Consider the following 56,450-nt stretch of genomic DNA (forward strand, 5'->3'; position numbering starts at 1 on the left):
TATGGTGAGGCACATTATATTAAAGGGCGTAAAACAAAACAGTCCCTTCAGGGTATTTTAGGTGTACGCTATAGTTTCTAACGATATGGTTATTTTTTGATTGATTTCAATGATAATTTTGATAGGAAGCATTTAAGATTATGAAAGAGGATTCAATATTTATTGAGATTCGGTAGCGCATCTTTATGATGGGATAAGCAATTGCAGGTATTTTTATTAAAGTTTTCTTTATAATTTATTCTATGTTTATGAGAATTTGTGTAGATTTTTGCAGAGTCACTTGGCAAAGGGCTCCTTGCTCGCTATAGAAATGGCTAGAGAATATTATAAATGAAATAAAGGTGGTTAAATGGCTTTAGAGCGTACTTTTTCGATGATTAAACCAGACGCAACCCGTCGTAATTTGACTGGCGCAATTACTAAAATGCTTGAGGATGCGGAGCTACGTGTTATTGCGTCTAAACGTGTCTGGATGAGCAGACGTGAGGCTGAAAAATTTTATGCTGTTCATAAAAAACGTCCTTTTTTTAGTGAATTGGTTGAATTCATGTCTTCTGGTCCAACCGTTGTACAAGTTTTGGAAGGTGAAAATGCAATAGCTAAAAACCGTGAAGTAATGGGGGCTACGAATCCTAGTGATGCAGAAGAAGGGACAATTCGTAAGGTTCATGCTTTATCGATTGGCGAAAATTCTGTCCATGGATCCGATAGTGCTGAAACGGCAAAAACAGAAATCGCCTTTTGGTTTCCTGAGGTAGAAATTGTTGGTTAATAAAGCGTTTATAATAATAAAGCGTATATAAGAAGCAAAAATCCGAAACACTATATTTCGGTTTTTTGCTTATGAGATTATAGATTTTTTTGAAAGCATATGGAGCATTAATCGTTTTTTTAGCTTTTAATATTGCAGCTGCTTTTACGAAAATATAAAGCCTATTTACTGTTTTCTGAAGAGTTTTTATCTACACGCTACCCTTACTTGTAATGTGCAAAAAAGTGTTTTATTGATTTATCATTAATAGATTTAAAACAAATCAATCTTATGCTATTCCCATCTTTTATTTAAGTACAAAAAGATAAATCATCATTATAAAATTCCATACTATTCATAGGATAACGTGTTTTAAACCTGCACGAAAATAATCCCACCCTGTCCACAATGTAAGGAGGGCAGAAATCCACAGCATAGTAATGCCAAACTCTACTGTGTAAGGGAAAATTTTATTACCGGCTGGTCCAGCTAAAAGAAATACAATAGCGATCATCTGTACAAAAGTTTTCCATTTTGCAAGACGAGAGACAGGAACACTAACTTTTAACTCAGCCAAATATTCACGTAATCCTGATACAAGAATTTCTCTGCAAAGAATGATAATAGCTGCCCATAGTGTCCACCCAGCGATGGTACTGTCTGCGGCAAGCAAGAGCAGACAAGCAGAGACGAGAAGTTTATCGGCGATTGGATCTAACATGCGACCAATATTGGATGTTTGTTCCCAAATACGAGCAAGGTAACCGTCAAGAAAGTCAGTAATGGATGCAACGATAAAAATGGAAACAGCAATCCAGCGAGTGATATCACTTGATTGTAGTCGCCCTTCTAAAAAAAAGCATGCAACAACCATTGGGACTGCAACAATTCGTGCATAAGTTAAAATATTTGGAAAAGAAAAAGTATGATTTTTCATGGAGCCATTTTTAATTCTTGTGAAAGAGAATATATTTCCTAAACGTAACAAGGCGAAGGTTATGAAACAAGCCTATTTTTCATGAAAATGGTTATGAATTTTTTGTGCAATTGTCATAGAGATTCCCGTAACTTTTTTTAAATCTTCAAATGAGGCACTAGCAACAGCTTTGGCACTTCCAAAATGATGAAGCAACGCACGCTTTCTTGTCGGACCGATATTTTCGATTTCATCAAGTGGGTTTTTGAATGTTGCTTTTTTTCGTTTTATCCTATGAGTTCCAATCGCAAAACGGTGTGCTTCATCACGCAGACGTTGCAAAAAATAGAGGATAGGATCACGTGGAGGAAGTGTAAAGGGGGAAATACCTTTTATAAAAAATCTTTCACGTCCTGCATGACGGTCAACACCTTTGGCGATTCCAACAACTGTGAAGAGATCATTTAATTGTAACTCAGCAAGTATTTCATGTACGCTGTTGATTTGTCCTTCACCACCATCGATTAAGATAAGGTCAGGCCAAATGGGAAAAAGATCATCATCTTTTATGTCATGACTTCTATTTGGCAGATCATACTCTTTGATAAGGCGTGAAAATCTTCGTTTAATCACTTCTTTCATCATGCCAAAATCATCGCCAGGCGTGATATCTGTTGAGCGAATGTTGAATTTTCGATATTGATTTTTAATAAATCCCATTTGACCAGCAACAATCATAGCCCCTACAGCATTTGTTCCCATGATATGAGAATTGTCATAGACTTCTATCCGGCGTGGAGGAAAAGGTAGTTGGAATGTTTTAGCAAGACCTTGAAGCAATTTTGTATGGGTGGCTGTTTCAGAAAGCTTATGTTCAAGTGCTTCATGAGCATTGAGATAGGCACGATTAACAAGAGTTTTCCGTTCACCTTGTTTGGGTAAAGAGAGGGATACTTTGTGGTTTGCTTTGAGACTAAATGCTTCTGTAAGAAGTGCTTTTTCTTCAATTTCTTCAGATAAAAGGATACTTTTGGGAAGTGGTTTATTATCGTAAAATTGGGCAAGAAAACTCGCTAAAATTTCAGTGCGGGAAAAAGAGGGATCTGCTTTAGGAAAATAGGCACGGTTTCCCCAATTTTGCCCCATGCGAAAAAAGAACACTTGAATACAAGTCATTCCTTCTTTTTGCGCAATTGCAAATACATCCGCTTCTTTTATCGTTTGAGGATTAATACCTTGATGGCTTTGTATGTGAGAAAGGGCTGATAAGCGGTCACGATAGGAAGCTGCTTGTTCAAAATCAAGATTTTCTGCGGCTTTATGCATAGCTTGAACCATATCGCTTTTAATAGATTGATCTTTTCCCGAAAGGAACGCTTTTGCTCCTTTCACCAGTTCTTTATAATCACTGTCACTAATTTCATGAGTACAAGGTGCAGAACATCGCTTAATTTGATAAAGCAAACAGGGGCGTGTACGGTTTTCAAAAACTGAATCAGTACAGGTTCGTAATAAAAAGGCGCGTTGTAAAACATGAACTGTTTGTGTCACTGCACCAGCAGAAGCAAAAGGACCAAAATAGTGAGCTTTTCGTGTTCGAGCACCACGATGTTTGTAAAGTGCAGGCACTCGATGATCATCTGTAATCATAATATAAGGGAAACTTTTATCATCACGCAGGAGTACATTAAAATGTGGATGCAATCTTTTGATGAGATTGGCTTCTAAAAGGAGTGCTTCTGTTTCTGTATGGGTGACGATAAATTCCATATGATATGTTGCACGAATCATGCGGGTAATACGATTATTGTGTCCTTGTTCACGTGTATAGTTTGAAACACGTTTTTTGAGATTACGGGCTTTGCCAACATAAAGAATATCACCATTTTCACCAATCATCCGGTAAACCCCAGGCTTATGCGGAAGGTGTCTAACAAACTCTTGTATGAACTTGATACCCTGGAATTGATTTTGCTCATTGCTTTGATTGGCATTATGCCATGTAATATTAGAGAGAAAAGAAAGATTTTCCCGTTCATTTTGCGGATAATTTGTATTATTTTTCAGGACCATTCCGTTTATTACGAATATGTTGTTTGTTTAATATATGAAATATTCTTTTTTATTAAATAATGATTATTCATGTCTTTATAATTTTTTTCTATAAATAATATCTTATAACATAAGAGTATGATTTTAGAGAGCCGATCTTTCATAAAAAATATGAGAGTTGTTATTCTAAAACAGCTTTATGAATTTGCCTAATTTATCCATTAAAATGATTGAAATAAGAAATCCATAATGATTAAGAGGATAGGCTTTCTAAAAAAATAATTCACGCTGATCGTTATTAGCTTACTACTATAATATGTTGGTATTATTCAAAGAACTTTATCATTCAAAGTCTTTATATCTTACAACATGATATTTGATTTAGGAAAAATATCAGAGAAAGATCTAAAATAATAGATGTTCTTTTTGAAGCCACTTATGAGTTATTTTGGCATTTTCATCTTGTCCAAGACGGTTGATAAGAAAGGGGCTGAGTTTTTTCATTTCTTCTTCCAAAAGGTAGGGAGGGTTAATAATAATCATACCACTTCCATTCATTGTCGGTGGACTTGAACTTTTTCGGATACGCATTTCAAGCTGTAGAATCTTAGGAATTCCGGTTTGATAAAGCGCGTGAAGAAAACTTTCAATTTCTTTGTCATATTTAACAGGATACCATAAAGCGTAGATCCCTCCAGAAAAGCGACGATAGGCTTTCGTTAATCCCTCAATAAGGCGGGAAAACTCACCAGCTTTTTCAAAGGGAGGGTCAACAAGGATAAACCCACGTTTTTCTTTTGGTGGTACATGAGCATTTAAGGAAAGCCAACCATCTAAATGCAGAACTTTTGTCTGATAATCTCCTGCAAAGTTTTTTGCTAAAATATGATAATCTTCATTGTGCAATTCTATTGCGGTGAGGCGATCTTGTTTCCGTAATAATTGACGAATAAGAACAGGAGATCCAGGATAAAATACAATTTCTTTTTCCCCTTTATTGAGGGCATCAATGATGTCACACCATGGACAAAGGAGTGTTTTTAAATCTTCTGGGATAGGAGTTGAAAAAAGTCGTTGGACACCTTCGCGCCACTCTCCTGTTTTATGTGCTTCTAAAGAAGAAAGGTCATAAATACCGATTCCAGCATGCGTATCTATAACGCGAAAAGCTTTTTCTTTGCGTTTGAGATATTCTACAATGCGAGTGACAATAATGTGTTTAAAAACATCAGCAAAATTGCCAGCATGATAAATATGCCGATAATTCATGGAGTAAACTCTATCATTATGTATAACTGTACCGGATTATTAGCATAGAATAATAGAATTGATATCCATAAAAATACTCTTGTAGAAATCAAACAATGCCCTCACCCCCCAATTATACACTACAGAAAAAATATTAATGTTATGGGAGCATTTATTCACAGAGCTATTTTATATAATGAGATTAATCGTTAAAATTTTAATTTTTTTATATGAAAGATAGACAAGAAGAGATCAAACATTTCAATAGAGATATTTATGTTGTAAGAGAATTTTTTATGATCGCGGACTCTTTTAGGAAAACTATAAAAAACACTCAATTAACGAGAATATTAGTGAAGTTTGTTGAAAAATTGAAGGGTATCTTTCAAATTCATTCATAAATTTGCTTGTTTAAAGATTAAAGAATTTCAAATGCTTGATAAAAACATTGTTACATTGATCAGTTTTTTAGCGAGCGTAAAATTATGGAGAGAGCAATAAAGTGCTGGTGTTATAGTGATAGATTTTTGTAAAAGTATGAATGAATCTCATTGCTTTAAGCGGAGCCAAAGCTTTACATTATACACGCTAAATGGCTAGGTTATTGTGTATGACGCTAAAATAAAACTTTTGAAAATTGATATGCACTCTGCAAGCTATTTCAATAAAATGAGAATTTTAAACTAAAGTAAATAGGTTTATTTATCTCTAACACTGTATTATCGAGCGGCTTTATAAGGAAATCTTATAAAAAAGGCGAGGATAAGAAATTCTTTTTACATGAATTATGCTTCGATGCCATGCTTTTGATTGAATATAATTTTCTATTAATGCCCATTCTGGTTTCAATACTGAGATAGGTTAAACACATGATATTATGAGAACGCATGCCCAGAATCCGGAGACTTGTAATAGTTAGAGCATGCCGTGGCTTAGAGAGCTGGTTATATGGAGGTATTTTACTGAATAAAGGCACAAGCTGGTACCTTTTTTATTTTTTAGCAGTATTGCCATACCTCTTGGCACTTGAGTTGGTTCATAAAGTACATTTTTACTCTTTCCGCTAATAGTTTTTATTTACACGACAGATAGTTAATTGAATACGATGATGGCTCATATTTCGTATTGTATATGGAATAATGGATGATAAAATTCCTACCCCAACGCAAAGAATAAATGTTGTGCGTAAGATGATCGTTTTTGAAGAGACCGATGATGTGTTAAGAAAGTTTTTTAGAGATTTTTCTTTCTGATTTTTTTAATTGAATACGTAAAATGTTTTACAGCATGTTATGATTTTTATCAGTAAAGGATAATTTGGCGGAAATGTTTGTAATGATACGTACAACATTGTTTAAAAGGAAAGACATTGGCTATAGTATTTACAGGAAGATGAGTAACCTAAGAGATCAGATGAAGTTATTTTAGAAAAGTTTTTAAGTGTTTTGAACTTTGTATGAAGTGGTTTATCATTTTTGAATGGTTTGTGTTATAATACGCTAAAAAAGGATGAGAGGATAAAAAGTTCTTTTTGCAATAAAAGCGTGTAATTGCTTTTAAGTTAAGAAGAAAATATATAAGTAAGATATTATATTTGATACATTCTTCAGAGGAAGCATGAATAAATGAAATCAAATTTAAAAGCATAAAGTTAGAGAGAATAATGGGTAATATTTTTTCACCAACGCATTTAATTATAATTTTATTGATTATCTTTGTGCTTTTCGGTCGCGGTAAAATTTCTGAATTAATGGGCGATGTTGCTAAAGGAATTAAAGCCTTCAAAAAAAATATGAAGGAAGAAGATGATAGCATTGAGGATAAAGTTGAAATGGCTCCTACTTCCCAAATGATTGATGTAGAATCTCAACAATCTCAGCCGTTATCGGTAAAACATGCAACAGCGCGCAGAAAGGTTTCTTCTGCTTCTAAAAAAAGCAAAACATCTGTTGCTAAAAAACAGTAACAAAAACGCAATCATCATTGTGCAATATTTTTTGATGAGAAAGTCGAATTAAGAGATGTTTGGGATTGACGGACCAGAGTTTATCGTAATCTTACTTGTTTTCATCATTGTCGTTGGACCAAAAGATTTACCTAAAATATTAAAGACAGTAGCAAAGATAAGAGCGTATGTGTATTCAACAGCAAATGAACTTCGTCATCAGTTTGATGATATAATAAAACAAATCGAGCGCGATGATTTGCAAAAAGTATGTTTGGATATTAGCGATTCAAGCAAGAAATTGGCAGAAACTTTTGATCCCACTCAAAATATATTAGAGGATATCCACGATAATTGGGATGTTAAGGAAACACATCATAAATCAAAAAAAGATAAAGAAATTTTGGAATGTGATCAAAAGGTAATCAAGAAAGATATGACAGTTTCTATAGCTTCTCATCATTCTGAAAACATTTTTGTTTCTCCTAAAGATAAAGAAAAAGAAGATGTGTCATGAATGTAAAAAAAGATGAAGTTGATGCTAATATGGCTCCACTTTTAGAACATTTAATTGAACTTCGTCAGCGAATTATTTCTGCTTTGGTTGCATTTATGATCGCTTTTATGATGTGTTTTCTTGTTAAAGATTATATCTTAAATTTTTTACTATGGCCATATCAGTGGGCAATGAAAATAGCAGGGGGTAACCCTGAGGGTATTCGTTTGCAATCAACGCAAGTATGGGAAACTTTTTTAACGAAGATGAAGCTTTCTGCTTTTGGGGGAATTATTTTATCTTTTCCCTATACGGCTTTTCAGTTTTATAGTTTTATTGCACCAGGGCTTTATAAAAATGAGCGGATGGCTTTTTTACCATTTGTCATTGGGGGGCCTATTTTATTTTGTATTGGGGGAGCGTTTGTTTATGGTCTATTAGCGCCAATAATACTATGGTTTAGCCTTTCTCAACAATTTCTTCCAGATGTTCATTTAAAAATAGAGTTTATAGTGCGTATTTCTGATTATTTGGGCTTTATGACATCATTTATCCTAATTTTTGGTTTGATTTTTCAATTACCTCTTGTCATCAGTCTTTTAACAAAAATTGGATTTTTAACGTCTCATGATTTGGTGTCTAAACGAAAATGGGCTATTTTACTCTCTTTTATCATTGCGGCAATCATAACGCCGTCGGATTTTTTTACGATGTTTGCAGTGGCTTTACCAACGATAGCACTTTACGAGATTTCAATTTTAATTGCTTACAGTATAGAAAAGAGAAGAAAATCCGCTTAAGAAAAGTGTATAATCTTATGCGATAAGGAATGAATAAAAACAATATAAATGAGGAATTTTTATGCTTGATATTAAGTGGATTCGTGACAATCCTGAGAAATTAGATAAAGCACTCGTAAGTAGAGGTCTTGAGCCACAAGCTGAAAGGTTAATACAACTTGATCTTGCACGTCGGTCGCATATTGCTAAGGTGCAATTGGCGCAGGAACGTCGCAATGCTGTTTCAAAGGAAATAGGACAGGCTTTAGCGGTATCGGATCAGCAAATGGCTGAACGTCTTAGAGCTGAAGTTGAAGAGATTAAAGCTTTTCTTTCCTCTGCAATAGTGGAAGAAAAACAGCTGACGGAGAGTCTTGAGAAAATTCTTTCAGCACTTCCAAATATTCCATTAGATGATGTTCCAGAAGGTAAAGATGAAAGTGATAATGTCGTCATTCGACATTTTGGTATACCTCCAACATTTAATTTTACACCAAAGGAACATTTTGATCTTGGTCAAGATCTCAAACAGATGAATTTTGAACGAGCTAGTCGTTTGTCTGGAACACGTTTTACAGTACTTTCAGGGGCGTTAGCACGGCTAGAACGAGCATTAGGCCAATTTATGCTTGATGTGCATGTCAATGAGAATGGTTACACAGAAGTCTCAACACCTCTTCTTGTTCGTGATGAGATTGTTTACGGAGCAGCACAATTACCGAAATTTGCTGAAGACCTTTTTCGTACAACAGATGGTCGATGGCTTATTTCCACAGCAGAAGTGCCATTAACCAATTTGGTCAACGATGAAATTCTTGAAATATCAGATTTACCACTGCGATTTTCTTCTTTATCTCCCTGTTTTCGTTCAGAGGCGGGAGCAGCCGGTCGTGATACGCGCGGTATGTTGCGTCAGCATCAATTTTGGAAAGTTGAAATGGTCTCGATTACCAGTGAAGAGCAGTCTTTAATTGAATTGGAACGTATGACGGAATGTGCAGAAGATATATTAAAACGGCTTGGTTTGCCTTTTCGCACAGTGGTTCTTTCTACGGGTGATATGGGGTTTGCAGCGCGTAAAACCTATGACATTGAGGTTTGGCTTCCTGGTCAAGAATGTTATCGTGAAATTTCTAGCTGTTCAGTTTGTGGAGATTTTCAAGGTCGTCGTATGAATGCGCGCTATCGTAAAGACGGCGATAAAAAATTGCATTTTGTTCATAGCCTTAATGGTTCTGGTACGGCTGTTGGACGTTGTCTTATTGCCGTACTTGAAAATTATCAACAGGCTGATGGATCAATTATTATTCCAGATGTTTTACAACCTTATATGGGAGGCATGCGCTGTATTACTGCTTAATTTTACGAAAGGAGAGACAATATGCGTTTATTGCCAAGAGGTGATGATACACAGACGCAAGTTTTTGCCATTTTAAAAGAAGCAGTTTGTCAGTGTGATAAAAGTGTACCTCCATTGGAGATTGAATGATACTATGGGGCAAAAGGGTATTTTACAATTTCGTGAGGAGTTAGCCGCTCTTGTACTGAAAATGCGTAGCAAAGGCATTGATGACGTGCGATTTTTTTCGGCATTAGAGAAAATTCCGCGTCAACAGTTTGTTGCTGCTCCTTGGTTCAATAGTGCTTATGATAATAAAGTTATTCCCCTTGAGTGTGGTGAATATATGGAACGTTTGGAAGAACAACTCTTAATTCTTTCGGCATTATCGTTGAAAAAAAGGCATCGTGTCTTAGAAATTGGTACAGGATCTGGTTTTTGTACTGCTCTTATGGCATGTCTGAGTGACCGTGTGACAACGATTGATCGTTATAAAACGCTTGTTGATTTAGCACGCCAAAAATTTCAAACTTTAGGAATTGAAAATATTGTTATACGGCAGATTGATGGAAGTCATAGCGTGACAGGCTTAGGATCATTTGATCGCATTCTTATTTGGCCATCACGGTTTGATGAACCAAAGGAATTTTTAGAACTTTTAGCTGAAAATGGAATTCTCATTCAGGCGATAGGACCTGACGAAGGGGTACAAACAGTGACGCGCTATACAAAAATTGGTAGTCGATTTGAGTGTTTAGAACTGTTCCAAGTGCGTTACCAACCTTTTATTAAAGGCATTGCGGAGATACTTTAATTTTTAAAAGCTAAGAAGTTTCTGCAAATTGTCTACGTTAAATTCATTTTAATCTTATATAAAGATATTTATGAATAAAACATCTCATTTTAACTCTTCGGTAATTTAAAAAAGCTTTAATGGATTGAGTTGATTATTGATGAGTGAGCAAAACGATGTATCTAAAAGCTTTGGATAATATTTTCCAGCATAATTTTCAGAGAATAACTTTTTTAGCGGTGGTAACTATTGTTGCTGGTTGTAGTTCTGGTACACAGCGTTTTTCCAATACGTTCTCTCATCGTACGGTATCATCTCAATCAAATATATCAAGCACTATGTATACAGACCCGCGAATGCTATCATACGGTAGTGGTATGATACAAAGCACTGAATTGCCACCTGTGGAATCAGGTGATGATTCGTGGGGAGATGACAATTCTCCCTATAATTTTCCACATCAAGATAGGATAACTTCTTCTGATGGTCGCGTTATGGGCTCCCCTCCACGTAATCTTGGAACACTTTCTCGTTCACAAATGGATAAATCTCCTATTTTTCGGCGGAATTCTTATATTGTCCAGAGTGGAGATACACTGCTCAGTATTGCACGACAAGTAGGGATTAGTGTTGAGGCATTAAAATTAGCAAATGGTATAAACAGCAATTCCATTTATATCGGTCAGGTCCTTGTTGTTCCAAGCAGGCGTACATTAGCAGCTTCAAATGCACACAATAATAACGATTGGGCAGTGTCAACAACAGAATCTGCATCCCAATCTCAAGTGATGTCCTCTATAAAAAACAAGAAGTCCTCTCCTATATATAAAGCTCCTGTAATAACGCCACCCTCTGCAAAGATGAACAAATCAAGCTCTGAGAAAAATTTTTCTAAACAGATGACGCAATTGAAATATGAGACTGGTTTGTCAAGTACTGTTACGAATACAGATAATATGATGACTCCGCAAGCCACAGGAATTTCTAAGATGCGTTGGCCAGTACGAGGGCGTTTATTAAGCCAGTTCGGTCAAAAAAAGGGAACAGTAATGAATCGAGGAATAGATATTGCAGTGCCTGAAGGGTCTTCGGTAAAGGCGGCAGAAAATGGTGTGGTTATTTACGCGGGAGATGGACTAAAAGAGCTTGGTAATGTTGTGATGATTCGACATGAAAATGATATTATCACTATTTATGGATGTAATAGTAAGCTTGTTGTTAACAAAGGACAAAGGATAAGGCGCGGTGATGAGATTGCTAAATCTGGTGTTTCAGGAAATGTTAAAACGCCACGTGTCTATTTTGAGATGCGTAAGAATTCATTACCTGTTGATCCCCTTAAATATTTAGAAAACTAATTTATTGATGACTTTTACATTTGAATAGTCTTACAGTTTATAGAAAATTAATGAAAAATAATTGATTTTCTTAAATCAATAACATTGCAGCAAAAAATCATTGGTTTTAGGAAAGTAGTTCGTTGGGGTCGGTAGATATTACCATTTTTGTATTTATGAAAGTGTAAGACAGTAGTATCATACTATTTGTCAGCTTTGAGTGTTTCAATTGCTCTTGCATTTGAGAGGAGCATGAAAAAAGATATTTCACGCCTTTCTTAAAAAGTTTTTATCTACAGGCTCATTTCATATGTGTGACGTGCAAGAAAATCGTTTTGATTAATTCAGAAGGTTTGAAATGAGAGCGTTTTATTGTATTTAGATCTGTCATTTGATATCAAAAACGATAAATTATCTATATAAATTAAAGTTTGTTCATTAGAAAAATTATCTTGTATAATTTATTGAGTTAGTGAAAAGATTTGTATTGTAGGATATACAATAGGGGAAAGTGAATCTATTTTTTAAGATTTTTCTCATTGTATTTTGGTATTCTGCCTCTTAAGGATTTATTGTATTTTTGTAAAGCTGTGATTAGATTATGTAGTTATTGCTTTTTATGATAAATTCTTTAGGAATTTTTTCTGTATCGGAATTTCATTTTAATAGAGTGGGAAATACCTGAGGTTTAACTATAGGAGATAAAAATGTTTATTACGAACGCTTATGCTCAAGTTGCAGGCGATGTTTCCGGTGGAATTTCATTTGCTAGCGCTGTCCCATTCATTTTAATTTTTGCAATTATGTATTTTTTTATCATTCGTCCACAGCGTGCCCAAATGAAAAAACGCCAAGAAATGCTTAATGCAGTACGTCGTGGTGATACAGTTATAACGGGTGGTGGTATTATCGGCAAGGTTACGAAGGTTCACGACGAGAGTGGTGAATTAGAGGTTGAAATTGGTGAGAGTATGAATATTCGTGTTATTCGCTCAACATTAGCTGATGTGCGCGTTAAAGGTGAGCCGATTGCAGAAAAAAAATCAAAACTTAATGCTAAAGCAAAAAGACCACAAAAGTCTAAATCTAAAACGACAACGAAAGAAGATATGAGTATCTCTAAAGAGAAAAAAGCTATATCAAAGGAAAATGCATCTTAAGGTGTAATGGCAGTTTATTACATTTTTTAAGCATTTTTATAAAAAGCTTGGCAAGATCAAGACAATTTCATTGAAAAAGGGGCTTTTATAGTGGCTACAGAAAATGGAGTTTTTGTTTTCTTTAGATGATTAAAATAGTTGTTTTATTTATGGAATATTACGCAATTTTTTCTGTTTTTAAAACAAGATCATTGTTTCTATAAAAAGAAATTTGCGAGTAAATAAGCTGAGAAAACTTTTTAAAAGATAGATTTATTTAAGCAGGTATAGCTTTTGATTGCGGTTTATTATCGAATTTTCATATACTTGTTGTATGAGAAGATTAGGGTTTTATATAAAATTTCCACTTCAATACTAGGCTATGGTTAAGATATCAATGTTTGTATCAGCCTTCCTTAATTTTATGGTGAGAAGTAGCAAAGACAATTGGATTATTCAAAAATAAAGGGTGCTTGTTCATGTTCGATGCAATTCAAATTCGTGAAGCACATTTTCCAAGTCGCGCACCTATTGATGCTTATGGAAATGGTGGATTTCGTTTTGCTGATATGTCTCATAGAGGTTCTATTGTTTGTGTACCATCAGGTATTTATGGCATTGACATGGCAGGACCTATTCCCACTCAAGAGGATATATCTCGTATTTTAGAAGAAGCTTCTGAAATCGAAGTTTTATTAATAGGTACTGGAATTGAATTATTACGATTACCTGAAGAGTTACGGGTGCTTTTATGGGAAAAACGTATTTCATCAGATACAATGAGTACGGGAGCGGCGGTGCGTACATTTAATGTTTTATTGGCTGAAGATCGCGCTGTTGCGGCGTTATTATTTGCGGTAGAATAGAGTATTGTTTAATAAAACAAAGGCTCTGGTCTAGCATGAAAGACTTGTGTGATTATTTTCTGCGCTGTAAAATACTGTCGTTTAAGGCGGTGATATAAGGGTATAGAATATACATAACTTAACACATTAAGTGTTTTTAAATACAGCAGCAAGTATTCAGGACAAAGTTTGCTCATAGTTCCTAATGAATCACATGAGTGATCAGCTCTTGGCACTTAAGACAGTTCATAAGAGGCATTTTAATTCTTTCTTATACAGTTTTTACCTACAAGCCAGTTCCGCTTGTGACGTGCAAGGGAATAGTTTTTATTGATGTAACATGGAATTGGTTTGAAATGAAAGCATATCTACGATATTTGGGATTCTAATTTAACATACAAAACACAAAATTATCATTATAAATCAATGCGTTTATAGTAACAGAAATGCACCGAGAGCAATTGGATTTTTTACAAATTGGTGTTGGTAAGAACCTTTGTCTTTTAGGATGGGGAGGAGGTCAATGATTGATAAAGTTTTTGTGATCAGTGCATTTTTTATAAAATAACATTGTCATCTATCCACTGAAAAAGTGTTTTGCGTTGTTTGTTGTTCAAGTTTTACTATGCATGTTACGATTGGTTTTTAGCTTTTTTATTGCAAATGAAAACTTGAAGTCCGATAAGATAAGTTTTATCAGAAAAATTATTTATTTAATTTTTTTCTTTCTAAAACGAAAAGGGACTAGAAAAGAAATTTTAATTCATAATACAGTTAAGAGACACATTTAAAAATCTTATTTTCTGAACTGTATTTGCTTATCCTTCATTTTTTAATATGAATAAAAAGAGGGTATTAATTTAATTGCTAAAAAAGGGACGTTAATAGGTTCATAGAATGATAGGCTCTCTTCCTTATTGTCTTGATATTTTACGTACCATAGATCGTGATCGCTATATATCGGTTTTATTTGCACCTAAAAAAAAGCGCCAAGCATTGGCTGCTCTTTATGTATTTAATGCTGAAGTTTCTCGTATCCGCGAAAGTGTACATGATCCACTCATAGGAGAAATACGGTTACGTTGGTGGTATGATGCTATTGCTCATGGTGAAATGCAAACGAGTGGAAACAATCCGATTTTGAATGATTTATTAAAAGCAATGACTCTTTTTAATTTACCTAAGACAGCTTTTTTACGTTATTGTGATGCGCAAATTTTAGATCTTTATCACAATCCAATAGAAACACTTCATGATCTAGAGCATTATTGTGGTGAGACAGCAGGCATAATTTTACAGCTTTCTTGTCAGATATTAGATCCTGAAACTGCACAAGAGTTTACAGATATCTATGAACATGGAGGGATTTCTCAAGGATTAAGCGGTGTATTGCGTCTTTTATCATTCATGCAATCACGATATCAATATTATTTACCCACTGATATATTAAAGGCTGTAGGAGTGAATAGGGAAGCTTTGGAATCTCATCGTCTCAGTGATCAACAAAAGGGTTGTATTGTTGAAGCTATGGTAGCATTATCGCGCGATCATTATACCCAATTTTACGAGTATTCTTGTATTTTACCGAGAGTTCTTAAGCCAGCTTTTCTTCCATTGGTCATTGTACCGGCTTCTCTTCAAAAAGCTATACAGCTGGGGGCAGCAATTTTTCAAGAGAGCGCAACTTTGCCATTGATGTATCGCTATTGGTTGATAACAAGGGCAGCAATAAGCGGCAATTTTCCAAAGATATTGTAAAAGAATATTACTATGTTGGAATGCGTAACATGTAGACTGATTTTCTCATATGAAGATAAAGGAGCTATTGTGATTCCAAACCATTTTTTTGTTATAAAAATGTTGATGTTTTGGTTGTTATGAACGCAAAAGAATAAGAAATTTTATGATCTTGAAAATACGCTGTATTTCTTCATCAGTAATATGTTTTATTCAGTGTATTGGATGGGTGAGATGCAGAGAAAGAAAAACATGAGATAAATCTTAATACATTGGTTTGTTTGAAGAAGAACTTTTAAGTACTCTGAATGTATTGATTGTATCTCATTTGCAAATGAAATAAAATTTCTATTTTATGAGAGAAGTTATCTTAGCAGTCTATAAGTCTATAAAAAACTCTTATTTTTGAGAAATTATAACATCATAATTGATGACTGTTATGATTGATGAATATATTGATTTATAATGATAATTCGTTTTTTCTCATATTGAATGAGAGTCTTGAATAGAAAAAGATTTCTCCATTTTTATAATGAATTTTAAAAATAGTTTTTTTATCTATTATAAGTTGGGTGTGTAAATGAAATCATTTAAGGAAGAAGCAATACGCTCCTATGAATGAATATTAAGAGTAGCAATATGATAAGCTATGAATGAATGACGATAGGGATGATATTTATAGCTTAATGGGCGGCAACCTTTACAACCTTTGGATGGATAATGTTTTTTAATGCATTGCAAAAACGATTCTACATTCCATTGACTATTTTCTCGCAAATCCATACATGCACTGTTTTGCGAGAAAATGAATCATTATACAAACGCTGATCCTAAGATATGCAGACAAGAAACCCGTCTTACCTCTTCAACTATAGACGAAGAGCTGATGAAAACTTTATCAATAAGTTCTTAAAATTATGCACAATCTTTTTATTGGAGAGTGTTAAAGATCTGATTATAATTTGTGCTATTAATTTCCAAAGGATGTTCTTTATTGGCAACTTGTAGCATTTCTAGCTTGAGATCTTCTCTTATCATCATATCTATATTGGCGCGGACCTCAGTTGAAAGAGTATGAGACGTGATATCTTTAGGCATGGTTACAGTCTTTATTTGATAAATGATACGGTTTGTTGCAACCGGACCTTTTATGATGCCATAATGACCTTTGGGAGCAGCAAATAATGCTTTAATCCCTTCAACGCCAAGGATTTCAGATGAGTCTTGACGCCGGAGGGCGGGTGTTGTTTGTTTTGTAACACCAAGGGTATGAGAAAGAGCAACAAGACTTTTTCCTTCCGTGAGCTGTTTGAGAGCATTTTGGGCTTTTTCATCAAGAAGACGTTGGATTTCTTCATTTTTCCATTGAGAAAGAACATCTAGCTTAGCCTCTTCAAGTGTCTTATCGCGGGCAGGAATAATTTTATCGACCTTGTACCAGAGATATCCACCATTTTGAAAAGAGAGAGGATCAAGATCGACTCCTTCGTTTGATTGATAGATGGCATTCAGTAAAATATCTTTTTGAGGTAAATCCGTGAGTATTGCACCTTCAAGCGTTTTTCCCGTTTTATCAATAGTAATTGTGCGCAAAGATAACTTGTATTGGTCAGCTAACTCTTTGAGAGAAGCACCCTCAAAACGAGCATTTTCAATGGCTACATAATTGTTACGGATATCATCAGTAGCACGATTTTTGGCAAGTATTTGGCGAATATTTTCTTCTACACTTTCAAAAGGAAGAGAGCTTGAAGGTTCAATATGCGTAACGCGAATGAGAACAGGTCCCTGTAAGTCATTTATCACAGGACTGACTTGTCCTTGTTGAAGTTCAAAAATTTCAGATGTCAGATGATTAGGAAGTTCATTTTCTGCAAGAGGACCTTTTTTTATGTCATTAAGAGTTTTTTTTTCAGCTTTTACCAGTTCATCAAAACTCAATCCGTCAGCTATTTTTTTTGCTGCATTATCGGCTTCTTCGCGTGAGGGGAATCGCAGTTCTTCGAATGTACGCTTTTCAGGCGTTACAAAACGTGAAGCATTTTGTGTATAATAGGCTTTCGCCTCATCTGTTGAGATATCTTTAGGTTTTACAAAATCATTAAGTTCCATAGATAGCAAAGAGACAGTACGGTATTCTGGAGCACGAAATTGACTTTGATGTGTTTCAAACCATTTTTGTAATGTTTCGTAATCAGGATCAGCAATTGTTTTCTTTTCTTTTAGATCAATAACGAGATAATCAGCAATACGCATTTCTCCTTGATAAAGAGCAAGTGCTTTATAAAAGAGATTTGGTGCCTTCATATCAGAAAGTAAAGCAGCAATCAGCTGATTACGCTTTTCTTGTTTGGTGTAATAATTAAGAAAAGCACTTTCACTAATACGTAAATGCTGAAGATAGTTATAAAACAAGTTTTTATCAAAAGTGCCATTTACCTGGAACATCTTATCAGAACCAATCGTATGAGCTATTGTATCTTTTGAAAGACTTATTTTCATTTTACGTGCTTGTTCATCAAGCAGTACATTTTGTTGTAATTGATTAAATACAAAAGCAGGAATTTGGTATTGCTGCATTTCATTTGTTGTAAACATTCGTCCAAGATGAGCAGCATATGCTAAACGTGCGCTTTGATCGGCGAGTGCAAGACGATAATCATCGACAGTTACTGTGGACTTTCCAGAAGTAATAAGATCTCTTTCACTTTTTTTGTGTAACTGCGGTACCCCCCATAAAAGAATGAAGCATAAGAGTAAAATAGCAAGGAAAATTCTAAAAATCCAAGAATTTGTAGCATTTCTTATGATGTCAAGCATTGTTCAAGTTCCATTTTTAATGTGAGTTATTATCAAAGCTGTAATGGAATTTGCAATAAAGAGATGAAAGATGCAAGCTTTAAAGACTTGCTTTCATTTTATAATTTGGTAACTACAGATAAACAATGTATTGTAAAAGCTCTTGAGGTGAAAATATGTCTCCAAATATTCGGCCTTTTCTTGCTGGAAATTGGAAAATGAATGGAACGAGTGAATCGCTTGGAGAGTTGCGTGCTATTGCTACAGGCGTTAGCTCTGATCTAGGTCATCTATTTGAAGCCCTAATTTGTGTTCCAGCAACGCTTTTATCGCGTGCTTCTAATACGCTGAATGGTGAAAATCTCCTTTTGGGAGGACAAAATTGTCACTTTGATGATCATGGTCCTTATACTGGAGATATTTCAGCTTTTATGCTTAAAGAAGCGGGAGCAAGTCATGTTATTATTGGGCATTCAGAACGTCGTACAGTGTACCAGGAAAATGATGCGATTGTCTGTGCCAAAGTGCAAGCTGCGTGGCGAGCAGGTCTTGTGGCTCTTGTATGTATTGGTGAAACATTGGAGGAGCGTAATAATAATAAAGTACTGGATATTCTCACGCAGCAGCTTGAAGAATCTCTCCCAGATGATGCAACAGCAGAGAATACCATTATCGCTTATGAACCAGTTTGGGCGATAGGCACCGGCAACACAGCGACTCCAGAAGATATTGCAAAAGTACATCATTTCATTCGTGATAGGGTGCGCTCTCGTTTTGGTGATGAAGGCAATAAGATACGTTTGCTTTATGGTGGATCAGTAAAACCATCCAATGCATTTGAGCTTTTAAGCATTGCTCATGTTAATGGTGCTTTGATAGGTGGAGCAAGCTTAAAAGCGATTGATTTTTTAACTATTTGCGATGTTTGTCGTAAACTATAGCAGAGAAATTTGAGTTTCCCCTTGGATTGTGCGTTATTTATGTGTAAATAGCTATTAAAGAGTTATTTGAAGAGCAGGGTTTATGCAAACAGTACTTATAGTTATTCATTTTTTGATTGTGATTACTTTGGTTGGTATTATATTAATTCAACCTTCAGAAGGTGGTGGGTTAGGTGCGAGTAATAGCTCAGGGTTGATGAAAACTCGTGGATCTCGAAACCCTTTAACACGTTTGACTGCTATTTTAGCCTGTTGTTTTTTTGTTGTGTCTATTGGACTTACCGTGGTGAGTAATATATCAAATTCTAGTTCTGATATTTTAAAGCGTATACCGGTTAATTCAGAGCAGAATTCTACCAATAAAGACTCAGGATCAGTCCCATCATCAGATGGTGAGTCTTCCCCTTCTATTCTTGAACAGCTAGGAGGCACTTCGAATTCTTCGCAGGAACAGAAACAGTCCACAAATCCTGAAGCAGAAAGTCCAGTTCCTCAGGTTCTTGAAAATACAGTTCCCGATAACAGTACAAAATAGTTTTTTAAGAAAACATAGACTTTTTAAAAAAGGTGATTTTTTTCGCCTTTTTTATTTTAGAAGAAAAATTGTTTCTTTTTGCATTTTTTGCTGGAAAAATCATTATAAATTGCTTATCACCATAAGCCCATGGCACGTTATGTTTTTATTACTGGTGGTGTGGTTTCTTCCCTTGGAAAAGGCATCGCAGCGGCGGCGTTAGCAGCGTTATTACAGGCTCGTGGCTATCGCGTACGTCTTCGCAAACTTGATCCTTATTTAAATGTTGATCCAGGTACGATGTCACCTTATCAACATGGCGAAGTATTTGTGACCGATGATGGTGCAGAAACGGATCTTGATCTTGGTCATTATGAGCGTTTTACTGGGCGTTCTGCAAATAGCCAAGATAATATTACAACAGGGCGTATTTATCGCAATATCATTGAACGAGAGCGGCGTGGTGATTATTTGGGGGCAACAGTCCAAGTTATTCCTCATGTTACAGATGAAATTAAGAGATTCATTACGATGGGAAATGAAGAATTTGATTTTGTTTTGTGTGAGATAGGTGGAACGGTTGGTGATATTGAAGCAATGCCTTTTCTAGAAGCGATTCGTCAGCTTCGCAATGAGCTACCGAGACAAAATGTCGTTTATGTCCATCTCACATTAATGCCTTATATTCCTTCAGCAGGTGAATTAAAAACGAAACCAACACAACATTCTGTCAAAGAATTGCAAGCAGTTGGTATTTCTCCTGATATTTTGCTTGTACGTGCAGATCGATCTATTCCAGAAACAGAACGGTGCAAATTATCACTTTTTTGCAATGTTCGCTCCAATGCAGTCATTCAGGCATTAGATATGCCAACAATTTATGATGTTCCTATGGCATACCATAAGGAGGGTTTGGACTCTGAAGTTCTTTGCGCTTTTGGAATCGATTCGGCACCTTCCCCCAAGATGGATCGTTGGGAAGATATTACGCATCGTATTCACCATCCTGAAGGAGAAGTTACGATTGCTGTTGTAGGAAAATATACGGGCTTAAAGGATGCTTATAAATCTCTTATTGAAGCGATTGCACATGGTGGTTTAGCGAATAGAGTGAAGGTTAATATTGAGTGGATTGATTCGGAGCTTTTTGAAAAAGAAGATTCTGTTTCAGCTTTACAAAAAGCCCATGGAATTTTGGTTCCAGGTGCTTTTGGGGCACGAGGGGCAGAAGGGAAGATTCGAGCAATTCAATTTGCGCGAGAGCGTAAAGTTCCATTTTTAGGGATTTGTTTTGGGATGCAATTAGCTTGTATAGAAGCTGCGCGCAATATTGCACAGATTGAGAATGCTTCATCAAGTGAGTTTTGCGAAACAGACAATCCAATTGTAGGTTTAATGACAGAATGGCTTAAAGGAGACGTTCTTGAAAAACGTACAAGAAATGGTGCTCTCGGTGGTTCAATGCGCCTTGGTGCTTTTGCTGCTGAATTAAAAGAAGAGAGTCATATTGCTCAAATTTATGGGATGACCAAGATTGTCGAGCGACATCGTCATCGTTATGAGGTCAATATTGATTATAAGGATAAGTTAGAACAGTGTGGTTTGATTTTTTCTGGGATGTCTCCTGATGGTATTTTACCAGAAACGATAGAATATGTAGATCATCCATGGTTTATTGGTGTTCAATATCATCCAGAATTAAAATCTCGTCCTTTTGATCCACATCCGCTTTTTTCTTCTTTTATTGAAGCCGCTGTAGAACAAAGTCGATTAGTTTAATGCGTAAATTGGATTACTTTGCTTTTGAGGGATAAAATGACTAAACCAAATGCACGTGTGAAAGTTGGAAATATGATTTTTTCAAATGAAATGCCTCTTTCATTAATTGCAGGGCCGTGTCAGATGGAAAGTCGTGATCATGCTTTTGAAATGGCTGGTCGTATTAAAACAATTACCGATCAGCTTGGTATCAGGTTTGTTTATAAATCAAGTTACGATAAAGCCAACAGAACCTCTTTGAGTGCGGCACGTGGCATTGGTCTTGAAAAAGCAATGGCTATTTTTTCTGATTTAAAAAAAGAGTTTGATTGTCCCATATTAACTGATGTGCATACAGAAGAGCAATGTACAATTGTTTCTTCTACAGTTGATATTTTACAAATACCGGCTTTTTTATGTCGTCAAACAGATCTTTTGGTAGCAGCTGCCAAAACGGAATGTGTTATTAACATTAAAAAAGGTCAGTTTTTAGCGCCGTGGGATATGGAGAATGTTTTAAAAAAGGTTGTTTACAGTGGTAATCCGAATGTTATGCTTTGTGAGCGAGGCACGTCATTTGGTTACAACCGACTTATTTCTGATATGCGTTCGTTGCCTATTTTACGTTCATTTGGAGCTCCTGTTATTTTTGATGCAACGCATTCTGTTCAAGAACCTGGGGGGCAGGGGGCTTCATCTGGTGGACAGCGTCAATTTGTTGAAATTTTAGCGCGTGCAGCTGTTTCTGTTGGGGTAGCTGGTATTTTTTTAGAAACACATCAAGATCCAGATAATGCACCTTCTGATGGACCCAATATGGTTAAAGTTGATGATTTACAAAGATTGCTTGAGACTTTAATGGAATTTGATTATCTGTCAAAAAAGTTGAGTTGAGAAGAGAAAAAATATTTCATTAATAGGGCATTATAAATGAATCGAGACTTTTATTGGATAAGGAAACACATATGACTATAATTGTCGATATCATTGGGCGTGAAGTTCTTGATAGCCGTGGTAATCCAACGGTAGAAGTTGATGTTCATTTGGAGAATGGAGCTTTTGGTCGCGCTCTGGTTCCTTCGGGAGCTTCAACAGGAGCACACGAGGCTATAGAGCTTCGTGATGGTGGTTTGCGCTATCAAGGGAAAGGTGTTGAAAAAGCGGTTGCTGCAGTTAATGGCGAAATTCTTGAAGAACTTGGTGGGCGGGATGCAACAAATCAAATTGCTATTGATCAAGCAATGATTGCTTTGGATGGAACGCCAAACAAAGCCCGTCTTGGTGCCAATGCACTTCTTGGTGTTTCATTAGCTGTTGCAAAAGCAGCTGCGGATTCATTAAATTTACCTTTGTATCGTTATATTGGTGGTACACAAGCGCATATTCTTCCAACCCCCATGATGAATATTATTAATGGTGGCGTTCATGCTGATAATTTGATTGATTTTCAAGAGTTTATGATTATTCCTATAGGAGCTCCTACTATAAGAGAAGCGATCCGTTATGGCGCTGAGATTTTCCATGCATTGAAAAAGCGTTTAAAAGATGCGGGTTATAATACCAATGTTGGTGATGAAGGTGGTTTTGCTCCTCAATTTAAAAGTGCTGATCAAGCAATTGATTTTATTATGGAATCTATCATGATATGTGGCTATAAACCAGGTGAACAAATTGCCATTGGTTTAGACTGTGCTTCAACCGAATTTTATAAAAATGGTTCGTATTTTTATAAAGGTGAGGGGAAATACCGTGACACCCAAGAGCAGGTAGATTATTTAGCGCAGCTTGTGAAAAATTATCCTATTATTACAATTGAAGATGGAATGGCAGAGGATGATTGGGAAGGTTGGAAGCTACTTACTGACACAATGGGAGAAAAATGTCAGCTTGTTGGCGATGATTTGTTTGTAACGAATTCAGCACGTTTGCGTGATGGTATCAAAATGGGGGTAGGCAATTCTATTCTCATAAAAGTTAATCAAATTGGTACATTGAGTGAAACACTTGATGCTGTAGAGGTAGCACATAAAGCAGGTTATCGTGCCATTATATCTCATCGTTCAGGCGAGACAGAGGATTCTTTCATTGCAGATCTTGCTGTTGCAACGAATTGTGGACAAATTAAAACAGGTTCTCTTGCACGTTCGGATAGATTAGCAAAATACAATCAACTTATCCGTATTGAGGAAATGCTAGGAGCCCAAGCGCATTATGCTGGTGATTTATATCGTGTATAGTTGTGAGCAAAAAATATAAAAGTATACAATCATTTAGATTATGAAATTGAGATTTCTTATCAAAGGCATATACGCAATAATTTTTAAGTATTTAAATTTATAGGGATTAAGATGAGAGGTATAATTATTAGTCAAGATCAAGGAACTTATCTCGTTTCGGGTGATGATGGTAAACGTTATCAGTTTGCGACTTGGGATTGGTTGGGAAAGAATCCACCAAGGATTGGTAATGCTGTTGATTTTGTCTGTGAAGGGGGGGTTGTCAGTTCTGTTTTTCCATTGTTGAGACCAGGTACAGAGAACTCAAAGATAATGTTCGCACTCCTTTGTTGGTGTGCAGGTATCTTTGGTGTCCATCGTTTTATGGTTGGTAAAGTTAGGACTGGTGCTTTAATGCTGGTTCTATCTTTATCATTGTTTGGATTGATAATTACCGGAATTTGGGCAGTTGTTGATTTTATAGTCATTCTTGGAGGAAAATTTACGGATAAAGATGGGAATCAGATTACAGATTTTTAAAAATTTTATAATTAAAGAGAAAGTAATTCAGTTCGCTTTTTATTTTTATAAATAATTAAGTTGCATCATGCAAAATTATTGTACTATATTTATTTAATATGAGATATTAAAAAACATGTACAGCTAAGTAAAAGTATTGAAAAAGACAATGCTATTTTATACGGGTAAAGCAAAGACGCAAATTAATTAAGGCGTGCATTGTTTTTCTGCTTATAGCAGTGGATAGCATTAGATTATTGGAGGCTCCAAACTATCCTAATTTCACGTTTATTACGGCTGCTATAAATTGTATTTACACCGTGAGGTTAATCCGCATATTATCAAATTAGAAATAATCTCTTTATGAATAACACATAAGGAGCGTGGGTAAGGATGAAGGGTGAAATTATTGTTCAAAATCAAGGGGTTTATCTCGTTTTGGGAGGTGATGATAAGCGTTATCAATTTGAGGATTGGAATTGGTTAGGAAAAAACCACCAAGCATAGGGGATACCGTTGATTTTATTTTTATTTTAATAGGAAATTTTAGGAAAAAGCTACAAATTAGAGGATATCCAATATTTATAATATAAAAAGTGGGTCATTCAGCTTACTTTGATTGTATTAAGGGGGGATAAATTGAAAATAACAAATTATTTAGTGTAGATTTGGTAATGAGGTATTAATCAAAATCATGCATAGTTGGGCAAAATATTAAGAAATTTGTGCTGTAAAGACTGTGCTATTTTATGTGGACAAAGCAGAAACGTCGATCAATCAAAGTACGCTTTGTACTACCTCTTATGACGGTGGGAGTCTTAAGCTATTTCAGTTATCACATTTATCATGGTGAGTATGGATTGTATTCACGCAGTGAAGTTAATCAGCATATTAGCGAATTAGAAAAGGAGCTTCATAAAATAGAAGCTGAGCGGATATTCATGGAAAAGCGTATTTCTCTTTTACGCAACGGGCATATAGAAAAAGATATGTTGGATGAGTATGTCCGAAAGAACTTGAACTTCTCTAAGTCAAATGAACTAACAATCTTAATACCTTGAAATGATACTAAAGGTAAATGAAAAATCGCTTAATTTAAACAATAATCAGCAATGATATTGTTTAAGCCGATTGATAAGGCTTGTAACTTTTGTTCGTAAAGGTTATTCCTAAATAATCATAAAAGGGAGTTTAATATGGCAGAACGACTTAAAAAAAATTCTGCGTCGGCGGCGCGCACTGCATTATCAAGCACCACAAAGAAAGCACCAATAGCAGATTTTACAAAAGAAGAAGAAATTGATGCTTATCGTGAAATGCTTTTAATTCGCCGTTTTGAAGAAAAAGCAGGACAACTTTATGGTATGGGGCTTATAGGGGGATTTTGTCACCTTTATATTGGTCAGGAAGCCGTTGTTATAGGAACATTGAAAGCGGCAAAAGAAGGTGATCAGGTTATTACGTCTTACCGTGATCATGGTCATATGTTAGCGGTTGGGATGAGTCCGCGTGGTGTTATGGCAGAATTAACGGGACGTCAAGGTGGCTTTTCCAAAGGGAAAGGTGGCTCGATGCATATGTTCTCTAAAGAAAAGAACTTTTATGGGGGACATGGTATTGTTGGTGCGCAGGTTCCCATTGGTTCAGGTTTGGCATTTTCGAATCAGTACCTTGGTAAAGATAATGTGACATTGGTTTATTTTGGTGATGGTGCTGCAAATCAGGGGCAGGTTTACGAGAGTTTTAATATGGCTTCACTTTGGAAGCTTCCCGTTGTTTATATTATTGAAAACAATCAGTATGCTATGGGAACGTCAGTTTCACGTGCATCTGCAGAAACTGATTTTTCACGACGTGGTCTTTCTTTTGAAATTCCAGGTATTGTTGTTGACGGTATGGATGTTCGATCAGTAAAAGGAGCTGCTGATGAAGCAATTTCTTGGGCACGCTCAGGTAAAGGACCGATCATTCTTGATATGCAGACCTATCGCTATCGTGGTCATTCCATGTCTGATCCAGCAAAATATCGTTCAAAGGAAGAAGTCCAAAAAATAAAAGAGGAGCACGATCCGATTGATCAAGTAAAAAGTCGGATTCTTAAAAAAAATTGGGCGAGCGAAGACGATTTAAAATCTATTGAGAAAGAGGTCCGTGCAATTGTTGCTGATGCGGTAGATTTTGCACAAAGTGATCAAGAGCCAGATGCTTCTGAGCTCTATACTGATATTTTAGTTTGATGCGAGGGAAGCAAGTATGTCTATTGATATTTTGATGCCGACGCTTTCACCAACTATGGAAGAAGGTAAACTGTCTAAATGGCTCAAGAAAGAAGGTGATAAGGTTAGCTCTGGCGATGTTATTGCTGAAATTGAAACGGATAAGGCTACAATGGAAGTAGAGGCCGTTGATGAAGGTACTCTTGGTAAAATTTTTGTGCCTGAAGGTTCAGAAGGCGTAAGGGTTAACACTGTTATTGCAATTTTGTTAGAAGAAGGTGAGCGTGCTGAGGATATTTCGCAACCTACTGATACAGCACAAAAAACTAAGGAATCTGCTCTTTCTCTGCCTTTGTCAGTTCCGCAGGCTGCTCCTACTTTTGATACATCTCTTAATTTTGATATTCCAGCGGGAACACAAATGGTTACAATGACAGTTCGTGAAGCGCTTAATCAGGCTTTGGCTGAAGAAATGCGGCGTGATGAAACAGTTTTTCTTATGGGGGAAGAAGTCGCGCAATATCAAGGTGCCTATAAGGTTAGTCAAGGTTTGTTGGAAGAATTCGGAGAACGCCGAGTTATTGATACCCCAATTACAGAACACGGCTTTGCTGGGCTGGCTGTCGGGGCTGCTTTTGGTGGGTTACGTCCTATTGTCGAGTTTATGACCTTTAATTTTGCGATGCAGGCGATGGACCAAATTATTAACTCAGCAGCCAAAACACGTTATATGTCTGGTGGACAAATGACCGCTCCTATGGTTTTTCGAGGTCCCAATGGCGCGGCTGCCCGTGTTGGTGCTCAACATTCTCAATGTTATGCTGCATGGTATAGTCATGTACCAGGTCTGAAAGTTGTCATGCCTTATAGTGCTGCAGATGCAAAAGGTTTGCTGAAATCTGCTATTCGTGATGATAATCCTGTTATTTTCCTTGAAAATGAGATTTTGTATGGGCATCAATTTGATGTTCCTCAACTGGATGATTTTCTTTTGCCTATTGGTAAGGCACGTATTCATAAGTCTGGACAAGATGTGACGATTGTTGCATGTGGAATTGGGATGCATTATGCTGTTCAAGCGTTACCAGAAATTGAAAAACTTGGTATTGATGTTGAATTGATTGATTTACGAACCATTCGCCCGATGGATCTTCCAACAATTCTTTCGTCAGTTAAAAAAACAGGTCGTTTGGTAACAATTGAAGAGGGATTTCCTCAGTCATCTGTGGGAACTGAAATAGCAACGCGTGTTATGCAGCAGGCTTTTGACTATCTTGATGCGCCAATTGCTACGATTTCTGGTAAAGATGTTCCGATGCCTTATGCCGCTAATCTTGAGAAGTTGGCTTTGCCTAATACTGCTGAAATTATTGAGGCCGTTAAGGCTGTGACATACAGAGCATAACGGAGGAAAGCATAATGCCCATTAAAATTACAATGCCAGCGCTTTCCCCTACGATGGAAGAGGGAAATTTAACAAAATGGAATATTAAGGAGGGAGATAAGGTTTCCTCTGGTGATGTTATTGCTGAAATTGAGACGGATAAAGCGACAATGGAAGTCGAAGCCGTTGATGAAGGTAGGGTTGCTAAAATTGTTGTTCCTGCTGGAACACAAGGCGTTAAAGTAAATGCTTTAATTGTTGTTTTAGCAGAAGAAGGTGAAGATTTAGCTGAAGCTGCAAAAGTTGCAGAAGAAATCTCTTCTTCTACAAGACAAAAACCAGAGGGCATCAAACAGACAGATTCTCTGAAACAGACGGACTCAAAGGGAATAAAAATGTCTCATGAATCATCAACTGGGCAATTAATACAGCAAGATAAAAAGGAAGCTCGTCTTTTTGCCTCTCCCTTAGCGCGGCGATTAGCATCTCAGGCAGGTCTTGATTTATCCCTTATTTCTGGAAGTGGTCCGCATGGGCGTATTATTAAGCGCGATGTAGAAAAAGCTGTGAGCAGCGATATGTCTAAAGTGTCTTATTCATCATCGATAGGGGAGCTAATAGCTACAGGTGCTTCGGACAAACAGATATTGAAACTCTTCAAAGAGGATGAATATAGCTTCGCTCCCCATAATAATATGCGTAAAACAATCGCGACACGTTTGGTGGAATCAAAACAGAGAGTCCCACATTTCTATGTAACGGTAGATTGTGAACTTGATGCGCTATTAGCACTGCGTACACAACTAAATGCTGCTGCTCCAATGGTTAAGGGGCAGGAAGAAACTCAGCCTACTTATAAGCTTTCTGTTAATGATATGGTGATCAAAGCTGTCGCACTTTCTTTGAAAGCGGTTCCTGATGCGAATGTTTCTTGGCTTGAAGGCGGGATGCTTCATCATAAACATTGTGATGTTGGGGTTGCTGTTTCTATTCCCAATGGATTAATTACACCGATTATTCGCCATGCAGAGAAAAAGCCGTTATCACTTATTTCCAAAGAGATGAAGGATTTTGCAAAGCGTGCGCGCGAGGGCAAGTTAAAAATGGAAGAATATCAGGGTGGAACAACAGCTGTATCAAATATGGGGATGTATGGTATAAAAAGTTTTTCGGCTATTCTTAATCCACCGCATGCGACGATTTTTGCGATTGGTGCAGGGGAGCAACGCGCCGTTGTTAAAAATGGTGCATTAGTTGTTGCGACAGTTATGTCAGTTACGCTTTCTGCGGATCATCGTGCTGTCGATGGTGCTTTAGCAGCAGAGCTCGCGCGGACTTTTAAGAAGATGATTGAAAATCCATTAGCAATGTTGGTTTGAACTGTTTAACAGTTCTTCACGTAAATTGTGAGAAAGCGTGTTAAGAGAATAGAAACAAATTTAAAGAGTTTAAAGAGCAATGTTATTGCTATTTCTGGTTTGGGTAAAGCATTTACGTGAAGCTTAAAGCAAAGACATAAGATAATTCTCTCATGTTGTTTTACAGTCTTAAGTTCAAAAAATGCATATCCGTTTTTTATATATCCATGGAGGAATTACTGTGGCAAATCTTTATGATGTAATTGTGATTGGATCAGGTCCAGGCGGATATGTAACCGCAATTCGTGCAGCACAATGTGGCTTTAAGACTGCGATTGTTGAACGTGAACATTTGGGAGGGATCTGTTTAAATTGGGGATGTATTCCAACAAAGGCCCTTCTACGTTCAGCGGAAATGAAACATTTTGCTGAACATGCGACAAATTATGGATTAAAAATTAATGGTTCAATTGAGGCAAACATCAAAGATGTTGTGGCACGTTCACGGGGTGTTTCAGCACGTTTAAATGCTGGTGTTGGTTTTTTAATGAAAAAAAACAAAATTGATATTATCTGGGGTGAAGCAAAGCTTACTAAAGAAGCAAAGGGAAGCCTTCCTGCGGAAATTATGGTTTTTTCATCCTCCAAACCGATTATGCAACCGCAAAATCCAGTCCCTAAAGGGACGTTAGGGGAGGGAACTTATCAAGCAAAGCATATCATTATTGCAACGGGCGCACGTCCTCGTGTCCTTCCTGGTATTGAGCCAGATGGAAAACTCATTTGGACTTATTTTGAAGCTATGATACCGCCAGCAATGCCAAAATCGCTTTTGGTTATAGGGTCTGGGGCTATTGGCATTGAATTTGCTTCTTTTTATCATGATATGGGGGCGACAGTAACTGTTGTTGAAATGATGCCCCATATCATGCCTGCTGAAGATATTGAAATTTCAACGTTTGCTCGTAAACAGTTAGAGAAAAAAGGTTTACGTATTCTTCGTCAAGCAAAAGTAACAAAGGTTGAAAAATCTTCCGATTCTGTAAGTGTACATATTGATGTTCAAGGTAAAATAGAGTCAATGACTGTTGACCGGTTGATTTCCGCTGTTGGGGTGCAAGGTAATATTGAGAATCTTGGTTTAGAAGCTTTGGGAATAAAAACCGATCGCGGCTGCATTGTAACTGATGAATGGAGTTGGACGGGGGTGGAAGGTATTTATGCTATTGGTGATGTAGCAGGCCCTCCTATGTTGGCCCATAAAGCAGAAGAAGAAGGTGTGATATGTATTGAGCATCTTGCAGGTTTGAAAAGCGCTCATCCACTTGATAAAAGAAAAATTCCAGGGTGTACATATTGTACACCACAGGTTGCCTCTGTAGGGCTTTCAGAAGCGGCAGCAAAAGAAGCAGGTTATGATATACGTATTGGTCGTTATTCTTTTGCTGCGAATGGTAAGGCGATTGCTTTGGGTGAAGATCAGGGGTTAGTAAAAACGATTTTTGATAAAAAAACAGGACAGCTTCTCGGGGCCCATATGGTAGGGGCTGAGGTAACAGAATTGATACAGGGTTTTGTTATTGCTATGAATCTTGAAACAACAGAAGAAGAATTAATGCATACTGTCTTTCCACATCCGACCTTATCGGAAATGATGAAAGAAAGTGTATTAGATGCTTATGGTCAAGTTTTAAACGCTTGATGACTGGATTGTATGAAAAATTTTATATTTTTGATTGTTACTTCGTATTTATAAGGCAAAGGCTTAAATGGTTACGGTTGTTGATAGAGTTGCAAATAGACGATTGCGTCATCCTGAAAAGGCACATCGTCCTGATACAAGCGTTCAAAAAAAGCCAGATTGGATTCGTGTAAAAGCGCCAACATCACCAATTTATAAGGAAACACATGGTATTGTACGTACGCATAAGCTAGTGACTGTATGTGAAGAAGCTGGTTGTCCTAATATTGGCGAATGTTGGAGCCAGAGGCATGCTAGCTTTATGATTTTAGGTGAAATATGTACGCGTGCTTGTGCTTTTTGTAACGTTGCAACAGGTATTCCACTTGCCGTTGATGATAATGAGCCAGAACGTGTCGCTGATGCTGTTGCAAGGATGGAATTAAAACATGTTGTCATTACATCTGTTGATCGTGATGATCTTGCTGATGGTGGTGCTGAGCATTTTGCAAAAGTTATTTATGCGATTCGTCAAAAAACTCCTAAAACAACAATTGAAGTTCTTACACCTGATTTTCGTCATAAGGATGGCGCTTTAGAAGTTGTTGTTGCTGCTAAGCCTGATGTTTTTAATCATAACTTAGAAACAGTTCCTTCTAAATATTTGAAGGTGCGTCCAGGGGCACGTTATTTTCATTCAATTCGTTTGTTACAACGTGTTAAAGAACTTGATCCAACAATTTTTACAAAATCGGGAATTATGGTTGGCCTCGGGGAGGAGCGAAATGAAGTTTTGCAATTGATGGATGATTTGCGCGCTGCTGATGTTGACTTTATGACAATTGGACAATATTTGCAGCCTACACGAAAACATCATCCAGTTGTTCGTTTTGTGCCTCCTGAAGAATTTGAGTCTTTTGCCAAGATTGGTAAAGTAAAAGGATTTTTACATATGGCCTCCAATCCTCTAACGCGTTCATCTCATCATGCTGGAGATGATTTTGCCATTTTGCAAAAAGCGCGTGATGAAAAATTTTCCTTACAGAGATAATTATGCCGATTTTTACAATACATCGGCAGATCACCCATAGTGCCAGTGAAATGTTTGATCTGATTTCAGATATTGAGCGTTATCCTGAATTTTTACCAATGTGTGAGTCTTTAATAATACGTTCTCGAAAAGAATATGGAAAAAAAATATTGCTTCTTGCGGATATGACCGTTGGCTATAAGATTATTCGTGAAACTTTTACGACTCAAGTATTTCTTCAGCCGGAAAAAAGTCTTATAGAAGTTAAATATATTGATGGTCCATTCAAATATCTTGAAAATCGTTGGGCCTTTCATGATATTGAAAATACCAATGCATGTAATGTAGAGTTTTTTATTGATTATGAATTTAAAAGTAAAACGCTTGGATTAGTGATGGGCTCAATGTTTGATATTGCGTTTCGTAAATTTACCGAGGCTTTTGAGAAGCGTGCGCATCAGATTTATGGCTCTACGGTAACATAGTCTATTCTGTTATTTTTTAACAATACGTATTGCTTAAACAGCGTGAAGGTGAAAACCGGTTTCCATCTTTACTATTTGTTTTTAATTCAGCTTTCAAAAGCATATTGAGGGAATATCATTTTAAATGATGAAGATGATGCACAGCTTCATGCTTTTGTTTCTCTCTTTTTTAATAGATGCACACTCGTTAAACAAAACGCCCAAATAGAACATGCTTGCGTCATACCCATTTCATAATAGTGCTCATAATAAATAGTATAGATTCTCGTAAAAGTATATAAAATCTACATCTGTACACTTATGAAGAAGTTCTCCTGTATCATTTATTTGCCATCTCTCAAGATGTTGTACCAGCTCTTAGCACTTGAGAGAGAGGTACAAGTTTTCCTTTCATTAATCATTTTATTTATACAGTTTTTTCTCTTGTGGCGTGTAAGTGAATAAATTTGATTAATTCAACCTACACAGGACTAAAGTGAGATAATTTTACGCTAGTCAGATCGTTCATTTTCAAGTTGTGATACAATAAAATTTTTTCAAGATGTTGACGATTATAGACTCGATGGGGAATAAAGAATTTTGAAATTAGTATGGGGAATTCAGTGAAGCAATTCCAGAATCATTTTAAAAGCATTTTCAACAGTTGCATGGCGGATAGCATTGCGATTAAGATGAGCAAAGTGCATTTCTTTGTGCAGGGGGGAGTGGTTTTTATAAGCTACTGCGCAATGCACAAGTCCTACAGGTTTATCAAGACTTGCACCTCCTGGACCAGCAATTCCTGTTACAGAAACTGCAATGTCAGCTTGTGAATGTTTTAATCCACCCTCAGCCATTGCAAGAGCAACTTCTTTTGAAACGGCACCATAGGTTTTTATAAGTTCAGCACAAACGCCAACAAGGCGTGTTTTAGATTCATTTGAATAAACAACAAATCCACAATCGAGAACATCTGATGATCCTGCTATATTTGTGAGGCATGCAGCAATGAGTCCCCCTGTACAAGACTCTACAGTTGTTAACAGCAAACCTTTTTGGCGAAAGGTATTAAGGACTTCATGTGCTTGTTTTTCACAAAGATATGTCATTGGGGAAGTTCTCCTGAATAAAGAACGCTCGCTGTTGCAAGAGCAGCAATTCCTTCACCACGACCAATAAATCCAAGCCTTTCATTTGTTGTTGCTTTGATAGAGATTCGATCAGGTGTCATTGAAAGTATTGTCATAAGATTTTCTGTCATGGCATGACGATAGGGACCAATTTTAGGATTTTCAGCGATAATTGTGATATCAACATTGGCAATACGTCCACCTGCTTGTTTAATAATATCAAGAGCATGACGGAGAAAAATTTCTGATGATACATTTTTCCATTGAGGATCAGAGGGAGGGAAATGTGTGCCAATATCTCCAGCACCTCGCGTAGCGAGCAGGGCATCTGTTAGCGCATGAAGAGCAACATCCGCATCGGAGTGTCCATTTAATTTTTTATGAAAAGGGATTTTTATACCACATAAAATAAGAAAATCACCATCCTCGAAAGAGTGAACATCATAACCATTGCCGGTGCGGATATCAGGAAACATTTGCATTTTCTTTTGGAGATATAAATGTGCAGTATTAAAATCTTCATGCCATGTAATTTTTATGTTGTTAGGATCCCCAGGAATGGCACGCATAGGAATTCCAAACCATTCGGCAATTGCAGAATCGTCAGTGAATTCTTGTTTGCAAGCTTGTTTTGCTTGTTTATGGGCCGCTAAGATATGTTCAAAGGGAAAACACTGTGGAGTTTGTGCACTATAAAGATGGGTACGGGGAATTGTTTCTAAAATATGCTGATTATTTATACGTTTAAGGGTATCAGAGATGGGCAGAACAGGAAGAACACCTTCTTGAGGCGTGATAGTGTTGTGAATGTTATTAAGAAGCTTGTTTTCGATAAAAGGGCGTGCACCATCATGAATATGCACATATTGGGGGGCAAATTTTTTGAGTGCCTGAAGTCCATATAAGGTAGAGATTTGACGTGTATTGCCTCCTTCAACGATAATAAGGCGCTCTTTAAAATCGTCAATAGCTTGTTCACAGATTTGACGATCTTCTGGATGAATAACAAGAATAATTGTTGTGATAGCTGGATGCTGCAAAAAACAATGCACGGTATGATAAATAATTGGCTTTTGTCCTAGAAGCCGATATTGTTTTGGAATTTTATGGGGAGATCCTGCTCTTTCACCCCGTCCAGCGGCTAATATTATTGCTGCAATAGAAATACTTAATCTCCTTGTATTATAATCTTAGTTTGCTTTTTTGTCATTAATTTTAAAATGATTTTGAAAGGATGGTTGTTGTAGATCAGCAAGGGATATCACGGATAATACCTCAAAAAAAGCATTTAATGCTTTTTGAAGTGCGGTATTTAAACCACAAAAATCAAACAAGGGGCAAGTTGGTTCTGCAGTATCGAAGCATTCTGCGAGGGAAAAGTTGTCTTCTGTTACTTTCACAACATCCGCGACTGAAATCTCTGCTGCGGGTTTAGCCAATCTAACTCCACCATTGCGTCCACGCACTGTTTGTATAAAACCTGCTTGAACAAGCAGCTGAAGGATTTTAAATAAAAAAAGCTCTGAAACGGCATATGCTTTAGCGATTTCTGGAACACGACTGAGAGTTCCCTGATTATCTGCACAATACATGAGCATTCGAAGAGCATAATTTGTTTGTTTTGTTAATCGCATCTCATTTCCTTCGTAAAGTATCGTCGAACACAGTCTATTTTAAAGATATTTTGCAAAATGTAGAAGTTTTTTCTCGTTGACTATATTTGCTCTATTTTAAATGTAGTATTAGTATTGTCAATTTTTGCTACAAAAGGTTATATGAGAATAATGGGATAAGGGTATGTAAGCTCATGACGAATATAACATCTGTGACGAATCTTCAAGACATAGATAAAAATACTTATAACGATGAGTTGTATCGTTTAAGTAAGGTATATATTTTTTTAGGGATTACAATTATTGTATTGGCTTTACTTACGGCCTCTGTTTCATTTATTATTCTTATTGGATTAACTCCTGTTGTTCCCAGTAGAACAGTAACCCTTATTCTTATAGGAATTAATAGTTTTTGGGTTTTAGGGCTTATTGTCATCGTTTTTTATGAGATGATACCGATCATTCGTGCTTGGCGTTCAAGGCGTGCAGGATCGCGTCTTCATGTGCGCCTTATTTCATTGTTTGCACTTGTTGCGACAATGCCAGCTGTTGCTGTAGCTCTTGTATCGGGTCCAGCACTAAATTTGGGACTTGATCGATGGTTTGATACAACAACGCGGCAAATTGTGGGCTCTTCTATTGATTTAGCAAATGCTTATGCAGATGAAATGCTTCAAAATTTAAAAAATTTATCCTACGCGATGGCATTTGCACTTGATAACAAAAAACTCTTAGAACGTAATCCAGCTGAATATAGGATGCAATTGACGCGTCATGCTCTAGGACGCAATTTGCGTGGTGCATTTTTGTTAAGTTCTAGCGGAGCTATTTTTGTATCGAGTGCTCTTGGTGATGAAGATAAACTGCCAATTCCTCCTTCTCATCTTATTGAACGTGCAACTAGTGCGAGACCTTTTTCTTTTCAACCAGGCGTTCATGATTATTTTGGTATTATTTTAAAATTTACCAATATTCCAAACACATTTTTATATTTGGTGCGTGACGTTGATAAAGGTGTTTTATCTGCTTTGCGTTTGACAGAAGTTAATACAGATCGTTATCGTGATTTAAATGAAAATCGCCTGCTGACACAGATTGCATTTGGTATGCTTTATTTGTGTCTTTTTTTTAGTTTATTCTTATCAGCCATTTGGGCTGCTATTGCTGTTGCTGATCGCTTAGTACGTCCTATTCGTCTTCTCATTAGTGCTGCCGATGATGTTGCTTCTGGAAATATGGAAATTTTCGTGCCAGTACGAGCAAAAGATGGAGATATTGGGCAATTATCCAAAACTTTTAATTACATGGTCAGTGAATTGAAAAGTCGGCGTAATGAATTGATTGCAGTGCGTGATCAAATTGATGAAAGACGGCGTTTTTCTGAAGCTGTGTTATCGGGTGTAACAGCGGGAGTAGCCGGTATAGATGATAATGGTGATATCACCATTATCAATCGGTCTATTGAAGCGATGTTTGATATTCGCTCAGAGCACGTTGTTGGAAAAAGTCTTTTATCTTTAAGCGCTGAAATTTGGCAGGTTTTTCAGTTTGTGCGTTCATTGGATCGTAAAAACCATCGTGAGCAGGTCACTTTAAACGTTGCAGGAAAAGAGCGTGTCTGTAATGTCCAAGTTACGATGGAGGAGGATGATGGACAAGGGCAATCTTGGGTTCTAACAATTGATGATATTACAGACCTTGTTGCAGCGCAACGTACAGCGGCGTGGGCGGATATTGCGCGGCGTATTGCACACGAAATTAAAAATCCTCTTACACCTATTCAGTTATCCGCTGAACGCATTCGTAAACGTTATAACAAAGCTATTACACAAGATAGAGAGGTCTTTGACCGGTGTATTGACACAATTATTCGGCAGGTTGGAGATATTGGGCGTATGGTTGATGAGTTTTCCTCTTTTGCACGTATGCCCAAACCAAAAATGCATATTTTAGATATACGAGAATTGTTGCGCGAAGCATGTTTCTTGATAGAAGTGACGCGACATGATATTCATTTTGAGCAAGATTTAGGAACTCTACCACTTATGGGTGCATTTGATAACCGTCTCATTGTACAGGCTTTTTGCAATGTTATCAAAAACGCGAGCGAATCCATAGATTCAGTTATGCGAGAGGAAAATATTCACGGTCATATTCTTATCCGTTCTTATCGTCAGGAAGAATGGGTGGTTGTGGATGTTGTTGATAACGGGAAAGGACTTCCTAAAGAGCAAAGACAAAAGTTATTAGAACCCTATATAACAACGCGGGAAAAAGGAACAGGGCTGGGGTTAGCTATTGTGCGCAAAGTTATTGAAGATCACGGTGGTTTCATGGAGCTTCATGATGCACCGGAGAGTTTTTATGAAGGTCGTGGTGCGATGATCCGTTTGATATTTCCAGCGGATGGGGGTAAGCAGGGTAATATTATACAAGCCATAAATCATAAGATAGGGGAATAGTATGGTATCAGATATCTTGATTGTTGATGATGAAGCAGATATTCGTGAGCTTGTTGCTGGTATTTTAGATGATGAAGGTTATGAAACGCGTGTTGCTTGTAACTCTGATGAAGCATTGGCTCAAATTAGTGAGCGTATTCCAAAGCTCATTTTTTTGGATATTTGGCTACAGGGTAGTCGTCTCGATGGTTTAGCACTGCTTGATGAAATTAAAACACAATATCCGGCTCTTCCGGTCGTTATGATCTCTGGTCATGGTAATATTGAGACGGCTGTTTCCGCTATAAAGCGAGGAGCATATGATTTCATTGAAAAACCTTTTAAAGCTGATAGACTTGTATTGGTTACAGAGAGAACACTTGAAAATTCAAATTTAAAACGTGAGCTTTTAGAATTGCGAAAGCGTTCGAACGAGACATTAGAGTTGCTCGGAAAATCGACAGTTATAAAAAATTTGCGTCAAATCATAGAAAAAGTAGCACCAACCAATAGTCGCATCATGATAACAGGTCCTTCAGGGGCAGGAAAAGAGACTGTTGCACGAACTATTCATGCGCTCTCAACGCGTTCGAATGGGCCATTTGTTACAATAAATGCTGCAACGATTACTCCGGAAAGAATGGAAATAGAGCTGTTTGGCAGCGAAATGGAGGGAAGAGAGCGTAAAATTGGTGCCTTAGAGGAAGCTCATGGCGGTATCTTATATCTTGATGAAATTGCTGACATGCCGCGTGAGACTCAAGGGAAGATTCTTCGAGTTTTAACGGGGCAAACATTTGAGAGAATTGGCGGCACAAAACGTGTTAAGGTGGATGTCCGTATCATTTCTTCGACAGCGCAAAATCTTGAAAACCTCATTTCTGATGGGCGCTTTAGGGAGGATCTTTTTCACCGTCTTTCCGTTGTTCCTATTGTTGTTCCGCCCCTTTCAGCGCGTCGTGAAGATATTCCAGAACTTGTACATCATTTTGTAAAAACAATATCACAGCAGGTTGGGATTAAACCGCGTGCAATCAGTGATGATGTGATTGCTATTTTGCAAACGCACGCTTGGCCGGGTAATGTGCGGCAATTACGTAATAATATTGAGCGTCTTCTTATTCTTGTGCGGGATGGTGATGGTCCTATAACAGCGGACTTTCTTCCCAGTGAAGTAAGTGATTCTTTGCCACGTCTTCAAATGGATTCAGATGAAAGTATAATGGATTTGCCGTTACGTGAAGCTCGAGAATTATTTGAAAAGAGATATTTAGTGGCGCAGATTGGGCGTTTGGGTGGAAATATATCACGTACTGCTGAATTTATAGGCATGGAGCGTTCAGCTTTGCACCGTAAACTTAAAGCGCTTGGAGTTTCTTAAAGCGATGCGTATTATTATTTGTGGAGCAGGACAGGTTGGTTATGGGATAGCAGAGCGTCTTGCTGCTGAAAATCACGATGTTACTGTTATTGATATTGAAACGAGATTAATTGAAAAGATTCGCGATACATTGGATGTGAGAGGTTTTGTTGGTCACGGTTCACGGCCTGAAGTTCTTTTGGCTGCAGATGCAGACAAAGCTGATATGTTGATTGCTGTCACTTTGTTTGATGAAGTTAATATGGTAGCTTGCCAAGTAGCACATTCATTATTTAATGTGCCCACAAAAATTGCTCGTATTCGCTCACAATCTTATTTAGAACCACGTTATAAGACGCTTTTTTCCAGAGAGAATATTCCCATTGATGTGGTTATTTCGCCAGAAGTTGAAGTTGGGGAAATGGTTTTGCGCCGTATTGCTTTACCTGGTGCAATAGATGTTCTTTATTTTTGTAATGATGATATTGTGGCACTAGCTTTGGAATGCATGGAAGATTGTCCAGTTATTAATACACCTTTGCGTCAATTAACAGAGCTTTTTCCAGATCTTCATACGACGGTTACTGCTATTAAACGTGGCGCGGAATTATTGGTTGCACATTCAGAAACGCAATTACGCGTTGGTGATATAACCTATCTTGTTGTTTCTCGTGAACAGATGCGTCGTGCTGTTGGGCTTTTTGGTCATAAAGAACAAGATGCCCACCGCATGATTATTGCAGGGGGTGGTCACATTGGCCTTTATGTTGCACAGGCTATTGAAAAGCGTTTCCATAAATTAAAATTGAAGATTATAGAAGCGCATAGAGAAAGAGCCCTCACAATTGCTGATCAGCTTGAAAAAACAACAGTTTTATACGGTAACGTGTTAGATCCAGTGATTCTTCAAGATGCGGGAATTGATCAGTCCGATTTAATGATTACATTGACCAATCAAGATCAGGTTAATCTCTTAAGCGCTATTATTGCTAAAAGATTGGGCTGCAAAGCCAATATGGTATTGATTAATAATGTTGCCTATCAAGAATTTAGTCGTGCTGTTGGTGTGGATGCATATCTTAATCCCCATAGTGTTACAATATCGAGAATTTTGCAACAAATGCGCCGTGGGCGTATTCGTTCTGTTCATTCAGTTTTTAATGGCCGAGCAGAAATTATTGAAGCTGAAGTGATGCAAACATCTTCATTGGTTGGTAAGTCATTATCAGAGCTCAATTTATCAGATGGTTTGAGAATTGGTGCAATTTATCGCAATAAGACAATAATACAGCTTTCGGCAGATACGCGTATTTTGTCTGGTGATAGAATAGTGATTTTTGCTCTTGCTGATAGGGTTCGTGATGTTGAACAACTCTTTCGCGTAAGTTTAGAATATTTTTGATATATTATCTATGGATATTTGTACTTTTTGGTATAGTGGACAATTAAGATTGGTGGATAGGCTTTGTTTGTCCTCAATGGTTAAAACTGGACAGCGCGTTAAGCTTTTTAGTTATGATAAAAAAATAGATAATCTCCCTGCTGGTGTTGAGCTGCATGAAGCCGAATCAATTTTACCACGCTCAGCAATTTATCGCCTTGATCCCGATTTTTCTGATGATAAACTAGGGTGTACAATTGTTCAGTTCTCGGATTTTTTCGTGTTATGCTGATGAAATATCAACAAGGTGTTTGGTTAGATACAGATGTTTACCTTGTTAAACAATTTCATCCAGATGCGGATAAGGTTTGGTTGGCAAGAGAAAATAATACAAGAGTAGGCGTTTCTGCACTTTATTTTCCGCCCAATAACCCTATTATAAAAGTATTTGAGGATTATTGGGCTGGCACAGAAATTATTCCTCATTGGCTTGGGTTTAAGCGTCGTGTTTGGAGACCGTTCTGGTTAAAGAGGAAAAAAATGCCGATTTTACCGGGAAATCTTGGCGTTACAATATTTGGCAATGATGGTATTTCACGATTAGCAAAACGATATGGTTTCTTTCATGAAGCAAAGGAAAAGGAAACTTTTTATTATTGGACTGGGCGAAAAACTGAACGTATTTTTGAACCAGCTTTTGGTGTAAAGCCGCTTACAGATTCACGCTTGATAGGCTTTCATATTCACAGAAAGACAAAGACTACGAAAAGACCTCAGGAAGGAAGTTTTTACCATTGGGCGGTATCTCGCATTCCGGATGTTCATCATTTGTTTAGGTAGAGTTATTATTGCTATTTTAACTATTGAGATTTTAATCTATCTTATACAATCTCTTGATTGTAGCTTGCACAAGAGAGTAATGTTAACATATGGATAAAAACATTGAATGTGTAAAGAGCGGTTGTTATATGAACGGAAAGTAAAAATATGAGTGATCCAATGAAAACAGCATTAAGCCTTGTTCCTATGGTTATTGAACAAACCAATCGTGGTGAGCGGGCCTATGATATTTTTTCCCGTCTTTTAAAGGAGCGGATTATTTTTATTAATGGTCCTGTTGAAGATGGTATGGCAATGCTTGTTTGTGCACAATTGCTTTTCTTGGAAGCGGAAAATCCTAAAAAAGAAATTAGTCTTTATATTAATTCTCCAGGTGGAGTCGTAACATCTGGTATGGCTATTTATGATACTATGCAGTTTATTCGCCCTCCTGTTTCTACGCTTTGCATGGGGCAAGCGGCATCTATGGGGTCTTTATTGTTAACGGCTGGAGCAAAAGGTCATCGTTTTACATTGCCAAACGCACGTATTATGGTGCATCAACCATCTGGTGGTTTTCAAGGTCAAGCTTCAGATATTGAGCGACATGCGCAAGATATTATAAAGATGAAACGGCGTTTAAATGAAATTTATGTTCAACATACGAGTCAAGATTATGAGGTTATAGAGAGAACTCTCGATCGCGATCATTTTATGACAGCAGAAGAAGCCAAAGCGTTTGGCTTAGTTGATGATGTTATACAATACCGTGCAGAAACTGAAAAAGAAGAAAAAGATTAAGAATTTTTATAGAAAAAACAGCTACTTTAAATCAAAGAGTTTTATAAAAAATATCGCAAAATAAGAGAAACACCTAAAAGTATTGAGACATGCATGGTTTTCTATATGTCTTTTAGTTTTCATGATGAAAGGCTTCCTTTGAAAAGGCAAAGTGTTCATATATTGTGGTGAAAGGAAAGAAAAATGAGCAAAATTAGCAATAGCGGGAACGAATCAAAAAATACTCTCTATTGCTCGTTCTGCGGCAAGAGTCAGCATGAGGTGCGTAAGCTCATTGCGGGGCCTACTGTATTTATCTGTGATGAATGTGTAGAGCTTTGCATGGATATTATTCGGGAAGAAAATAAGTCTTCTGGGGTTAAGGTGCGTGATGGTGTTCCTACGCCACAGGAAATTATAACAGTTCTTGATGACTATGTTATTGGTCAGCAGCATGCAAAGCGTGTTCTTTCTGTTGCTGTTCATAATCATTATAAACGGTTGGCGCATCAGTCTAAAAGCAATGATATTGAGTTGGCTAAATCAAATATTCTTCTTGTTGGTCCAACGGGTTGTGGTAAAACTTATCTTGCACAAACATTAGCACGTATTATTGATGTGCCTTTTACGATGGCGGATGCGACCACTTTGACTGAAGCGGGTTATGTGGGAGAAGATGTTGAAAATATTATTTTGAAGCTTCTTCAAGCAGCAGATTATAATGTTGAACGTGCGCAGCGTGGTATTGTTTATATTGATGAGGTTGATAAGATTTCTCGTAAAGCAGACAATCCTTCTATTACAAGAGATGTTTCGGGGGAAGGAGTTCAGCAAGCGTTATTAAAAATTATGGAAGGAACGATTGCTTCTGTTCCTCCTCAAGGTGGACGTAAGCATCCGCAACAAGAGTTTCTTCAGGTTGACACCACAAACATCTTATTCATTTGTGGGGGAGCTTTTGCAGGTTTAGAACGGATTATTTCAGGGCGTGGTGAAAAAACTTCTATTGGTTTTTCTGCGACTGTTAAGGCTCCGGATGAGCGTTGTGTCGGTGAAATTTTTCGTGATTTAGAGCCTGAAGATCTTATTAAATTTGGTTTAATACCAGAATTTATTGGGCGCCTTCCTATAGTCGCTACCTTAGAGGATTTAGATGTTAACGCCCTCATGCAAATTTTATCCCAACCTAAAAATGCGTTAGTAAAGCAATATCAGCGTCTTTTTGAAATGGAGAATGTCGAGTTAGCATTTCATGAAGATGCTTTACGTGTTATTGCAAAGAAAGCAATTGAACGTAAAACTGGTGCTCGTGGTTTACGTTCTATTATGGAGAAGATCCTTCTTGAGACGATGTTTGAGCTACCGGCTCTTGAAGGCGTTCAAAAAGTGGTTATTTCGAGTGATGTCGTTGATGGTAAAGCGCGTCCTCTTTATATTTACTCAGAACGTGCAGAAGATAAAGAAAATGTATCAGCATGACATTGTGCGATGCCAATATAAAAGGTGGTAATGAACGGTATTTGATAGGTGTTTCTAATAATATCATTATAATGCTTGATTTATGTATGAGTAATTACCACTTCATGTACAGTGAAGAGCTGAGATTTTCTAAAGGTGGGCTAATTGTTGTAGATAGCTCATAGGCTCCAGAAAGGAGAGTTATGCAATATATTGATGAAAAGACAGATGAAGTAAGAGATGGGGTTTATGCTGTTTTACCTCTTCGTGATATTGTTGTCTTCCCCCATATGATTGTTCCACTTTTTGTGGGCCGCGAAAAATCAATTCGTGCTCTTGAAGAAACGATGGCGGTTGATAAGCAAATACTATTGGTGACACAAAAAAATGCTTCTGATGACGATCCAAAATCAGAGGATATTTATCATATTGGTACATTTGCTAATATTCTTCAACTTTTAAAGCTTCCTGATGGTACTGTAAAGGTTTTAGTCGAAGGAACTGCACGTGCAAAAATTAGTCAATTTGCTTTAAGTGAAGGTTATCATCAGGCTTTTGCAACTGTTACAGAAGAACCTAGAGAGAGTGATGTTGAGATTGAAGCTCTTTCAAGGTCAGTGATTGCTTATTTTGAAAACTATGTAAAGCTTAATAAAAAAATCTCTCCTGAAGTTGTGAATGCGATTGGCCAGCTTGATAATCCTTCTAAGCTTGCCGATACGATTGCTTCTCATTTGATGATTAAACTTGCAGAAAAACAGGAAATATTAGAGCTCTTACCTGTGCGGTCCCGTCTTGAACGTGTTTTGTCCTTCATGGAAGGAGAAATTTCTGTTTTGCAGGTTGAAAAACGTATTCGTTCGCATGTTAAACGGCAAATGGAAAAAAACCAACGAGAATATTATCTCAATGAGCAGATGAAGGCTATTCAAAAAGAGTTAGGAGCAGGTGATGATAGCCGAGATGAACTCTCTGAATTAGAAGAACGTATCAAGAATACAAAACTATCCAAGGAAGCACAGGAGAAAGCTGGAGCAGAATTGAGAAAATTACGGAATATGTCTCCTATGTCTGCAGAAGCGACAGTTGTACGTAACTATCTTGATTGGTTATTAGCAATGCCTTGGGGTAAAAAATCTAAGATTAAAAACAATTTAGATTTTGCTGAAAAGGTCATGAATAATGAACATTTTGGTCTTGAAAAAGTTAAGGAGCGAATTATTGAATATTTGGCCGTACAAAGTCGCGCGTCAAAGATAAAAGGTCCCATTATTTGTTTGTTAGGTCCTCCAGGTGTAGGGAAAACATCATTAGCGCGCTCTATTGCAAAGGCAACGGGACGTGAGTATGTTCGTATCTCATTGGGAGGTGTCCGAGATGAAGCAGAAATTCGTGGACATCGCCGAACATATATTGGCTCGATGCCTGGAAAAATTATTCAGTCTATGAAAAAAGCAAAAAAATCTAATCCGCTTTTCTTGCTTGATGAAATTGATAAAATGGGCCAAGATTTTCGTGGTGATCCTTCATCCGCTTTATTAGAAGTTCTTGATCCTGAACAAAATGGTACATTCATTGATCACTATTTGGAAGTTGAATATGATCTTTCTGATGTCATGTTTATCACAACTGCCAATACGCTTAATATTCCAGGTCCGTTAATGGATCGTATGGAAATTATTCGTATCGCTGGTTATACTGAATGTGAGAAAATGGAAATTGTTAAACAGCATCTTTTACCAAAGGCACTAAAAGATCACTGTTTATCTAAAAAAGAACTCAGTATTTCTGATGGAGCACTAAGGTCAATTATTCAGTTTTATACACGTGAGGCAGGCGTTCGTAACCTTGAACGTGAACTCATGAAAATTTCCCGCAAATCCGTTACAAAAATTCTCAAAACACATCAAAAATCTGTAAAAGTTACAGAAAGTAATATTCATGATTTCTTGGGTGTTAAACGTTATCATTACAATCAGATTGAAGGAGAAAATCAAATTGGTGTTGTAACAGGTCTTGCGTGGACAGAAGTCGGTGGAGAGTTATTGACCATTGAAGGAGTTATGATGCCCGGCAAAGGGAAGATGACTGTAACTGGAAATTTACGTGATATTATGAAAGAGTCCATTTCAGCGGCAGCATCTTATGTACGTTCTCGTGCTGTTGATTTTGGTATTGAACCTCCACTTTTTGAAAAACGCGATATCCATGTTCATGTTCCAGAGGGTGCGACACCAAAAGATGGCCCATCGGCTGGGATTGCAATGGTGACAGCAATTGTTTCGGTTCTTACAGGAGTAGCTGTGCATAAAGATATTGCAATGACTGGTGAAATTACTTTACGTGGACGCGTTTTACCCATTGGTGGATTAAAAGAAAAACTCTTAGCAGCTCTTCGAGGAGGGATAAAAAAAGTACTTATTCCTGAAGAAAATGCAAAAGATTTGGTTGATATTCCTGATGATGTCAAAAATAATATGGAAATTATTCCGGTAAATCATGTGAGTGAAGTTTTGAAACACGCTTTGGTTCGTTTTCCAGACACTATTGAATGGAAAGAACCCTCTACAGGGGCTGTGCCAATCCGGTCAGAGAGCAGTGATAGTGAAGGAATACAGATTGCGCACTGATTCACTTATCTCATTTATAACGGCATTTTTTAGGTGGTAGAAGGTGTTGTTGAGGTTATTATTCTGTTTTTTGTTGGAAAAAGTGAAAAATTCCGTGAATAACTGTGATTATTGCTAAAAAAACAATGTTTTGGATAAAAATAAGACTTCTGTTTGCTGTACTTTTCAATAAACTGACCAAACATGATTAAGTCATGTTCAGGTAATATAGGGAAAGGAAATATTTTATGAATAAAAGTGAATTCGTTAGCTCCGTTGCTGAAAAGGCAGGTGTTTCGAAAGCGCAAGCTGGTGCTGTTGTTGATGCTTTTATGGCTTCTGTAACAGAAGCTTTGGCTTCAGGGGGAGATGTTCGTCTTCCAGGTTTTGGCACTTTTGAAGTTTCTCATCGTGCTGCAACAAAGGGGCGTAATCCTTCAACTGGTGCTGAAATCGATATTCCAGCACGTTCTGTACCCAAATTTTCTGCAGGAAAAAGCCTTAAAGAAGCAGTTAATAAAAAATAATTTAAGCTACATTAAAAAAACCCGATTTATTTATAAGCGGGTTTTTTTTTAACACATGTGTTATGCTTGTTTTTCACATAAAACTTTGAGATCCTTGCGATATTTTTTATTTTCATGTATTGGTGGAAATATATTGTTTTAGTCTTTTCAATAAAATATTGCACTGTATTAATTGAGCGCGGGTATGGCTTATAAAATGTAATATTAACTTTTATTACGCTGAAGTGTTACGGTATTTATTTCAAAACAAGATCCGTAAATAATATGAAGCGGAAAACTCTGTAAAGTCCATAAAAGTTATTATATATCACCATTTACGCTTAATAAAAGCGCATGTTGGTGCCACCGTGCTATCTATTTTTCTCAGTTCCTATAATGTTGCGACTAGCCCCAGATATCTGAGACGAGTGCATAAGGGATAGTTTTATTCTTTTACTCTTATACGCCAACCTTTCTTGTGACGCACCAAGAGGATAATTTTTATTGATTTATTAGAGAGTCTTAAATGAAAGAATCTTATGATATTCAGATTTGGTTTTTAATATTGGGATTTTTCTTGGCATTTGAGAGGGGAGAGATAGCTCCAGCTCTATCCTACAAATATTTTTTCCATATCTTTATTTCACTTGTGATATGCAAGCGAGTATTTTTCCTTCATCATACAAGAGTTAAAATGAGAGAACATCACAAATTTTGAGGGAGGAAGTTACAAAACAGAAAAATTACTCTTATAAAATAATATACATTACGTAATATAAAAACTATTAATAAAGATAGTACAGTATTACTTGTGTATTTTCCATTTATTTATTTTGATTATTCATAATATATTTATATAATTATTTTGTATTTAGTCATTAAATCATATTAAATTGTTGATAGCGGTAAAGTTTTTTATAGCCAAAAGTTATTTTACAGCATCTACATAATTGAATAAATGATGAAACGTAGGGTAGTATTTATTGATTGGGGGAGACAGTCTTTAAAAGGCTTTAGAATGATTTTTTCACGAGAGTCATAAAGATCTATTCAGTAGGAGAGAGGCGAATCGTGTGTTTTTTATAAACAGGAGCTCTTTGATTCTTTATTTGCTAACCACTGAGTACAATCATTGAGAGCTCTCGCTGTTATGGCTTGTTTTTTTACTAATTTTTTTTCTTTACTTGGTAAGCGTTTTCCTGAATGTTTAATAGAAGCAATAGGCGGAAAGAGTCCGAAATTGATATTCATTGGCTGAAAAGATTGTGTTTCTGCTTTTTCATCTATGATGTGTCCCCCTGTAATATGATTCAAAAGGGCTCCGAATGCTGTAGTTTGTGGGGGTAGGCAAGGGGAAATATGATGATATTCGGCAGCAGCAAAACGTCCAGCAAGAAGCCCTATTGCCGCTGATTCTACATAACCTTCACATCCGGTAATTTGCCCTGCAAAGCGTAGTTGTTTTTTTTGTTTTAAACGAAGGGTTTGATCAAGAATAATTGGCGAGTTGAGGTAGGTATTGCGGTGAAGACCACCAAGACGCGCAAACTCTGCTTTTTCAAGACCTGGAATCATTCTAAAAATACGAATTTGTTCACCATATTTCAGTTTTGTTTGAAAGCCGACCATATTATAAAGCGTTCCAAGTTTATTATCTTGGCGTAATTGAACGACAGCATAGGGTTTAACTGTAGGGTTATGGGCATTAGTTAAGCCCATAGGTTTCATAGGACCATGTCTTAACGTTTCAAGTCCGCGCTCAGCCATAATTTCAATGGGGAGGCATCCATCAAAATAGGGCGTTTTTTCAAAGTCACGAAACTCTGTTTTTTCAGCATTTTTTAACTCTTCAACGAATGTTTCATATTGTTCTTTGTTGAGGGGACAATTAAGATAATCTTTTCCTGTTCCCTCAGGACCAATTTTATCATAGCGAGACTGATACCAACAAATGTTGATATCAATACTGTCGGTATGGATAATAGGCGCAATTGCATCAAAAAAAGAAAGAGCTTTTATACCGGTTATTGCTTGTAATTTTTGAGCAAGTGCAGGCGATGTAAGGGGGCCTGTTGCAATGACAACATGTTTCCAAGCTTTAGGAATTTCTTGAACTTCTTCACGTTTGATTGTTATAAGAGGGTGATTTTCAAGTGCTGTCGTAACGGTTTTTGAAAATCCATCACGGTCAACAGCAAGAGCACTACCTGCGGGAACTTTGTTGGCATCAGCAGCTTTCATAATTAACGATTTTGCTAATCGCATTTCAGCATGTAAAAGCCCTACGGCATTGGTTAATGAATCATCGCAACGAAACGAATTTGAACAAACCAGTTCTGCCAATTTATCGGTTTTATGGGCATCTGATTTTTTTTCGGGTCGCATTTCATGCAAAACAACAGAAATTCCTGACTGAGCGATTTGCCAGCTTGCTTCACACCCCGCAAGACCGCCACCGATGATATGAATTGGGATATCAAATGTCTTTAACATAATTGACTTTTAGCGTAAGCAGTTATGTATGAAAAGCATAGATTTTGTTTTTTTTTAATATATTTGTTTGCTTTTTTTCTGTAATTAATGGTATAGAAACGCCGCTTGTATAAGGTTATTAGCTTGTAAGTTTGAGCGGATGTGGCGAAATTGGTAGACGCACCAGATTTAGGTTCTGGCGGGAGACCGTGGGGGTTCGAGTCCCTCCATCCGCACCAAAGCAATCCCTTAAGTGCTACGGATTTCTACGTGTCTGAAATTCCGCTTCATGGTAAATGTAACACTCGAAGTGTTAGAATGTAATGATTATTAGAGTGGGTTGATCCCTCTCCTTAGAAAAATGAAGGTGTTTAATGCAGGTTACCGAGACGCTTAATGAAGGACTGAAGCGCGAAATTAAGATCGTGGTTCCAGCGAAAGATTTAGAAGAAAAGTTGAATGAACGATTGGATGATACCAAGGGAAAAATCAAGCTTAATGGTTTTCGTCCCGGTAAAGTGCCTAGTGGGCATTTGCGAAAAATGTATGGTAAATCCTTTATGGCTGAGATTCTCAATGAGATACTCAGTGATGCACCCCGTTCTATTTTAGCAGACCGCAATGAACGTGCAGCGATGCAGCCAAAAATTGATATAGATGAAGATGAAAAAATTCTAGATGGCAAAGCTGATTTTACTTTTAGTTTAAAGTATGAAGTTTTACCAAAAATTGACATTAAAGATTTTGAACATATTAAGGTTATCCGTGAAATTGCAACTATTCCTGAACAGGATATTGATGATCAAGTCAATCGCGTCCTTTCTTCTACGCGTAATTATTCCCTAAAAGAGGGGAATTCTGAAGAAGGTGATCGTATTACTATAGATTATCAAGGTAAGCTTGAAGGCGTTCCATTTGAAGGTGGGGCAGATAGTGATGCACAACTGATTCTTGGGTCAAAACAATTTATTCCTGGTTTTGAAGAGCAATTGGTTGGTGTGAAAGCTGGGGATGTAAAAACGATTTTTGTTAAATTTCCTGATAATTACAGTGCGGCACATTTGGCGGGACGGGAAGCAGAGTTTGACATTACTGTCAAAGCTGTCTTTAAACCAGATGAATTAAAAATTGATGATGAAGCAGCGCAAAAAGTTGGTTTAGAGTCTCTAGATCGCTTACGTGAGGTCGTTCGTGGGCAGATTGAAAGCCAATATGGTTCAGTGACACGTCAAAAAGTTAAGCGTCAAATTCTTGATGCTTTAGATGCTGATTATAATTTTGAGATTCCTGAAGAACTTTTAGAGGTTGAGTTTAACAATATATGGGCTCAGGTTAATGATGATTTGAAAAAGGCTGGGCGCAGTTTTGAAGATGAAGGTATTACAGAAGAAAAGGCACGGGAGGAATATCGTGTCCTTGCGCAGCGTCGTGTTCGTCTTGGTTTGGTGCTTTCTGAAATTGGAATGAAGGTTGGTGTTAAAGTTAGTGAAGATGAGCTAAAAGCAGCCGTTTTTGATCAGGTTCGCCAGTATCCTGGACAAGAGAAAGAGATTATGGATTTTTTCCGTAAGACTCCGGAAGCTGTTGAAAATCTACGTGCTCCGATTTTTGAAGAAAAGGTCATTGATCATTTATTAGCACAGATAAAAGTCACAGATAAAGAAGTGACGGTTGAAGAGTTGATGAAAGAATATGACGAATCAGATGTCCCTGAAGAAAAGCCGGCAAAGAAAAAGTCTGCAGTGAAAGAAACGTCTACAGAGAAAAAACCAGCTAAGAAAAAGGCTCCTAAAAAAGCTTAATATTTATGCAAACAACACAAGCCCGATAAAATCGGGCTTGTGTTGTAAGATTTATATCCTAGGATTGCACTGAGAGAATGGTTTTAGATAAGCCATGAGTGAATTTTAAAATATTGGTAGTGGATTGGCAATGAGCATCATTGATACGCGTACTCCTGATTCTAAGCGTTTTATTTCTGGAGTTACAGGTGATTGGGAAGTCATCATTGGCATGGAAGTTCATGCGCAAATCATATCAAATTCGAAACTTTTTTCAGGAGCATCAACCAAATTTGGTGCAGAGCCGAACAATCATGTATCACTTATTGATGCAGCCATGCCAGGTATGTTGCCTGTTCTTAATCAAGAATGTGTTCGTCAAGCGGTTCGAATGGGGTTAGGATTAAAGGCGCATATTAATTTAAAATCTGTTTTTGATCGCAAAAACTATTTTTATCCAGATTTACCGCAGGGGTATCAGATTTCTCAATTTCGCTATCCCATTGTAGGAGAGGGAAAGATTATTATATCTGTTGGTCCGGATTCGAATGGACAATTTGAGGATATTGAAGTGGGAATTGAGAGGTTGCATCTTGAACAGGATGCTGGAAAATCGATGCACGATCAACATCCAACAATGTCTTTTGTAGATCTGAATCGTTCTGGTGTTGCTCTTATGGAAATTGTTTCCAAGCCTGATATGCGCTCATCAGATGAAGCCAAAGCCTATATGACAAAATTGCGTACGATTGTTCGTTATTTGGGCACTTGCGATGGCAATATGGATGAAGGTTCTATGCGTGCAGATGTCAATGTATCTGTTCGTCGTCCTGGTGAAGATTTTGGAACGCGCTGTGAAATTAAAAACGTTAATTCTATTCGCTTTATTGGTCAAGCAATTGAATATGAAGCGCGTCGTCAGATTGCAATTTTAGAAGATGGAGGCGTCATAGATCAAGAGACTCGGCTTTTTGATGCCGCTAAAGGTGAAACGCGCTCTATGCGCTCAAAGGAAGAAGCGCATGACTATCGTTATTTTCCTGATCCTGATCTTTTACCGTTAGAATTTGATCAAGCATTTGTGGATGCTTTGGCAGCAGACTTACCAGAGTTGCCTGACGCTATAAAAGCACGTTTTGTTAAAGAAATGGGATTGACAGTGTATGATGCTTCCATTCTTGTGACAGAAAAGGCTATTGCTGATTATTTTGAAGAAGTAGCGCGTGGGCGTGATGGAAAAATAGTTGCCAATTGGGTGATTAACGACCTTTTAGGGGCTTTAAATAAAGATAATCGTGAGATTGAAGAGTCACCAGTATCGCCAAATCAATTGGGAAGCATTATTGATCTTATAAAAGAAGGAGTTATTTCTGGAAAAATTGCCAAAGATCTTTTTGAGATTATTTGGAATGAGGGGGGAGATGCACGCCAAATTGTAGAAGAACGAAATATGAAGCAGGTAACGGATACAAAGGCTATTGAAAGAGCTGTTGATGAGATCGTTGCCAATAATTCTGATAAAGTTGCGCAAGCAAAGCACAAACCTGCTTTAGCTGGTTGGTTTGTTGGACAGGTAATGAAAGCAACAGGTGGTAAGGCAAATCCCCAAGCTGTTAATGAATTGGTTAAGATGAAACTTGGCATAGATTAAATTTTATGGGGTGGAGAAGAAGCCATACATATGATATCTTCTTGAAATTAAAGGATAGTACGTTAACCTATCAATTGGAATTGTAGTTGAATTTACTAGTAACTTTTTCGATAATTTCAATCGTTAATAATTTTATTCCAACGATTAATTTCATGAACGCACTAAATGAATGGAATAGCAGATGGCTCGTTTTTTTAAGCAAATCTTCACATGGTGGAATGGCAATACCATTGGTACGCGTTTTTTCACATGGCGCAAAGGTAAGCGGATAGGGGAAGATCAATTTGGAAATATATATTATGAAGGAGGACTTCATAAGGATGGTTATCCGCACCGTTGGGTTATCTATAAAGACTATTCTGAGGCCTCTACTATTCCACCAGGTTGGCACGGCTGGATTCATCATCGCTGTGAGTGTCCACCAACACAAGAGGATTATCATCCTTATGAATGGGAAAAGCCTCATGTTGCAAATATGACAGGAACAAGTGAGGGCTATCGACCAAAGGGGGCTATCACCTCCAATGGAGAGCGTTCTTGTGTGCATGAAGATTATGATGCGTGGTCACCTAAAAAATAACATGTTTTAATGTGCGTGTGTATTTTTGTCTTATTTGACTCTATGTTATGAAAAGAATTATTTTTTAAGGTGCGATTGATTTTGATATGATGAAATTTTTTTTATTGTTAGGGGTGAGGCATTTTTTTTATATTTTTTTTATGGGAATTTTAGTGTTTTTATCCTTAAATAATGGGGTGCGGGCTGAGCGTATTAGCAATGGAATTGCTGTTTTTGCAGGTCTTGACAAAATCACGGGACGGACTACACGTTTTGAAGTTACTCTTGGTAAAATTTATCAGTACGGCGCATTACAGGTAACACCACGTGCGTGTTATACGAGCTCTAAAGATGAACCCACGCGTACAACTGGTTTTATTGAAGTCAATGAAGTAACATTAGATAAAAAAATACGGCGTATTTTTACAGGATGGATGTTTGCAGATAGTCCTGGTTTGAACGCTGTTGAGCATCCTATTTATGATGTGTGGTTAAAAGATTGCAAACAGAATTCTCAAGATCGTCCTCTTCAATAATTAGTGTGTTATCTATTTATAATTCATTGGTTTATAATGGTCCTTTATCATTTTGCAACTTAATAGGAAGGTTCAAATTCCTATGATTGCCTCATTTAAATTTTTTATATTGAATTAATCCGGACTATTCTCTTGCACGTTACAAGTGGCGGATGTATCAATAAGACTGTCTAAGAAAGGAATAAAAAATTCCGTCATGAACTGTTTAAATTCAAAGATGCATCATTAGAATCAACATATTTTTTCAGTGCTTCATAAGAGACAGTTCTTGAATTATATCTGTTAAAGGTTGAAATGAAAGGCTTGTTTATATTTGTTAAAGAGATGAACTGACGCTTTTGCATGTATGAAGGAAACAGACTATCAAGTAAGTAATTCATCATGAAACACCAATTAGTATATCTAGAGAACGCTGTATTGGTATTTTTTCTCATAGAGATGTCGTTTTTCGTTCAAAGCGTAGAAGCAATGCAGGACATATTAATGGAAAAATTGAGATTTAAGATTCTTTAAAGTTTATCAATCGAAGTATAGCTTGGTTAAAGAATGCAATAATCAATATATTTCTAGTAAGAAAATAATGTTTATATATTTTTATTATACACCACCTCATAAGTGAGTTTGTCTATTCGTAAATTCTTGTATATTGCATGGTAACTTCACATTTAAGTAAGCAGGATACCGCTAAGTTTGTAAATCATATTCTTGATATCCATGCTTTTTAAAATCTTTTGTATAAAATACACGTGTTTTCATGTAGAGCTATTGAAAATTTAAAAAAGGCTTCGAAGAGGCGTTGAGAAGATTCTGCATCACTGGGAATGGTATATTTATTTTGTATAAAGAATACCCCATTTTCTAAAAAATACGAGATTTTATACAATGAAAGTTTCTAGTCACCAACATAATGATGTTTCCCGATTGCCGAAACAACCTAAAGAACCCTTATTGAATGTTCCATTTATTATAGTTGTTTTGATAGCATTTTGTTTTTGTCTTTATTGCATTTCTCAGTATTTTTTTTCTCATCAGGTTTATGTTGAAAGCCTTGAGTTTTTTTCATTTATACCAGCATTGTTTAAGAGGGATCCTGTAGCATTTTGTTATACCATGGTGAGTTATTCATTTATGCATAGTAGTTTTAAACATGTTGCTCTTAATATGGTTTGGCTTTTGGTTTTCGGCTCCCCTTTAGCAAGGCATTTTGGTGTTTTACGTTTTTTAATTTTTTGGGTGTTAACGGCAGTTATTTCTGTTTTGACTTATTTTACATTTCATCAAGAAAGTACCATATCACTTATTGGGGCGTCAGGTGCCGTATCTGGAATGATGGGGGCTATTGCACGTTACGGTTTTCCTAGTGGTAATCTAGCTGTCAATGTGCAGAACGAAAAACTTTTGGGATCTTTATTATCTGTCAAAAAAGCTCTGTGTTCTAAGGGGGTTCTTGTTTATATGAGTGTATGGCTGACGACTGATTTGATCATAGGTATTTCTTCTATTTTGTTTGAAGAAAATGGCATCTCAATAGCATGGGAAGCTCATATTGGCGGGTTTTTTGCGGGTTTTTTGTTGGTTGGTTTTTTTGATGTTTCACAAAAAATTAAAAACTAGAATCTAAGATATTGATGTGCCACATAAAGAGCTATTGTTGCTGCATTTGAAACATTTAATGATTTAATATTTCCAGGCATGTCAAGGCGTGTTAAAGCGCAAACGGTTTCGCGTGTTTTTTTACGTAAACCTTTACCTTCTGCTCCTAAAACAAGAGCAATTTTATTCCCTGTTAATGCTGTTTCTAGAGGTTGGTCACCTTCTGAATCGAGACCAAAGCTTGTAAAACCTGTTTGATGAAGTTCTTGAAGAGCTTCAGCAAGGTTTCGTACGGTAATATAATGAATCATTTCCAGAGCTCCAGATGCCGCTTTCGCAAGAACACCGCTTTCGTGGGGAGAGTGACGGCAAGTTGTAATAAGTGCTTTAGCTTTCAATGCAACTGCAGAGCGCATAATAGCACCAACATTATGTGGATCGGTAATTTGATCCATGACAATGACCAGATCAGTATTGGTTAGTTGCGACAGTTTGCATGGTTTGAGGGGGAGAGTTTCCAAAACAATACCTTGATGAACAGCCTCACTTCCAACAAGCGAATCAAGATATTTGGGGGTGCATAATGTAACAGAGCAAGGATAATCTGATTCGGATATATTTAATCGTTTTAAGGCATTTTGTGTAACGTAAAGACATTTTAAAATTCTTTTTGGGTTTTCTAAAGCAGCCTGAACAGAATGAATGCCATAAAGATGGATGATCTCTTGCTGTAAAGAAGCAGCTTTCTTCTTTGGGTGTGTAAAAGATCGAGAAGGAGAGCCTTTTGTATCGCGATATCGGCGACGCAAACGAGCATAATGAGAATTTTGTGATGTTTTTTTTTTCATAGCTTCTTTATAACGTGTTAATAAGAAAAATAGAGAGAAAAAATCTATAATTTAAAATTATGAGCAGGAAATTTGTACAGAATTGTATTTATTCTGTTGACAGATACAATAGTAATCGTCATAACCACTTCGCAATCAGATTGAATTGAATGGGTATTCAAGATGGTTGTCGTGATGTCTCATTGCGCGACTTTATCGGTGTAATGGAGGGGTGCCCGAGTGGTTAAAGGGGGCGGACTGTAAATCCGTTGCGTATGCTACGTTGGTTCGAATCCAACCCCCTCCACCATTCATCGAAGGAGAGTTAGTACGTGGGTCATGCGGGTATAGCTCAATGGTAGAGCAGCAGCCTTCCAAGCTGAATATGCGGGTTCGATTCCCGCTACCCGCTCCAAATGGTTGTTGATGATTGGGCAAATAGGTATGATGGAGGATATTCCATTTATAGATTTGGTGGGGTTTTCCGTCTAAGAGTTGTGGTGATTGGGCTGTTTACAGTCTGGTCAGACTTAAGTTTTGCAGAACTGTCCCTAGGTGCTAATAAAAATTAGGGAATAAAACAAGAGATTAATAGCAATGGCGAAGAGCAAGTTTGAACGAACAAAACCGCATGTTAATATTGGTACGATTGGTCACGTTGATCATGGGAAGACCTC

At 37.0% G+C, this 56,450-nt stretch carries 44 protein-coding genes, 3 tRNA genes and 2 pseudogenes; 40 read left to right on the forward strand and 9 right to left on the reverse strand.

Annotation, left to right across the window (positions count from 1 at the left end; genetic code table 11):
- The first annotated feature begins 349 nt into the window (after nt 1-349).
- Entirely contained in the window at nt 350-772 is a 423-nt protein-coding gene (gene ndk, locus ACFIME_RS06720) for a nucleoside-diphosphate kinase (protein ID WP_375617673.1), read from the forward strand.
- Between the two features lie 334 nt (nt 773-1,106).
- On the opposite strand, the gene pgsA is transcribed toward ndk, so the two are convergent.
- The 3 genes from pgsA to ACFIME_RS06735 form a co-directional block, all read right to left on the reverse strand.
- A complete protein-coding gene (gene pgsA / locus ACFIME_RS06725) occupies nt 1,107-1,688 on the reverse strand; it encodes a CDP-diacylglycerol--glycerol-3-phosphate 3-phosphatidyltransferase (protein ID WP_273723320.1) in 582 nt (193 codons plus the stop codon).
- Nucleotides 1,689-1,760: 72 nt separating this feature from the next.
- Nucleotides 1,761-3,740 carry an excinuclease ABC subunit UvrC gene (uvrC, locus tag ACFIME_RS06730; protein ID WP_375684695.1) on the reverse strand — a complete coding sequence of 660 codons (1,980 nt, stop codon included), beginning with the start codon at nt 3,738-3,740 and terminating at the stop codon, nt 1,761-1,763.
- Nucleotides 3,741-4,124: 384 nt separating this feature from the next.
- Nucleotides 4,125-4,988 carry a 23S rRNA (adenine(2030)-N(6))-methyltransferase RlmJ gene (locus ACFIME_RS06735; protein WP_375633113.1) on the reverse strand — a complete coding sequence of 288 codons (864 nt, stop codon included), beginning with the start codon at nt 4,986-4,988 and terminating at the stop codon, nt 4,125-4,127.
- 1,642 nt (nt 4,989-6,630) lie between these two features.
- Here ACFIME_RS06735 and tatA point away from each other — a divergent pair.
- The 9 genes from tatA to ACFIME_RS06780 all read left to right on the forward strand — a co-directional run bounded on the left by tatA (nt 6,631) and on the right by ACFIME_RS06780 (nt 15,398).
- A complete protein-coding gene (tatA, locus tag ACFIME_RS06740) occupies nt 6,631-6,933 on the forward strand; it encodes a twin-arginine translocase TatA/TatE family subunit (protein WP_375612915.1) in 303 nt (100 codons plus the stop codon).
- 55 nt (nt 6,934-6,988) lie between these two features.
- Nucleotides 6,989-7,429, forward strand: a complete 441-nt coding sequence (locus ACFIME_RS06745) for a twin-arginine translocase subunit TatB (protein WP_375680419.1) — start codon at nt 6,989-6,991, stop codon at nt 7,427-7,429.
- A complete protein-coding gene (gene tatC / locus ACFIME_RS06750; RefSeq protein ID WP_375680420.1) occupies nt 7,426-8,208 on the forward strand; it encodes a twin-arginine translocase subunit TatC in 783 nt (260 codons plus the stop codon). The genes ACFIME_RS06745 and tatC overlap by 4 nt, the downstream gene beginning before the upstream one ends.
- A 61-nt stretch (nt 8,209-8,269) precedes the next feature.
- Nucleotides 8,270-9,547, forward strand: coding sequence for a serine--tRNA ligase (serS, locus tag ACFIME_RS06755; RefSeq protein ID WP_375684696.1), 1,278 nt, complete (start codon nt 8,270-8,272; stop codon nt 9,545-9,547).
- 133 nt (nt 9,548-9,680) lie between these two features.
- Nucleotides 9,681-10,340, forward strand: a complete 660-nt coding sequence (locus ACFIME_RS06760; protein ID WP_273791164.1) for a protein-L-isoaspartate(D-aspartate) O-methyltransferase — start codon at nt 9,681-9,683, stop codon at nt 10,338-10,340.
- Between the two features lie 155 nt (nt 10,341-10,495).
- The gene (locus ACFIME_RS06765) at nt 10,496-11,677 is read left to right on the forward strand and encodes a peptidoglycan DD-metalloendopeptidase family protein (RefSeq protein WP_375680422.1); all 1,182 of its coding nucleotides are present in this window, start codon (nt 10,496-10,498) and stop codon (nt 11,675-11,677) included.
- Nucleotides 11,678-12,363: 686 nt separating this feature from the next.
- Nucleotides 12,364-12,816: a preprotein translocase subunit YajC gene (gene yajC, locus ACFIME_RS06770; protein ID WP_375633099.1), complete on the forward strand. Its 453-nt coding sequence runs from the start codon at nt 12,364-12,366 to the stop codon at nt 12,814-12,816.
- A 458-nt stretch (nt 12,817-13,274) separates the two neighbouring features.
- Nucleotides 13,275-13,661: an Mth938-like domain-containing protein gene (locus ACFIME_RS06775; RefSeq protein ID WP_375633097.1), complete on the forward strand. Its 387-nt coding sequence runs from the start codon at nt 13,275-13,277 to the stop codon at nt 13,659-13,661.
- An 876-nt stretch (nt 13,662-14,537) separates the two neighbouring features.
- Nucleotides 14,538-15,398, forward strand: coding sequence for a phytoene/squalene synthase family protein (locus ACFIME_RS06780; RefSeq protein ID WP_375639423.1), 861 nt, complete (start codon nt 14,538-14,540; stop codon nt 15,396-15,398).
- 909 nt (nt 15,399-16,307) lie between these two features.
- On the opposite strand, the gene ACFIME_RS06785 is transcribed toward ACFIME_RS06780, so the two are convergent.
- Entirely contained in the window at nt 16,308-18,197 is a 1,890-nt protein-coding gene (locus tag ACFIME_RS06785) for a peptidyl-prolyl cis-trans isomerase (protein ID WP_375684697.1), read from the reverse strand.
- Nucleotides 18,198-18,352: 155 nt separating this feature from the next.
- Between ACFIME_RS06785 and tpiA the strand changes: the two genes are divergently transcribed.
- The 13 genes from tpiA to ACFIME_RS06850 all read left to right on the forward strand — a co-directional run bounded on the left by tpiA (nt 18,353) and on the right by ACFIME_RS06850 (nt 32,278).
- Nucleotides 18,353-19,117 (forward strand): triose-phosphate isomerase, encoded by a 765-nt coding sequence (gene tpiA / locus ACFIME_RS06790; RefSeq protein WP_375620758.1) that lies wholly within the window; start codon nt 18,353-18,355, stop codon nt 19,115-19,117.
- An 82-nt stretch (nt 19,118-19,199) separates the two neighbouring features.
- Complete coding sequence (gene secG, locus ACFIME_RS06795; RefSeq protein WP_375684698.1) at nt 19,200-19,652, forward strand: preprotein translocase subunit SecG; 453 nt, start codon at nt 19,200-19,202, stop codon at nt 19,650-19,652.
- A gap of 129 nt (nt 19,653-19,781) precedes the next feature.
- Nucleotides 19,782-21,410, forward strand: coding sequence for a CTP synthase (locus ACFIME_RS06800; protein WP_375662214.1), 1,629 nt, complete (start codon nt 19,782-19,784; stop codon nt 21,408-21,410).
- A 36-nt stretch (nt 21,411-21,446) separates the two neighbouring features.
- Nucleotides 21,447-22,283: a 3-deoxy-8-phosphooctulonate synthase gene (kdsA, locus tag ACFIME_RS06805; protein WP_375617688.1), complete on the forward strand. Its 837-nt coding sequence runs from the start codon at nt 21,447-21,449 to the stop codon at nt 22,281-22,283.
- 71 nt (nt 22,284-22,354) lie between these two features.
- Entirely contained in the window at nt 22,355-23,626 is a 1,272-nt protein-coding gene (gene eno / locus ACFIME_RS06810) for a phosphopyruvate hydratase (RefSeq protein ID WP_375662213.1), read from the forward strand.
- Between the two features lie 111 nt (nt 23,627-23,737).
- Nucleotides 23,738-24,145, forward strand: a complete 408-nt coding sequence (locus tag ACFIME_RS06815) for an NINE protein (RefSeq protein WP_375662212.1) — start codon at nt 23,738-23,740, stop codon at nt 24,143-24,145.
- Nucleotides 24,146-24,873: 728 nt separating this feature from the next.
- Nucleotides 24,874-25,185 (forward strand): septum formation initiator family protein, encoded by a 312-nt coding sequence (locus tag ACFIME_RS06820; protein ID WP_375617692.1) that lies wholly within the window; start codon nt 24,874-24,876, stop codon nt 25,183-25,185.
- A gap of 135 nt (nt 25,186-25,320) precedes the next feature.
- Entirely contained in the window at nt 25,321-26,361 is a 1,041-nt protein-coding gene (gene pdhA / locus ACFIME_RS06825) for a pyruvate dehydrogenase (acetyl-transferring) E1 component subunit alpha (protein WP_273791144.1), read from the forward strand.
- A 16-nt stretch (nt 26,362-26,377) separates the two neighbouring features.
- Nucleotides 26,378-27,745 (forward strand): pyruvate dehydrogenase complex E1 component subunit beta, encoded by a 1,368-nt coding sequence (locus ACFIME_RS06830; protein ID WP_375620767.1) that lies wholly within the window; start codon nt 26,378-26,380, stop codon nt 27,743-27,745.
- 14 nt (nt 27,746-27,759) lie between these two features.
- Nucleotides 27,760-29,103, forward strand: a complete 1,344-nt coding sequence (locus tag ACFIME_RS06835; RefSeq protein ID WP_375612899.1) for a pyruvate dehydrogenase complex dihydrolipoamide acetyltransferase — start codon at nt 27,760-27,762, stop codon at nt 29,101-29,103.
- A 220-nt stretch (nt 29,104-29,323) separates the two neighbouring features.
- Entirely contained in the window at nt 29,324-30,784 is a 1,461-nt protein-coding gene (gene lpdA, locus ACFIME_RS06840) for a dihydrolipoyl dehydrogenase (protein WP_375612898.1), read from the forward strand.
- A gap of 67 nt (nt 30,785-30,851) precedes the next feature.
- Nucleotides 30,852-31,814 (forward strand): lipoyl synthase, encoded by a 963-nt coding sequence (lipA, locus tag ACFIME_RS06845; RefSeq protein ID WP_375611273.1) that lies wholly within the window; start codon nt 30,852-30,854, stop codon nt 31,812-31,814.
- 2 nt (nt 31,815-31,816) lie between these two features.
- On the forward strand, nt 31,817-32,278 hold the full coding sequence (locus ACFIME_RS06850) for a type II toxin-antitoxin system RatA family toxin (RefSeq protein ID WP_375684699.1): 462 nt from the start codon (nt 31,817-31,819) through the stop codon (nt 32,276-32,278).
- 599 nt (nt 32,279-32,877) lie between these two features.
- Here ACFIME_RS06850 and ACFIME_RS06855 read toward each other — a convergent pair.
- The 3 genes from ACFIME_RS06855 to rirA are packed head-to-tail and all read right to left on the reverse strand — an operon-like array spanning nt 32,878 to nt 35,021.
- On the reverse strand, nt 32,878-33,366 hold the full coding sequence (locus ACFIME_RS06855; RefSeq protein WP_375628982.1) for a CinA family protein: 489 nt from the start codon (nt 33,364-33,366) through the stop codon (nt 32,878-32,880).
- The gene (locus tag ACFIME_RS06860; protein WP_375662221.1) at nt 33,363-34,553 is read right to left on the reverse strand and encodes a bifunctional 2-C-methyl-D-erythritol 4-phosphate cytidylyltransferase/2-C-methyl-D-erythritol 2,4-cyclodiphosphate synthase; all 1,191 of its coding nucleotides are present in this window, start codon (nt 34,551-34,553) and stop codon (nt 33,363-33,365) included. The genes ACFIME_RS06855 and ACFIME_RS06860 overlap by 4 nt, the downstream gene beginning before the upstream one ends.
- A 24-nt stretch (nt 34,554-34,577) precedes the next feature.
- Nucleotides 34,578-35,021 (reverse strand): iron-responsive transcriptional regulator RirA, encoded by a 444-nt coding sequence (gene rirA / locus ACFIME_RS06865; RefSeq protein WP_375611276.1) that lies wholly within the window; start codon nt 35,019-35,021, stop codon nt 34,578-34,580.
- Nucleotides 35,022-35,194: 173 nt separating this feature from the next.
- Here rirA and ACFIME_RS06870 point away from each other — a divergent pair, with 173 nt between their 5' ends.
- From ACFIME_RS06870 to ACFIME_RS06905, 8 genes and pseudogenes are all read left to right on the forward strand, one after another.
- On the forward strand, nt 35,195-37,462 hold the full coding sequence (locus tag ACFIME_RS06870) for an ATP-binding protein (RefSeq protein ID WP_375662207.1): 2,268 nt from the start codon (nt 35,195-35,197) through the stop codon (nt 37,460-37,462).
- Nucleotide 37,463: 1 nt separating this feature from the next.
- The gene (locus ACFIME_RS06875) at nt 37,464-38,822 is read left to right on the forward strand and encodes a sigma-54-dependent transcriptional regulator (protein ID WP_375684700.1); all 1,359 of its coding nucleotides are present in this window, start codon (nt 37,464-37,466) and stop codon (nt 38,820-38,822) included.
- A gap of 4 nt (nt 38,823-38,826) precedes the next feature.
- Complete coding sequence (gene trkA, locus ACFIME_RS06880) at nt 38,827-40,203, forward strand: Trk system potassium transporter TrkA (protein ID WP_375611279.1); 1,377 nt, start codon at nt 38,827-38,829, stop codon at nt 40,201-40,203.
- 10 nt (nt 40,204-40,213) lie between these two features.
- Nucleotides 40,214-41,022: pseudogene (locus tag ACFIME_RS06885) on the forward strand (hypothetical protein).
- A 147-nt stretch (nt 41,023-41,169) separates the two neighbouring features.
- Nucleotides 41,170-41,802, forward strand: coding sequence for an ATP-dependent Clp endopeptidase proteolytic subunit ClpP (gene clpP, locus ACFIME_RS06890; RefSeq protein WP_375611281.1), 633 nt, complete (start codon nt 41,170-41,172; stop codon nt 41,800-41,802).
- 183 nt (nt 41,803-41,985) lie between these two features.
- Nucleotides 41,986-43,260, forward strand: coding sequence for an ATP-dependent Clp protease ATP-binding subunit ClpX (gene clpX, locus ACFIME_RS06895; RefSeq protein WP_273723371.1), 1,275 nt, complete (start codon nt 41,986-41,988; stop codon nt 43,258-43,260).
- Nucleotides 43,261-43,442: 182 nt separating this feature from the next.
- Nucleotides 43,443-45,869, forward strand: a complete 2,427-nt coding sequence (lon, locus tag ACFIME_RS06900) for an endopeptidase La (protein WP_375617701.1) — start codon at nt 43,443-43,445, stop codon at nt 45,867-45,869.
- Between the two features lie 227 nt (nt 45,870-46,096).
- Nucleotides 46,097-46,375, forward strand: coding sequence for an HU family DNA-binding protein (locus tag ACFIME_RS06905; protein WP_375611283.1), 279 nt, complete (start codon nt 46,097-46,099; stop codon nt 46,373-46,375).
- Between the two features lie 1,059 nt (nt 46,376-47,434).
- Here ACFIME_RS06905 and trmFO read toward each other — a convergent pair.
- Nucleotides 47,435-48,847, reverse strand: a complete 1,413-nt coding sequence (gene trmFO / locus ACFIME_RS06910) for a methylenetetrahydrofolate--tRNA-(uracil(54)-C(5))-methyltransferase (FADH(2)-oxidizing) TrmFO (protein ID WP_375633070.1) — start codon at nt 48,845-48,847, stop codon at nt 47,435-47,437.
- 135 nt (nt 48,848-48,982) lie between these two features.
- Between trmFO and ACFIME_RS06915 the strand changes: the two genes are divergently transcribed.
- The 6 genes from ACFIME_RS06915 (at nt 48,983) to ACFIME_RS06940 (ending at nt 54,967) form a co-directional block, all read left to right on the forward strand.
- Nucleotides 48,983-49,065: transfer RNA gene (locus tag ACFIME_RS06915), tRNA-Leu, on the forward strand.
- A gap of 135 nt (nt 49,066-49,200) precedes the next feature.
- Nucleotides 49,201-50,628, forward strand: a complete 1,428-nt coding sequence (tig, locus tag ACFIME_RS06920) for a trigger factor (RefSeq protein WP_375684701.1) — start codon at nt 49,201-49,203, stop codon at nt 50,626-50,628.
- 130 nt (nt 50,629-50,758) lie between these two features.
- On the forward strand, nt 50,759-52,258 hold the full coding sequence (gene gatB / locus ACFIME_RS06925) for an Asp-tRNA(Asn)/Glu-tRNA(Gln) amidotransferase subunit GatB (RefSeq protein WP_375633066.1): 1,500 nt from the start codon (nt 50,759-50,761) through the stop codon (nt 52,256-52,258).
- Nucleotides 52,259-52,439: 181 nt separating this feature from the next.
- Nucleotides 52,440-52,838, forward strand: a complete 399-nt coding sequence (locus ACFIME_RS06930) for an NADH:ubiquinone oxidoreductase subunit NDUFA12 (protein ID WP_375612891.1) — start codon at nt 52,440-52,442, stop codon at nt 52,836-52,838.
- 89 nt (nt 52,839-52,927) lie between these two features.
- The gene (locus tag ACFIME_RS06935) at nt 52,928-53,353 is read left to right on the forward strand and encodes a DUF2155 domain-containing protein (RefSeq protein ID WP_375684703.1); all 426 of its coding nucleotides are present in this window, start codon (nt 52,928-52,930) and stop codon (nt 53,351-53,353) included.
- A gap of 882 nt (nt 53,354-54,235) precedes the next feature.
- A complete protein-coding gene (locus ACFIME_RS06940; RefSeq protein WP_375633062.1) occupies nt 54,236-54,967 on the forward strand; it encodes a rhomboid family intramembrane serine protease in 732 nt (243 codons plus the stop codon).
- On the opposite strand, the gene ACFIME_RS06945 is transcribed toward ACFIME_RS06940, so the two are convergent.
- Nucleotides 54,964-55,794, reverse strand: coding sequence for a TrmH family RNA methyltransferase (locus ACFIME_RS06945; RefSeq protein ID WP_375684702.1), 831 nt, complete (start codon nt 55,792-55,794; stop codon nt 54,964-54,966). The genes ACFIME_RS06940 and ACFIME_RS06945 overlap by 4 nt on opposite strands.
- A 205-nt stretch (nt 55,795-55,999) precedes the next feature.
- Here ACFIME_RS06945 and ACFIME_RS06950 point away from each other — a divergent pair.
- From ACFIME_RS06950 to ACFIME_RS06960, 3 genes and pseudogenes are all read left to right on the forward strand, one after another.
- Nucleotides 56,000-56,083: transfer RNA gene (locus ACFIME_RS06950), tRNA-Tyr, on the forward strand.
- Between the two features lie 31 nt (nt 56,084-56,114).
- Nucleotides 56,115-56,188 (forward strand) — tRNA-Gly (locus tag ACFIME_RS06955).
- A 182-nt stretch (nt 56,189-56,370) separates the two neighbouring features.
- A pseudogene (locus tag ACFIME_RS06960) lies at nt 56,371-56,450 on the forward strand (elongation factor Tu); the annotation flags it as partial.

The organism is Bartonella sp. AP1QHHD (genome assembly GCF_042196265.1).
GTDB lineage: Bacteria > Pseudomonadota > Alphaproteobacteria > Rhizobiales > Rhizobiaceae > Bartonella.

What these genes read in the sequence shown, in the direction of transcription:
- ndk (WP_375617673.1), top strand. Translation starts at nt 350, where the DNA reads ATGGCTTTAGAGCGTACTTTTTCGATGATTAAACCAGACGCAACCCGT.
- pgsA (WP_273723320.1), bottom strand. Translation starts at nt 1,688, where the DNA reads ATGAAAAATCATACTTTTTCTTTTCCAAATATTTTAACTTATGCACGA.
- uvrC (WP_375684695.1), bottom strand. Translation starts at nt 3,740, where the DNA reads ATGGTCCTGAAAAATAATACAAATTATCCGCAAAATGAACGGGAAAAT.
- ACFIME_RS06735 (WP_375633113.1), bottom strand. Translation starts at nt 4,988, where the DNA reads ATGAATTATCGGCATATTTATCATGCTGGCAATTTTGCTGATGTTTTT.
- tatA (WP_375612915.1), top strand. Translation starts at nt 6,631, where the DNA reads ATGGGTAATATTTTTTCACCAACGCATTTAATTATAATTTTATTGATT.
- ACFIME_RS06745 (WP_375680419.1), top strand. Translation starts at nt 6,989, where the DNA reads ATGTTTGGGATTGACGGACCAGAGTTTATCGTAATCTTACTTGTTTTC.
- tatC (WP_375680420.1), top strand. Translation starts at nt 7,426, where the DNA reads ATGAATGTAAAAAAAGATGAAGTTGATGCTAATATGGCTCCACTTTTA.
- serS (WP_375684696.1), top strand. Translation starts at nt 8,270, where the DNA reads ATGCTTGATATTAAGTGGATTCGTGACAATCCTGAGAAATTAGATAAA.
- ACFIME_RS06760 (WP_273791164.1), top strand. Translation starts at nt 9,681, where the DNA reads ATGGGGCAAAAGGGTATTTTACAATTTCGTGAGGAGTTAGCCGCTCTT.
- ACFIME_RS06765 (WP_375680422.1), top strand. Translation starts at nt 10,496, where the DNA reads ATGTATCTAAAAGCTTTGGATAATATTTTCCAGCATAATTTTCAGAGA.
- yajC (WP_375633099.1), top strand. Translation starts at nt 12,364, where the DNA reads ATGTTTATTACGAACGCTTATGCTCAAGTTGCAGGCGATGTTTCCGGT.
- ACFIME_RS06775 (WP_375633097.1), top strand. Translation starts at nt 13,275, where the DNA reads ATGTTCGATGCAATTCAAATTCGTGAAGCACATTTTCCAAGTCGCGCA.
- ACFIME_RS06780 (WP_375639423.1), top strand. Translation starts at nt 14,538, where the DNA reads ATGATAGGCTCTCTTCCTTATTGTCTTGATATTTTACGTACCATAGAT.
- ACFIME_RS06785 (WP_375684697.1), bottom strand. Translation starts at nt 18,197, where the DNA reads ATGCTTGACATCATAAGAAATGCTACAAATTCTTGGATTTTTAGAATT.
- tpiA (WP_375620758.1), top strand. Translation starts at nt 18,353, where the DNA reads ATGTCTCCAAATATTCGGCCTTTTCTTGCTGGAAATTGGAAAATGAAT.
- secG (WP_375684698.1), top strand. Translation starts at nt 19,200, where the DNA reads ATGCAAACAGTACTTATAGTTATTCATTTTTTGATTGTGATTACTTTG.
- ACFIME_RS06800 (WP_375662214.1), top strand. Translation starts at nt 19,782, where the DNA reads ATGGCACGTTATGTTTTTATTACTGGTGGTGTGGTTTCTTCCCTTGGA.
- kdsA (WP_375617688.1), top strand. Translation starts at nt 21,447, where the DNA reads ATGACTAAACCAAATGCACGTGTGAAAGTTGGAAATATGATTTTTTCA.
- eno (WP_375662213.1), top strand. Translation starts at nt 22,355, where the DNA reads ATGACTATAATTGTCGATATCATTGGGCGTGAAGTTCTTGATAGCCGT.
- ACFIME_RS06815 (WP_375662212.1), top strand. Translation starts at nt 23,738, where the DNA reads ATGAGAGGTATAATTATTAGTCAAGATCAAGGAACTTATCTCGTTTCG.
- ACFIME_RS06820 (WP_375617692.1), top strand. Translation starts at nt 24,874, where the DNA reads ATGTGGACAAAGCAGAAACGTCGATCAATCAAAGTACGCTTTGTACTA.
- pdhA (WP_273791144.1), top strand. Translation starts at nt 25,321, where the DNA reads ATGGCAGAACGACTTAAAAAAAATTCTGCGTCGGCGGCGCGCACTGCA.
- ACFIME_RS06830 (WP_375620767.1), top strand. Translation starts at nt 26,378, where the DNA reads ATGTCTATTGATATTTTGATGCCGACGCTTTCACCAACTATGGAAGAA.
- ACFIME_RS06835 (WP_375612899.1), top strand. Translation starts at nt 27,760, where the DNA reads ATGCCCATTAAAATTACAATGCCAGCGCTTTCCCCTACGATGGAAGAG.
- lipA (WP_375611273.1), top strand. Translation starts at nt 30,852, where the DNA reads ATGGTTACGGTTGTTGATAGAGTTGCAAATAGACGATTGCGTCATCCT.
- ACFIME_RS06850 (WP_375684699.1), top strand. Translation starts at nt 31,817, where the DNA reads ATGCCGATTTTTACAATACATCGGCAGATCACCCATAGTGCCAGTGAA.
- ACFIME_RS06855 (WP_375628982.1), bottom strand. Translation starts at nt 33,366, where the DNA reads ATGACATATCTTTGTGAAAAACAAGCACATGAAGTCCTTAATACCTTT.
- rirA (WP_375611276.1), bottom strand. Translation starts at nt 35,021, where the DNA reads ATGCGATTAACAAAACAAACAAATTATGCTCTTCGAATGCTCATGTAT.
- ACFIME_RS06870 (WP_375662207.1), top strand. Translation starts at nt 35,195, where the DNA reads ATGACGAATATAACATCTGTGACGAATCTTCAAGACATAGATAAAAAT.
- ACFIME_RS06875 (WP_375684700.1), top strand. Translation starts at nt 37,464, where the DNA reads ATGGTATCAGATATCTTGATTGTTGATGATGAAGCAGATATTCGTGAG.
- trkA (WP_375611279.1), top strand. Translation starts at nt 38,827, where the DNA reads ATGCGTATTATTATTTGTGGAGCAGGACAGGTTGGTTATGGGATAGCA.
- clpP (WP_375611281.1), top strand. Translation starts at nt 41,170, where the DNA reads ATGAGTGATCCAATGAAAACAGCATTAAGCCTTGTTCCTATGGTTATT.
- clpX (WP_273723371.1), top strand. Translation starts at nt 41,986, where the DNA reads ATGAGCAAAATTAGCAATAGCGGGAACGAATCAAAAAATACTCTCTAT.
- lon (WP_375617701.1), top strand. Translation starts at nt 43,443, where the DNA reads ATGCAATATATTGATGAAAAGACAGATGAAGTAAGAGATGGGGTTTAT.
- ACFIME_RS06905 (WP_375611283.1), top strand. Translation starts at nt 46,097, where the DNA reads ATGAATAAAAGTGAATTCGTTAGCTCCGTTGCTGAAAAGGCAGGTGTT.
- trmFO (WP_375633070.1), bottom strand. Translation starts at nt 48,847, where the DNA reads ATGTTAAAGACATTTGATATCCCAATTCATATCATCGGTGGCGGTCTT.
- tig (WP_375684701.1), top strand. Translation starts at nt 49,201, where the DNA reads ATGCAGGTTACCGAGACGCTTAATGAAGGACTGAAGCGCGAAATTAAG.
- gatB (WP_375633066.1), top strand. Translation starts at nt 50,759, where the DNA reads ATGAGCATCATTGATACGCGTACTCCTGATTCTAAGCGTTTTATTTCT.
- ACFIME_RS06930 (WP_375612891.1), top strand. Translation starts at nt 52,440, where the DNA reads ATGGCTCGTTTTTTTAAGCAAATCTTCACATGGTGGAATGGCAATACC.
- ACFIME_RS06935 (WP_375684703.1), top strand. Translation starts at nt 52,928, where the DNA reads ATGAAATTTTTTTTATTGTTAGGGGTGAGGCATTTTTTTTATATTTTT.
- ACFIME_RS06940 (WP_375633062.1), top strand. Translation starts at nt 54,236, where the DNA reads ATGAAAGTTTCTAGTCACCAACATAATGATGTTTCCCGATTGCCGAAA.
- ACFIME_RS06945 (WP_375684702.1), bottom strand. Translation starts at nt 55,794, where the DNA reads ATGAAAAAAAAAACATCACAAAATTCTCATTATGCTCGTTTGCGTCGC.